This is a genomic window from Sphingosinicella sp., assembly GCF_013911755.1.
Classification (GTDB): Bacteria; Pseudomonadota; Alphaproteobacteria; order Sphingomonadales; family Sphingomonadaceae; genus Sphingosinicella.
In genome coordinates, this window is record NZ_JACESP010000017.1 from 1 (window position 1) to 57,671 (window position 57,671).

The window sequence follows — 57,671 nt, forward strand, 5'->3', positions numbered from 1 at the left end:
ATTTTACCTACTTCAAGATCATCGGGTGGGGCTGGATGTATCTGTCGACCGTGCTCGACGACTACTCGCGCTACATCATCGCCTGGAAGTTGTGCACCAACATGCGCGCCGAGGACGTGACTGACACGCTGGACCTCGCGCTTGCGGCGTCTGGCTGCGACAGCGCCACGGTGCTGCACAAGCCAAGGCTGCTCAGCGACAACGGCCCCAGCTACATTGCGGGCGAACTGGCGGAATACATCGAGGCCAACAAGATGAGCCACGTGCGCGGCGCCCCGATGCACCCGCAGACCCAGGGCAAAATCGAGCGTTGGCACCAGACGCTGAAAAACCGCATCCTGCTGGAAAACTACTTCTTGCCCGGTGACCTCGAGGCCCAGATCAAGGCCTTCGTCGAGCACTACAACCACCAGCGTTACCACGAGAGCCTGAACAACGTGACGCCCGCCGACGCCTACTTCGGCAGGGCCAGCGCCATCATCCAACAGCGCGAAAGGATCAAACGGCAGACCATCGAACATCGGCGCTTGCTTCACCGCAAGCTCGCCGCCTAACATCAACCCCCAGACGAGGCCCGCACTCCGCTAATTTACGCCGCGAGTTGCGCCAAATGTTCTGACGACGGACACCGCTGAGGTGACGGTAGGCCGTGATCGACTTGAGGTCGAGGCTATCAGAGAGTTCGAAGCTGTTGGTGAGGCTGAGGCCCCAGACGTCGGAGCGTGAAAAAGCAGGGGCCGTCCCAGCGTTGGTATCGGGACCGAGCACGTAGCGGTTGTCGTAGCATCCCGCGACGGCGAGGTTGATCGGTGCGGCGGCGGTCGCGCAGGGGACCATCCCACCACCGCTCATCACGTTCGCGATGATGTTGCTGATGTCGGCGAACGGCGGCGTGGCGGGATCGATGGTGCGGCCGTAGTTGATGCCGATGAGGCTGATCGCCGGGCCGTTCTCGCGCGCCGTGGTGCCGTCGAAGGCAAGATCTGCGGTCCAGCCGTCCGCAGGTTCGAGGCGCAGCGCGACGCGTCCGGCGAGACGATCGGAATCGCCGAGCTTCTTGCCGTCGAACGTCCGCGTTACATAGCCGTTCTGATTGAACCAGCCGACCGATGCGCGCAGCGCCGCGCGCGGGCCGAGCGGCAGGTTCAGCGAGCCTTTCACGACGAACAGATCGTCAGTGCCGTAGGTCGCCGAACCCGATGCCTCGAATTCCTGCCCCGGCGCCTTCGTCGTCACCGAGATCGCACCGCCAATCGTGTTGCGCCCGAACAATGTGCCTTGCGGGCCACGCAGCACCTCGATGCGTTCGAAATCGACGAGATCGAGGATCGAACCGATCGAGCGCGCGACATACACGCCGTCGACATAAACGCCGACGCCGGGCTCGACGGTCGGCACGAAATCCTGCTGGCCGACGCCGCGAATATAGATGGTCGCGCTGTTGCTTGCGCCGCTGAACGCCGGGTTGTTCTGCAGCGTCAGGTTGGGCGTGATCTGGGCGATACCCTCGGTCGTCTGTATGCCGCGCGCTTCGAGGCCGCGGCCACTGAACGCGGTGATCGAGATCGGCGTTTCCTGAAGCGATTCCTCGCGTTTGCGCGCGGTGACCACAATCGCTTCGCCAAGCGCGGATTCGCCTCCGGCATCAGGAGCGGCCTGCGCGAAAGCAGGTTCAAAGGCTGTGGTGGCAAGCAGGAAACAGGCAAGCGGATATCGCGATTTCATCATAGGTCACCCCCTCTGGTGTTGATCGTTGTTTCTTGTTTTTCTCGAATGCGTTTCAGGCCGCGGCGCGGGCGCGCGCAGCGAGGAAATCGTTCGCGGCCGCGGCATCGAAGTACCAGGGCGAGATCGATTTCGGATCGTTGAAGCTGTTCGCCATTTTGTGGGCGAGATCAGCATCGGATTCCGCCGTCTTCAGGATGCGCAGCATGTGCTCGGGCGGCGGCCCCAGCGTCATGTTGGTGTAGGCGACCGCCCAGCGCGCATAGTCCCAGTAGCGCTCGAACACCTCGGTCATCCAATCGGCATCGAACGCCCCCGCATGGGCATTGATCGCGTCGAGATAGATCTTCGCGCCCTTCGACGCGTTGTTCGATCCCTGCCCCGTGATGGGATCATTGAGCACGAGCACATCGCCAAGCCCGAGCACGACGCGTCCGCTCGGCAGGCGGCCCACCGGATGTTTCACCGTCGGCGTCACCCGGCCGCGCAGCACACCGCCTTCGTCGGTGAGTTCAAGCTTGCCGTCGATGCGTTTCGCCTCCTCGGGAAAGTACGTTCGCAGCAGTCGCTCACTCACCGCCAGATGATCGGCAGGGGTATGCACATCGGTCCAACAGTCCATCGGCCCGCCGGGCACGCACTCGATGGTGAAGATGTCGCACGCGCCGCTAAGCGTGAGGCCCGGAAAGGTCACGAACTCACCGACGCCCGGATTGATGTTGATGCTGATCGCCGGGCCGCCGTCGCGCGGTAGCATCGGCTTCACATAGGTGAGCGCGAGCACGCGCATCGGCTGCGTGTAGGGCGAGCGCGAGGCATCACGCGGGAACAGCTGTCCAATCGGCCCCTTGCCGGATGCGACGACAACGAGATCGTGCTCCAGCGTGAGCGTCTCCAGCGTCTCGATGTCGGCGTCCTCATAACGCAGCGTGCCGCCCAGCGATTCGAAATGCGCCATCCAGCGGGGCATCTTCACGCGCTGGTCGATCGATTGGCCGGGCACGTCCATCGCGCCTTCCCAGTGCAGCATAGCGTTGCCGTCGCCGTCCCCGATCCACATCGAGGCAGCGCCGTACTGCGGGCTGCCGTGCTCCCAGAAATCGATGCCGAGCTCGCGTTCGAGCGCCAGCGCCATGCCGTACATCGACTGGCTCGACGTGACGGTGCCGTCTGCGATCTGCTGAGCCGTGCGATTGGACAGCACCGTAACCTCGTGGCCACCGTGCAGCAGGCCGATCGCAAGGTGCAATCCGCCCTGCCCCGCGCCAACGATCGCGATCCTCGCCATAGTCCCTCCCGACATCCCGAATTGGTCGATGCGGAAAGACTAGAAACATGGGAGCCGCCCACAATCCGCTGGCAGCAACGACTATCCGGTGCGTGCAAGCGCCGCGCGCGGCGTCAGTTCATCCGGCCGGTGCGGTGCCGGCGCAGTGTGTCGCGCGGGGTTTCGCCGAAGCGCTCCCGGTACTTTGCGGCAAAGCGACCGAGGTGTTCGAAGCCCCAGCCGAGCGCGATGCGCGTGACGTTGGCGTCGGCGCCGCCGTCCATCAGCTCGCGGCGCACGCGGTCCATGCGGATATCGCGCAGCAGTTGGAGCGGCGCGATGCCAAGCGTGCGCTTGAACTGATGGTAGATTGTCCGCACCGGCGCACCTGCAACCTCCGCCAGCATCGCCATGTCGATCGGCTCGTCAGCGTGGGCGGCGAGATAGTCGCGCACGCGCGTCACAAGGCGCGGTTCGGTGCCGTCGATCGCGCCAGCGAACTCCTCGGAGCGGTCGTGTGGCTGCGTGAACAGCAAGGTGCCCATCAAGCTGTTTTCGAGGTGCGCCGCGAGCAGTGGTGGCAGCGCCGCTCCGCCGAGCTGGCTTGCGCAGCGCAGCCCGGACTTGATCTGGTCGAGCAGCATCTGGCCCGCAATGCCCGAAAGGTCCATCTCCGGATACAGGTAGAGCGGCGCGCGCAGCGGGCGGCCGACGCAGCCTTCCACGAAGCGCTCGAAGCGGACGCGATCGTAGCGCAGTACCACCTTCGTGCAGGCCGCATCCCAGTGCATCCGGAGCGGCGCGGCAGGATGCTGTACCGAGGCGCGTCCCGGCTCGATCACCGCGTCGGCGCGCCCGAAGCTGATGCGCGCCTTCCCGCGCGTCGGGATCTGCACCAGGTAGAAGTCCTGAAGCAGGCCGGGTTCCACGATCACGTCGGCGCCGTAGCGCATGATCGCGAGCGCGACGCCGCCGAGGCGGATGTGATCCAGCTCGGCGTCCAGCGCCGCGGCGCGGTTAAGTACGCTGAGGCTGTGCCCGCAGAACACTTCGGCCACGTGCGATTGCACCTCGTCCCGGTCAGTGGAAGCGAAGCGGCTATGGGCGGCGAGCGGGCTCATCTCGCACAGCGCGAGCAGCCCCGGATCAGATGATACTGTCATCGGCGGTCTTTCGGCGATGTCGATCCGCGCCCTCCACGCGGATGCGACAGCTTATTGAAGTGCCCTTCCCTCCGTCAATCGCGCAGCGCCTTTGCGCGGAGCGGACAATCGGCGTCGTCGGCCGGATAGCGGGCCCGATTCTCACCATTTACGAATCGCGGCCGGACGATCAGCGGAGGACCGTAAATGCAGACAGACGATTTCCGACGAGGAATGCGCCGGCTCGTCGGGGCCGTGACGATCGTGACAGCGGGCAAGGGCGAGGACGCAGGTGGCCTCACCGCGACAGCGGTATGCTCGCTGACGGCGGAACCGCCGCGCCTCCTCGCCTGTCTCAACAGCGGCGGCGCCACGTTCGACATCCTGCGCCGGCACGGCCGCTTCTGCGTCAATCTCGTCGGCAGCGGCGACCGCGCCGCCGCGGAGGTGTTCGCGGGCATCGGCGCCGCGCCTGGCGAGGACCGCTTTGCCGCCGGCGCGTGGGTCCGCACGGAAAACCGCGCGCCGCGACTCGCCTCGGCGCTCGCTGCGTTCGAATGCAGCGTGCACAGCATCACCATGCTGGCGACCCACGGCCTCGTCATCGGCGATGTTGATGCCGTTCACATCACCGGCGCCGACGAGCCGCTACTCTACCACGAAGGCCGCTTCGCGCGCCTCGCCGTGCCGGATATGGCCTGAACGCGCATCTTCGGTCACAATCGGGATTGACGCGGGCCCACCCCGGACGGGAGGATGGGCCCTCCATGATCAATCTGCGCCACATCGAGATTTTCCACGCCGTTTACAGCAACGGGTCCGTCAGCGCCGCGGCGCGCGCGCTCAACGTGTCGCAGCCGTCGGTGACGAAAGTCCTGCGCCATGCCGAGATGCTGCTCGGCTTTCCGCTGTTCGAGCGCGCCAAGAGCGGCCTGGTGCCGACCGAAGATGCCCATACTTTGTTCGCCGAGGTCGCCGAGATCCAGACCCGCGTCTATTCGCTGCGGCAGGCGAGCCAGAATCTGCGGCATGGGCGCGGCGGCACGCTGCGCGTTTCCGCCCTCCCCTCGCTCAGCCTCAGCGCGCTGCCCGACGCCGTCGCCCGCTTCCTCCGCGATCACGAGGGGGTCAGCTTCGACCTGCAGACCGTTCATCACGACGACATGGTCCGCAGGCTCTACGAGCGCGAGACGGACATCGTCGTCAGCTACGAGGTGCCGCCCGCCGCGCCCGTCTCGCACCGCTGGCTCGGCGAAGGCGAACTCGTCGTCCTCTACCGCGAAGCCGAAATGCCGGACGCGCCGCCGCGCATCCCGCTCGAGATGCTGAAGGACCGGCCGTTCATCAGCCCGATCCAGAGCGGACCCATCGGCCGGCTCCTTTCCGCCGAACTCCAGCGCGTGGGCGTCGAACTCACCGAGGTCGTCTCGGCGCGGACCTTCTACATCGCCTCCGCATTGGTGAAGGCGGGTGTCGGCATGACCATCGTCGACAATTTCACGGCACAGGCCGCGCAGGCGCCCGGCCTCGCATTCCGTCCGATCCAGCCCTCGCTGGCGTTCGACATCCACGCCGTCCACCTGCAGAACCGCCCGCCGTCCGGCCTCGCGACGGCGTTTCTGAAGGTTCTGAGCGAGGTCATCGAGGCCCTATAGACCTGCGTTATAGGGGTCACGGTGCTTGATATGAAGCCGCGCGCGCGCGCCGCGTCTATCGCATCGGGGTAACAGACGGCATGGCAAAAGGTGCGCGATGATCCCCAGTCCCTATTTCCTCTATCTCGGCCATTCGAACGACGAGATCGGGATCAAGACCTCGCGGGGACTCGCGGTTTTCCGCCGCGAAGACTGCGTCGGCGAGTTCCGCCACGATGATTGCGGCCTCACGCTCGGCCTCCCCCGCCTGACCATCGAAGAGGCCGTTGCGACGGGCGCGAAGACGCTCGTGCTCGGCATCGCGAACGCGGGCGGCAAGCTTGGCGAGGACCTGGTGCAGGATGCGCTTGCCGCGATTCAGGCGGGTCTCAACATCGCCTCCGGTCTCCACCAGCGCCTGCGCGACGAACCGCGCCTCGTCGCCGCCGCGCAGGCGAAGGGCGTTTCGCTGTTCGATGTTCGCGATCCCTCACCCGACCTCCCCGTCGGCAACGGCGCGCGCCGCGCGGGTAAGCGCCTGCTCACCGTCGGCACGGACTGCTCCGTGGGCAAGATGTACACGACGCTCTACCTCGCCCGCGCGCTGCGGGCGCGCGGCGTTCCCGCCGATTTCCGTGCGACCGGCCAGACCGGCATCCTCATCGCGGGCGACGGCGTACCGCTCGATGCCGTGGTCGCGGACTTCATCTCGGGCGCGATCGAGCACATTTCGCCCGCGCGCCACGACGGCGGCTGGGATCTCATCGAAGGCCAGGGCTCGCTGTTCCACCCCTCGTTCGCGGGGGTCACAACCGGGCTGCTGCACGGCGCGCAGCCGGATGCGCTCGTGCTGTGCCACGAACCGAACCGCCCGCACATGCGCGGCCTGCCCCACTACCAGCTGCCGAGCCTTGCCGACTGCCTCGAAGCGAACCTCCGCACTGCGCGCCTCACGAACCCGAACGCGAAAGCCGTGGGCATCGCGCTCAACACCTCGAAGATGACGCCCGAGGCGGCGGCGAAGCTCTGCGCCGAAACGTCGGACGCTTTCGGCTTGCCTTGCGTCGATCCGGTCACCATGGGCGTGGAACCGATCATCGACCGGATACTGACATGCGAAGCCTGAACGCCCGCAGCGAAACCTTCCCGCTCATTGCCCCGTTCCGCATCTCGCGCGGGGTGAAGACCGCCGCCGATGTCGTCACCGTGGAAATCTCCGCCGAAGGTCACATCGGGCGCGGCGAGGGCGTGCCCTATCCACGCTACGGCGAGACGATCGAAAGCGCGCTCGCCGCGATCGAAGGCGTGCGCGGCGCGATCGAAGCCGGTGCGGGGCGCGCGGAAATCAATGCGCTGATGCCGCCATCCGCCGCCCGCAACGCCGTCGATTGCGCGCTCTGGGACCTCGAAGCTCGGCTTGCCGGAAAAAGCGTCACCGCGCTCCTCGGCCGACCCGCCGTGGGTCCGACACCAACCGCGCTCACCGTCAGCCTCGACACCCCCGAAGCCATGGGCGCCGCCGCGCTGAAGCTCGCGGACGTGCCGCTCGTCAAGGTGAAGGTCGATCGCAGTGACCCCGCCGCGCAGATCAAGGCGGTGCGCGCCGCGGCGCCCAAGCCGAAGCTCATTGTCGATCCCAACGAGAGCTGGACGATCGCGGAAGTGCGCGATCTTCAGTCGCTGCTCGTCGACCTCCGCGTCGATCTGCTGGAGCAGCCGCTTCCCGCCGCCGGCGACGCCGCGCTCGAAGGCTTCCGCTCGGCCGTGCCGATCGCGGCTGACGAATCCGCGCACGTCGCCGGCGATCTCGATGCGCTGATGGCGAAATACCAGGTCATCAATATCAAGCTGGACAAGACCGGCGGGCTCACCGCCGCGCTTGAACTCGCCGATGCCGCGCGCGCAAAGGGCATGGGGCTGATGACGGGCTGCATGATCTGCTCGTCGCTCAGCATCGCGCCCGCGCTCATCATCGCGGCGAACGCGGCGTTCACCGATCTCGACGGTCCGATCTGGCTTGCAAACGACCGCGCGGGCGGCGTGACGTGCACACGCGGCATTCTCACGCCTGTCTCGCCCGAACTTTGGGGAGGCGCATAGCCCCGGGCTATGGGCTTAGGAACGCATACAATCGCGTGTCCGCTTTTCTTTCCCGTGCTGCACCTGCACAGTCGAACGCGGGGATGAAGAATCCAGACGAGGGGGCATGATGGTTGTTTGGAGTCTGAAGCACGCCGCGCGCATGGCTCTAGCCGCCGCTGCGCTCACCGCTACGCCCCTCCTTGCAGCTTCCACCGCTGATGCCGACCTCGTTCTCAAAGGCGGCACCATTTATACGGGTACGGCCGCGCCCTTCGTGGGTGATGTCGTAATAACCGGCGATCGCATTTCTTATGTCGGCAAAAAAACCCCGCGCAGTGCAAAGCGCGTGATCGATGCAAAAGGCCTTATCGTTGCGCCGGGCTTCATTGATGCCCACACACACGTCGGTCACATGCTTGGCGGGGATGAGGCCGTTGGCCGGCTCGTGCTGCCATTCCTGATGCAGGGCGTCACAACCGCCTTCGTTGGCAATGACGGTGGCGGCGACATCGACACGGCGAAGGTGCTCGGCAGCGCTGCGATTAACCCCGTCGGCATCAACTACGCGACCTTCGTTGGCTTCGGCGCCTTGCGCAAGGCGGTGATCGGCGAGGCTGATCGGGCACCCACGGCGGTAGAACTCGGTGCGATGAAGATGCTTGTCGCCAAGGCAATGTGCGATGGGGCCCTCGGCTTTTCGACCGGGCTCTTTTACGCGCCTCAGAGCTTCGCGAAGCAGGACGAGGTCGTCGCACTCGCGAAGGAAGCAGCCGTTCGCGGCGGCATCTACGACAGCCACATCCGCGATGAATCGAGCTACACGATCGGGCTCTCCGCAGCGATCGACGAAGCCATCGCGGTGGGCCGAGAGGCGGGACTGCCCGTCCACATTGCGCACATCAAGGCGCTCGGTGTCGACGTGCATGGCCAGGCGCCCGCGATCATCGCGAAGATAGAGGCGGCGCGCGCCGCCGGGCAGGTCGTTCACGCCGATCAGTATCCGTGGTCGGCATCCGGCACCGGGCTCTCGGCATCGCTGCTGCCGCGCTGGGCGGAAGACGGCGGTCGCGCGGCGATGCTGAAGCGCTTCGACGCGCCCGAAACGCTGGCCCGCCTCCGCCCCGAAATGCGCGAGAACCTGCGCCGGCGCGGCGGTGCCGCTTCGCTGCTCATCACCTCGGGGCCGGACGATCTCGTCGGCAAGACGCTGGAAGCGATTGCGAAGGAGAGCGGCGCCGAACCGATCGACGCGGCCATCGCCATTCTGCGCCGCGCGCCCGCGGGCGTCGCGTCGTTCAACCAGAGCGAGGCCGATATCGCCGCCTTCATGAAGCAGCCGTGGGTGATGACAAGCTCGGACGCCTCCACCGGCCACCCGCGTCTTTACGGCTCCTATGCGCGGAAATACGAGACGTACGTGAAGACGAACAAGGTCATCCCGCTCAGGGATTTCATCGAACGTAGCACCGTCCTGCCTGCGGACGCATTCTCGCTGGAAGGCCGCGGCAGGCTTGCGCCCGGCGCGTTCGCCGATGTGATCGCTTTCGACCCCGCGACGTTCGCCCCGCGTGCCAATTTCGCGCAGCCCGAACTGTTCGCCAAGGGCATTCGCACGGTCATCGTCAACGGCAAGGTCGCAGTGGAGGACGGCGCACCCACGGGCGTCGCCGCCGGACGGGGATTGCCGCGCACGCCCAAGGCCGGGGCCTGCCAATGACGCTCGTTCGCGCATGGTTCCAGATCGCGCTCTGGAAACGTGTGCTTGGCGGCCTCGCGCTCGGCGTCGCCTTCGGCCTGCTCTGGCCCGCCGCAACCGACACCGTCGCCATCCTCGGCGATCTCTTCATCCGCCTCATTCGGATGCTCGTCGTCCCGATTGTGTTCGTCACGATCGCCTCGGGCGTGTCCTCGCTCGGCGACCCCAAGCGCCTCGGCTCGGTCGGCGGGCGAACGATCGGCCTGTTCGCGGTGCTGACCGGCATCGGCGTTGCGATCGGGATGGTGCTCGCGCTCATCGTGGAGCCAGGGATCGGCGCCGATCTCGGCGGTGCGGAGCCCCGCCCACTCGGCGATCCGAAATCGACGTACGATCAGCTCGTCGGCATCGTGCCCACCAACGTCTTCGAGGCGCTGGTGGCGGGCGACATGCTCGCGATCATCTTCTTCTCGCTGATGCTCGGCATCGCCACGATCCTGGCGGGCGACGCCGGAAAGCCGGTGGCGTCGCTGCTGCAATCAGCGGCGAGCGTGCTGTTCCAGATGATCCGCGTGGTCATGGAAACCACGCCCTTCGGCGTCTTCGCGCTGACAGCAGGCGCCATTGCGGCGAACGGCCTGGCCGTGTTCACGAACATCGGCCTGCTCGCGCTCTGCGTCGCGCTTGGAGCACTCTTCCAGATGGGGGTCGTGCATAGCCTGATTGTTCGCGTGTTCACCGGAATGCGGCTCAAGGTTTTCTTCCGCGGTATCATCGATGCGCTCGCGGTCGCTTTTTCGACCGCTTCGTCGTCGGCGACACTGCCAGTGGCGCTGCGCGTCGCACGGGAGAATCTCGGCGTGCCCATGCCCATCGCCTCGACCGTGCTGCCGATCGGCGCCGCCATCGGGAAGGACGGCACGGCGATGTACGTCGGCCTGCTCAGCCTGTTCAGCCTTCAGGCGCTCGGAATAACCCCGAGCGCGGACATGTTGGTCATCATCTTCCTCACCGCAGCCCTCGCCGCGTTCGGCACCGCGCCGATCCCGTCCGCCTCATTGTTCATGCTTGCGGCCGTGCTGAACGCGGTCGGCGTGACCACCGAACAGGCCGCGCTCATCGTCGGCTTCATCCTGCCGTTCGACCGCCTGCTCGATATGATGCGCACGGTGCCGAGCGCCTGCGCCAACCTCGCCGCCGCCACGACGATCGCGCACTGGGAAGGTGAACTGGGCAGTACGGAACGCACGCGCGGCACCGTATAGGCGGCAGGCATCAAGCCCGCAGAACGCAAGACGCTTTTGCGCCGCGCCCGAGACGACTAATGTCCGCGTCTCATGTCTGATCTCTTCGCCAAGGATTCTCCGAAACCCAATGCGCGGCCCGCTGCCGACGCGCCGCTTGCAGAGCGGCTGCGGCCGCGCACGCTTGCCGATGTCGTCGGGCAGGAACACCTGACCGGACCCGAGGGCGCGATCGGCCGGATGGTGGCGGCGGGGAAGCTGTCGAGCATCATCTTCTGGGGGCCGCCGGGCACCGGCAAGACCACGATCGCGCGCCTGCTCGCGGACGCGGTGGGGCTGCGCTTCGTGCAGATATCGGCGGTGTTCTCGGGCGTCGCCGACCTGAAGAAGGCGTTCGCGGAGGCGCGCGAATACGCGAAGATCGGGCAGAAGACGCTGCTGTTCGTGGACGAGATCCACCGCTTCAACCGCGCGCAGCAGGACGGTTTCCTGCCCTTCGTGGAGGACGGCACGGTGACGCTCGTGGGCGCCACCACTGAAAACCCGAGCTTCGAACTGAACGCCGCGCTCCTTTCGCGCTGCCAGGTGCTGCTCGTCCACCGGCTGAACGAAGCGGCGCTCGAAGAGCTTCTGCAACGCGCGGAGGCCGATTTCGGACGCCCCCTGCCCCTCACCCCCGAAGCGCGCGAGGCGCTCCTCCATTCAACGGACGGAGATGGCCGCTTCCTGCTCAACCAGATCGAAACGCTGATGTCGGTGCATCTCGACGAACCGCTCGATCCCGCCGGGCTGCGCGACCTGCTGCACCGCCGCGTCGCCGTCTACGACAAGGACCGCGAGGGGCATTACAACCTCATCTCCGCGCTTCACAAATCGATGCGCGGATCCGACCCGCAGGCGGCGCTCTATTATCTCGCGCGGATGCTGACGGCGGGCGAGGAACCGCTCTACGTGCTGCGTCGGCTCGTCCGCTTCGCGAGCGAAGACATCGGCCTCGCCGACCCGCAGGCGCTCGTCCAGTGCATGGCCGCGAAGGACGCTTACGACTTCCTCGGCTCGCCTGAAGGCGAACTCGCCATCGTGCAGGCCTGCCTCTATTGCGCGACCGCGCCCAAATCGAACGCCGCCTACGTGGCGCAGAAGGCGGCATGGCGATCCGCGCGCGAAACCGGATCGCTGATGCCCCCTGCGAACATCCTGAACGCGCCGACGAAGCTGATGAAGGACATCGGCTACGGCAAGGGCTACGCCTACGATCACGATGTCGAAGGCGGCTTTTCAGGCGACAATTACTGGCCCGAAGAGATGCGGCCCGAAACCTATTACCGCCCCACCGAACGGGGCTTCGAAAAGCGCGTCAGCGAGCGGCTGGCCTGGTGGGAGGAACGCCGTGAACGGAAATAGCCTTGTCGCAGCACTGATGCTGCTAAGCAGCGCCGCGGCTGCAGCCGACGCAGACCCCTACACCCGCGCGCTCGCCGCCGGATATAAGGCGCAGTTCACCTGCAGCGGCGTGTTCAATGCCGGGCGCTCGCCCGAAGCCATCGCGCACGGCGAGCTTGCCGGCACGCAGGAAAATGTCGCGCCGCTGCTCGCCGATCTCGAAGCGCGCATCGACGAGACGGCGAAAACCGTCTCCGTGAGCTTCGACCCCGCGCTGCCGCCGCGCATCGCGGCGTGGCGCCCATGGCTCGGTTGCAGCGGCCTCCCCATCGGCGCGACCACGGTGAACCTGCCGACGCTCTCCGTGTCGCCGCCGCAATTCCTCCGCGCGCCCGATTGGCCCTACGGCGACGTCGGGGCCGAGGCGAAGCCGAAGGGTAACGCCAAGGCACTCGCCGCCACGATCGACGAAGCGTTCGCGAAATCGAACACGACCGGCGTCGTCATCGTGCAGCGCGGCCGCATCGTCGCGGAGAAGTACGCAGAGGGCTTCGGCCGGCACGTGCCGCAGCGCACATGGTCCGCCGCCAAAAGCATCACCGGCACACTGATCGGCGTTGCGGCCCACCAAGGCCTGATAGACCCCGCGAAGCCCGCCCCCGTCCCCGAATGGCAAGTGCCCGGCGACCCGCGCGCCGCGATCACCACGGACAATCTGCTGCGCATGGCCTCCGGCCTCCACAGTGATTTCGCGGGCAACCGTACCGACGCGATCTATTTCGGCGGCACGCACGTGGGCGAGAACGTGCCGGGGCAGCCGCTGGAGGCAAAGCCCGGCACGCGCTTTCGCTATGCCAACAACGACACGCTGCTCGCCGCCTATGGCCTGCGCGCGGCAATCGGAGACGACGCGAAATACAATGCCTTCCCGTTCACCGAGCTGTTCTGGAAAATCGGCATGACGCACACGTTCGCGGAAACCGATTGGCGCGGCAATTTCATCCTCTCCTCGCAGGTCTGGTCGACGGCACGCGATTTTGCGCGGCTCGGCCTCCTCTATCTGAACGACGGCGTGTGGAACGGCGAGCGCCTGCTGCCCGAAGGCTGGGCGCGCTATGTGAGTACGCCTTCCGGGCCGCAGCCTGCTGAAGAGGGTGTCAGCTACGGCGCGACCTTCTGGCTGCTGAACACGCGGGACGATATCCCCAAGGACACGTTCGGCGCGTTCGGCAACCGCGGTCAGTTCATCGTGATCGTGCCGAGCCGCAACATCGTGATCGTCCGCCGTGGCGAGGATCACGCGGGCACCCGCTTTGACATCGCGGATTTTGTCGCATCCGTGCTGAAGACGCTGAAGTAGAGATGCGCGCTTGAAGGGCCGTTTCGCGCGCTTTGCCGCGATCGACTGGTCCGGTGCGAAGGGCAGCCGCCACAAGGGTATCGCGGTGGCGATCGCGGACGCGGGCGAGGCCGCGCCGCGTCTGGTGAAGCCCGGCCATATCTGGTCGCGCACGGAAGTTCTGGACTGGATCGCGGCACTCGCCGATGGCCCGCCGACGCTCGTCGGCATGGATTTCAGCTTCGCGCCGCCGTTCGTCGCACGCGGCGCCTATCTTCCGGGAGATAGCGCGCCGGATGACGCACGGACTTTCTGGGCCTTCGTCGATGCCGCCTGCGAGGATGAAGACCTCGGCGCCGCATCCTTCCTGGAACGCAGCTTCCGGCGGCATTTCTATTTCGGCAAGGCGGACGGCACAAAGGCGGACTTCATGCATCTTCGCGAATGCGAAGCCGCGTTCAATGCGTCGGGCGGCGGCAAGCCCTCCACGGTCTTCGACGCGATCGGCGCGGCGCAGGTCGCGAAGGCGAGCTTCGCGGGAATGCGCCTGCTGCATCATCTGGCGGGGCGCGTGCCGGTGTGGCCGTTCGATCCGCCGCCAGCCGAAGGCTCGCTCCTCGTCGAAATCTATTGCCGCGCCTTCATCCGCCTCTCGGGCGGGCGCGGGCTCAAGCTGCGCAGTCTTGCCGATCTCAACACGGCGCTCGCGGGTTTCAATTCCCTTCCGTTTACCGCCGATCGATGGCTTGCCGATCACGAAACCGATGTTCTCGTCACCGCCGCCGGTCTTCGGCACATCGCGGACGATGCGGATTACTGGCATCCCGCAGGTCTCGACGAACGCCTCGCACGCACCGAAGGCTGGACGTTCGGCGTGCGCTGAGCCATGACACCGCCGATGATCGGACATTTTTTCCTCGTGGGCGCCGGCGGCGCCGTCGGCGCGATGCTGCGGCATGGTGTCGGCCTCGCCTCGCTGCGCCTCATGGGGCCGAACTTCCCGTGGGGGACGCTGATCGTCAACGTGGTCGGCGGGCTGCTGATGGGGCTGCTTGTCGGCCTCCTCGCGGCGCGCGGCGGCAGCGAGCCGCTGCGTTTGCTGCTCGGCGTCGGCGTGCTCGGCGGGTTCACGACCTTCTCGGCCTTCTCGCTCGATGTCGTGGCGATGATGGAGCGCGGCGCGGCGCTGACCGCGATCGGTTACGTGACGGCCTCCGTTGTGGTTTCGGTCGCCGCGCTTTTCATCGGAAAGGCGCTGGTATGAGCCAGAACGACAGCGACGGTGTCCGCCAGTTCACCGTGGGCGAGGACGACGACGGCATCCGACTCGACCGCTGGTTCAAGCGGCATTTGCCCGACACCAGCTTCACCACCGTCGCGAAATGGGCGCGCACCGGCCAGCTGCGGCTGGATGGCAAGCGCGCACAGCCCGGCGACCGTATCGAAAGCGGGCAGAGCATCCGTGTGCCCCCGGCCGAGGCGGCGGCGCCGATGATCATGTCGGTGAAGAAACCGGAACGCCGGGCGCTGACGGACGACCAGATCGAATTCGCGCAGAGCCTCGTCATCTACCGCGACGAGTACGCCATCGTGCTCAACAAGCCCGCGGGCCTCGCCACGCAGGGCGGCACGAAGATGACCGAGCATGTCGACGGGCTCCTCGACGCGCTGATGTTCGACCGCACCGACCGGCCGAAACTCGTCCACCGGCTCGACAAGGACACGAGCGGCGTGCTGCTCCTCGCGCGGACGGCGCGCGCGGCGGCGCACTTCTCGAAGGCGTTCGCGGGCCGCACCGCCAGGAAGCTTTACTGGGCGATCGTGATGGGCGTGCCCGAGATTCGCGACGGCGTGATCGACCTGCCCATCGGCAAGCAGCCGGGCACCGGCGGCGAGAAGATGCATGTCGATGAAGACGGGGGGCAGCGCGCCGTGACGCGTTATCGGCGCATCGAGCGCGCCGCCAACCGCGCAGCGTGGCTGGAGATGCAGCCGCTGACCGGCCGCACGCATCAGCTTCGCGTTCATGCCGCCGCGATCGGCCATCCCATCGTCGGCGATGCGAAATACGGCGGCAAGGAAGCGTTCCTTTCGGGAAGCGTCTCGCGCAAGCTGCACCTGCACGCGCGGCGGCTGGTGATCGAGCTTCCGGGCGGGAAGATGCTCGACATCAAGGCCGAGCCCGCGCCGCACTTCGCGGAGACCCTCGCCACCATAGGTTTCGATGCCTCGATCGGCGACCTGCCGCTCGAGGAAGAACTCGTCGATCCGGGCGCCGAAGAGCGCAAGGCCCGCCACAAGGCGCGCGACGCCCGCCGCGAACGCCGCGATTCGCACCGCAACCGCCGGGGCAGCGGTCGCGTCGCGCCGAAACGGGGCAAGAAATGACGGTTCGCCTCGCGATCTTCGATTGCGACGGTACGCTCGTCGACAGCCAGGCAAACATCATCGATTGCATGGGCGACACGTTCGCGAAGCACCGCCTCGACGCGCCCGACCGGCACGCCGTACGGCGCGTTGTCGGGCTGTCGCTCGCCGAAGCGATGGCGGTGCTGCTGCCCGGCGCGGAGGCCGACTTTCACGACCGCCTTGCCGAAGACTACAAGCTCGCCTTTCAGGGCCGGCGCGCGAACGGCGGGCTATCCGCAGAGCCGCTTTATCCCGGCGTTCGCGAAGGACTCATCCAACTTGAACGCAGCGGCTGGCTGCTCGGCGTCGCCACGGGCAAATCCGATCGGGGCCTCGCGCTCACGCTGATGCACCACGAGATTCACGGCCGCTTCGTCACGCTGCAGACGGCGGACCGGCATCCATCGAAGCCGCACCCGTCGATGATCCAGACGGCGATGGCGGAAACCGGCGCGCAGCCCGAATACACGGTCATGATCGGCGACACCGTGTTCGACATGGAAATGGCGGTGGCCGCGCGCACCCATGCGATCGGTGTGAATTGGGGCTATCACGAGCCGCAGGAACTCACTGCCGCAGGCGCACGCCATGTCGCCGCCGATTTCGGCGCGCTGCTTGCCGAACTGGAAAAGCACGCATGAGCGACCCGGCGAAGACCCGCTGGATCCTGCTGAACGCGATGCGCATCGGCGGGCTGATCGTCATGGCCGTCGGGCTGCTCATCTGGCGCAAGGGCATCGGCGGCTTTCAGGACGAGATGATCGGCAAGGCCGTCTTCCTCATCGGCCTCATTGAAACGCTGATCATTCCAGCGATGCTGCGCCGCGCGTGGCGCAGCAAGAATACAGGCGGCAGGTGAGGCGGTTCTACACGGCGGTTGCCGCCGTTCCCGAAGACGGTGCGTGGCGGATCACGCTCGACGGGCGGCCGGTGCGGACGCCGAAGCGCGCGTCCCTCACCCTGCCGACCGCCGCACTCGCCGCCGCGGTCGCGGAGGAGTGGGACGCGCAGGGCGATAAAATCCTGCCCGCGACGATGCCGATGACCGGGCTCGCGAACGCCGCGATCGATCACGTGCAGCCGGACCCGCAGGCGTTCGCGGCGGGCCTCGCCGCCTATGCGGAATCCGACCTCGTCTGCTACCGCGCCGATACCCCCGCCGACCTCGCGGCGCGGCAGTCAACAGCGTGGGACCCGTTCGTCGCCTTCGCGCTGCGACGCTACGACGCCGCGCTCCGCGTGACGGCCGGCATCACGCACGTTGCGCAGGATGCGGCAGCGGTGCAGCGCCTCGCCGCCGCGCTTCGGAGCACGGACGCCTGGAAGCTTGCGGCGATGCAGCCGCTCGTCACCATCGCAGGCTCGCTCGTCATCGCGCTCGCGCTCGCCGAGGGCGAAGTGGATGCGGACGCGGCGTTTGCCGCGGGGCACCTGGACGAGCTGTATCAGGCCGAAAAATGGGGCGACGACGCCGAAGCCACCGCAGCGCGCACCGCGCGCCGCGCGGCGTTCGAAGCCGCCGCCCGTTTCCTCAGCCTGCTGGATGCGACTTCGGCAGGAACCATTTCGCGAGGATGAACCCCGCGACGGTGAGCGAGATCAGATCGGCCACCGCCACATAGAGCGTGTACGGCCAGTCCGCCCCAAACCAGACCGGCTCGCCCAGCCGGGAGAAGACGACCACCGCAAGGCTCGCGAGCAAGACGACCGCCATGCGTTCGCTGAAGTTCCAGATTTTAGGGGCGACGCGCAGCAGCAAGAGGCCCAGCAGGAAGGCCGAGACCGCCATGTGCACGAGGCCCTTCACCATCACCATCGGGTCCATCATCTCGGAGCCATTGAGGTTCACGCGCAGCATCGCCGTTGGCCCGGCGCGATGCGCCGCCATCGCCGCCTCGTCCTCGCCTGTCGGGATGAAATAGGTGCCGCTCGCAGGCAGCGCCTTCAGCGCGTCCTGCACCGCCACCTGCGTTTCGAAAGGCGCTGTCTTGTATACGTTTGAGAACAAAGGCGTACCGTAGAACACAAAGCCGATCAGGAACATTGCAACGGCAGCAACGAGGCTGCCGATGAGCAGTCTGCCCATATCTCCCTCCCCTGGTTCAGGCGGCACGGGCGGGGCCCTGAAGCCGCCGGGCGCGAACGTAGCACATCTCGCGCGGGCGTGACATCGCCGCCCCACCCCGCTAAGCGCGGTGACGAATCGACAAACGGACCGGGGAACTTGCCGATGCAGAAGGTGCTTGCCGAACTCGAACGCCGCCGCGATGCCGCGAAGCTTGGCGGCGGACAGGTCCGCATCGATGCACAGCACGCCAAGGGCCGCCTCACCGCCCGCGAGCGTCTCGAAATCCTGCTCGATCCGGGCAGCTTCGAGGAACTCGACATGTACGTCGAGCACAACTGCGTCGATTTCGGCATGGCCGAGCAGACGATCCCGGGCGACGGCGTCGTCACCGGCTCGGGCACGATCAACGGCCGCCTCGTCTACGTGTTCAGCCAGGATTTCACCGTGTTCGGCGGCTCGCTCAGCGAGCGCCACGCGCAGAAGATCTGCAAGGTGATGGACATGGCGATGAAGGTCGGCGCGCCCGTCATCGGCCTCAACGATTCGGGCGGCGCCCGCATTCAGGAGGGCGTCGCAAGCCTCGGCGGCTATGCCGAGGTGTTCCAGCGCAATGTGCTCGCCTCCGGCGTCGTCCCGCAGATCAGCCTCATCATGGGGCCGTGCGCGGGCGGCGCGGTCTATTCGCCGGCGATGACCGACTTCATCTTCATGGTGAAGGACTCCTCCTACATGTTCGTCACCGGCCCGGAGGTGGTGAAAACCGTCACCAACGAGGTCGTGACGCAGGACGAGCTTGGCGGCGCGGTCACGCACACCACCAAGTCCGGCGTCGCCGACCTCGCGATGGAGGACGATGTCGACGCGCTGCTGCGCACCCGCGCCTTCTTCGACTTCCTGCCGCTGAACAACCGCCAGCCGGCGCCGTTCCGCCCCACCGAGGACGATCCCGAGCGCTTGGAAATGAGCCTCGACACACTGATCCCGGACAGCGCGAACAAGCCCTACGACATGCACGAGCTGATCCGCAAAGTGGCGGACGAGGGCGAGTTCTTCGAGCTTCAGCCGAACCACGCCGGCAACATCATCATCGGCTTCGCCCGCGTCGAGGGCTCCACCGTCGGCATCGTCGCCAATCAGCCGATGGTGCTGGCGGGCGTGCTCGACATCAACTCGGCGAAGAAGGCCGGGCGCTTCGTGCGCTTCTGCGACGCCTTCAACATCCCGATCATCACCTTCGTCGACGTGCCCGGCTTCCTCCCCGGCACCGCGCAGGAGCACAACGGCATCATCAAGCACGGCGCCAAGCTGCTGTTCGCTTATGCCGAGGCGACCGTGCCGAAGATCACCGTCATCACGCGCAAGGCCTATGGCGGCGCCTACGACGTCATGGCGTCGAAGCACCTGCGCGGCGACCTCAACTACGCGTGGCCGACCGCCGAGATCGCGGTGATGGGCGCCAAGGGCGCAGTGGAAATCATCTTCCGCAAGGACATCGGCGACCCCGAGAAGATCGCCGAGCGCACGCGCGAGTACGAGGCACGCTTCGCCAACCCGTTCGTCGCCGCCGCCAAGGGTTTCATCGACGAGGTCATCATGCCGCATTCGACGCGGCGGCGCATCGCCATCGGTCTTCGCAAGCTCCGCACCAAGAGCCTCGAAAACCCGTGGAAGAAGCACGACAACATCCCGCTCTAGAAGGGACTTGCCAATGAACGTCCACAATCCCATCGCCCGCGAAATCCGCACCGACTGGACGCGCGACGAAGTCGCCGCGCTGTTCGACCTGCCGTTCGCGGACCTGATGTTCGAGGCGCAGACCGTGCACCGCGCGCACTTCGATCCGAACGCGGTGCAGCTCTCGACGCTGCTTTCGATCAAGACCGGCGGCTGCCCGGAGGATTGCGGTTATTGCAGCCAGTCAGCGAGCGCTGAAACGGGCCTAAAGGCCGAAAAGCTGATGGACGTGGACGCCGTGCTCGCCGAGGCGCGCGCCGCGAAGGACGCGGGCTCGGGCCGTTTTTGCATGGGCGCGGCGTGGCGCAGCCCCAAGGACCGCGACATGCCCGCGATCGTCGAGATGGTGAAGGGCGTCCGCGCGATGGGCCTCGAAACCTGCATGACGCTCGGGATGCTCACGGCCGACCAGTCCCGCCAGCTCGCCGAGGCCGGCCTCGACTATTACAACCACAACATCGACACGAGCCCCGAAAACTACGCCAACGTCATCACCACGCGCACCTTCGAGGATCGCATCGAAACGCTGGAAAACGTGCGCAGCGCGGGCATCAACGTGTGCTCGGGCGGCATCGTCGGCATGGGCGAAACACGCAGCGACCGCGTCGGCTTCCTGCACGCGCTCGCCACGCTTCCGCATCACCCCGAAAGCGTGCCGATCAACGCGCTCGTGCCGGTGAAGGGCACCGTGCTCGGCGACATGCTGGCCGACACGCCGCTCGCGAAGATCGACGAGATCGAGTTCGTCCGCACCGTTGCGGTCGCGCGCATCCTGATGCCCGAAAGCATGGTGCGACTCTCCGCAGGCCGCGAGAGCATGTCGGATAGCGCGCAGGCGCTCTGCTTCATGGCGGGCGCGAACAGCATCTTCACCGGCGACCGGCTGCTGACCACGCCGAACGCGGGCGACAGCAAGGATGCGGCGCTGTTCGGACGCCTTGGCGTCCACCCGATGGAATTGGCCGCGCCCGCGCTTGCAGGCGCCTGAAAATTAGCGCATTCGCAACGCGCCACCGGTAGACAGGCGCGCATGAGCGGCGACGGCATCCTTTCGAAGATAGCGCGGCAACCAGCCGTTGTGCGGTTGTGGAGCGACCATGCGCTGCATCTGTTCGCCGCCGACACGCCCGGCATCGGCGCACCCGCCGATCTCGACGTTCGCGTCAACGACATGAACCATGTCCGCCGCTTCGAGCAGACCGTGTCCTGGCAGACACGCGAGGACTTCATCGCCGCGGCCGAGCGGCGACTCGCGGAAGGCAAGACGCTGCTGTTCACGGTTGCCGCTGCCGATGGCCCCCTGCTCGGCTATGGCCTTGCCCATCCGAACGCCGAAGAGACGACCTACACACATGTCGGTCAGCACGTGTTGTGGCCGGAACGGACGGCGACGCTCTACGGCGGTTACGTACACCCCATGGCGCGCGGGCATGGCCTTCACACCGCACTGCAGCGTGCGCGTATCCGCCATCTGATCGCGGACCTCGGTATGCGCTGGACGGTGAGCGGTGTCGTAAGCACGAACCTTGCCGCGCTGGCGAGCGCCCGCAAGGCCGGCTTGCGTCCGGTCGCGCTGCTGCACACCCGCCGGCGGCTGGGCAAGGCGCGCATGACAGCCGAACGCATCGACCCGGCGTTCGGCGCCCGCTTCGTGGACGCCGCGTGAAGCCCGCGATCCTCGTCCCTGATGTCCAGACGCGCGCGCAGCTTGCAGCGCTGCGTTCGCTCGGCCGCGCGGGCTATGAAACCCATGCCGCGGCGGCAGACCCGCGCGCGATGGGTCTGCGATCGACCTTCGCACGGCACACGGCGACGCATCCGCGTTACGGCGATCCGGCCTTCTGCGACTGGCTCACCGCCTATGTGAAGGCAAACGCCATCCGCATGATCGTGCCCTCGGGCGGCCTGCTTTCCGCCGTGCGCGAGCGGTTCTCCGAATTCAGCCCGCTCCTCCCCGTCTCCCCCGATCCCGCGATCGTCTATGCGGGCGGCGACAAGATCGCGGCCTACGACTGCTGGCGCGCAGCGGGCCTCCTCGACCATCATCCCAAAACGCTGGTGGCGCGCGCGGGCGATGTGCCCGACCTCTCGGGCTTTCCGCTGCCGATCTACGTGAAAGGCGGCCGGGGCGCAGATGGCGAAGTTGTCGGCGTCGGCTTCCACCAGTGCCTGAGCGTGCAGGCGGCTGAGGATGCCATCGGCCGGACGCTCGCCGCGGGCTACGAAAGCGTTCTCGTGCAGGGCGGCGTCACCGGGCGGCAGGTGGGCGTGAGCCTGCTGATGGGCCCCGATGGCCCGCTTGTCGGCGACGTCGTCGTCGATTGCCACGCCGAGCCGCACAGCAAGGGCACGATGTCGCTGCGCCGCACGCAGTGGCATCAGGACGTTTACGACGATGCCGTGCGCCGCCTTTCCGCGCTCGGCTGGATCGGCTGCGCGATGGTGGAATACCGGCGCGATGACGACAGCGGCGATTTCCACGTCATCGAGGTGAACGCCCGCTTCTGGCAATATCTGCACCTCGATCTCCACGCGGGCGTCGATTTCCCCCGCCTCGCCGCCGAATGGTTCCTCGACGGCCGAATTCCGCAGCCGATCCGCCCGAAGCAGGCCGTCATCTGCCGCGACACGTTTCCGGGCGAATTCGCCTGGCTCGCGAACGCGCTGCGGCGTCCCGGGAGCAAGGCCGCTCGGCTCGGCGCATTCGCATGGCGCTTCATCGATCCCCGCATTCATGCCGACCTAAACTTTCCCGAAGATCGGGCGTTGTATTTCCGGGAATTCGGCCGCTTCGCCGCGAACGAGATTCGTGCGCTGTTTAGGAAGATGGTTTTATGATTTTTGGGATGCCGGTGAAAGAGCTACTCGCATTGTCTCGAGCCGCCAAGGAACAGTCCGGAAAAAGTATCACATCCCAAATCATCGACATCATAAGACTCAGAGCAAGCAGAGGAAGAATAACAGCGGAATATTATTACAATTATCGTCTTTTTGATCCAGAATTTACGTGGACACAAAAAACAACATATGTAGGACCTTGGGCAAAAAGTCGCATTTATAGAATTCAAGACACGGAAACTGCACGGGTTTTCAGTGACAAGGCGCTATCATACCGTTTTTTTCATGAAAAGGGATGGCCCCATCCAAAAGTACTTGCTGCCACGAACACAGAAGCCCCCGCCGCAGGGGTGACTGCCCTGAATTCTGAACGCGAACTCGAGGCATGGCTGGGCAATAAGGAAAATTATCCGTTTTTCTGCAAACCCGCCGTCAGCTATCTGGGATACGGCTCAAAACTCATCGTCCGTTCGGAGAACGGAAATTTGGTTCTCGGCGATGGCGAAACAATCAGCATAGCTGACTTCGTATCGCAGCACGGCGCGCCGAACGGTCCGGTCATACTGTTTCAGGAATTGATCCGTCCGCACCCTGCATTGCAAAAGGTGATCGGGAATCGTGTGGCGACGGCTCGCATCGTAGTGCTTAACAAGTCTCGGGAAGCCAGGATACTTGCCGCAGGTCTCCGCATACCTTCGGGAAAGAGCATGACGGACAACTTCCAAAGTGGAAAGTCCGGGAATATGATCGCATTCGTGGATTTGGAAAGTGGTCGTCTGAGAAAAGTTCTTGGCGGATTGGGAGTCAATTGGCACGAAGTTTCCGTTCATCCCGACACCGCCGAACAGATTGTCGACTTCCCTATCCCGGACTGGCAAACGGCCGTTGATCTGGTGTTAACGGCCAGTCGCGCTATCCCCGGCTTGAAGATACACGGGTGGGATGTCGCTTTCAGCGACAGAGGACCGCTATTGGTCGAAACAAACCCCAGAGGCGATCTGAATATTGCACAGCTCGCTCCGGGCCGTGGGCTGCTTGCGGATGCGGATTTTCTGGCACTTTATCCGAACGAAAAATTCTGATTTTCGAAGGGGGGACACATGTTTCTGGGGATCTCTCTAACAGATTTATTTCGGAATACGCACATAGCGAAAAAGCAAACCGGCAAAAGTCAACTCGCTCAAATAAAAGAAATAGTTCGCTGCAGGCGAGGCCCTGGAAAAGTGTCGGCGAAGGAATATTTCGATTATCGCCTGTTTGAATTGAACCCTTCGCAACATCACACATTTGCAGGCGTATGGGCGAAGGGCGTCGTTTATCAGGCGCAAGATCCTCAGTGGTGCGGCATTGGAAACGACAAGTTGCTTGCCTATGCCTTTCTCAAAACGTTCGGCCTGCCGATCCCGGTGACCAAAGCTGTCTACGAAAGCCGACGCTATTATCCCGGCGTAGCACTCATCAGCACCGTCGAAGACATGGAGGATTGGCTCCGTCAGAAGGACAATTATCCATTTTTCTCGAAACCCTCGGCCGGCGCTTTCGGCATGGGAAGCTGTTGTGGTGTGTCATGGAACGAGAAGACCGATTCCATTGTGACGGTCACCGGGGAAGAAATTCCGGTGAAGACCTTCGCGCTGGACAACTGGAACAAACATCTGGGGGGACTCATCTTTCAGGACGTAATTGAGCCCGACCCCGCACTGGTTCGCCTGTTCGGCAGACGCGTCGCCACCGCGCGGATCATCACCATGGCTGCTGAGGGCGAAACACGGGTCCACCGCGCTGCATTCCGTATTCCTGTCGGGAAAAATTTCACCGATAACTTCAATCTCGGCACCGGCGGCAATGGCTTTGCTGAAATCGACATCGAGACCGGCACGCTCGGCGACATGTATGAAGGCCTCGGCCTGACGCTCAGGCGGACGCAGACGCACCTCGATACCGGAGAGCGCATCACAGGCTTCCAACTGCCGCACTGGAATGAAGCCCTTGATATCGTGAAGCTTGGCCAGCAGGCCCTTTTCGGACTTCCCATACTGGGCTGGGACATCGCCTTCACGGTAAATGGACCCGTCGTGGTCGAGTTCAACACCCATCCCGGCTATGCGCTATTGCAAGCCACCGGGCGGGGTCTGATGGACGACGTATTCCTGCAGTATTTCCCAATGGACCCCGTCGAGAACCGGAAACGATATCAACATATCATCATCGGCACGGGAAGCTGGAGGCGGCGCTAGATCGCGTCCCCGACTCCTCAAGGCACGACGCCGCCGTCCATCGCGGCTTGAAGGTCCCCGTCATAGGTTTTGGGGGCCGCCCTTCACGTTCAAGAAAATCCCGATCGCGAACCGCGGACGCAGGCGCGCTACATGTCAAGATCGCGGCAAAGCGCGGCCTCGCCACGCCGCGCTTTCTGGAACGCTACGACAAACGGCGTCCTCTGTAACGGAATGGTAACGATAGTTATTTGTTTTTAAATTGAAAAATAACGCCTTACTGCAAAAAATTGCTTCCTCCGCAGCCCCGATATCGTACTGAGCCGCTGTGACGAATCACAGTCGGGGGATAGGTTGTCACTTGCCGGAATCATTGCGCTTGCGCGCCGGGCGAAAGCGCAGACGGGGCGCGGCCTGTTCCAACAGTTCGTCGACATGGCCGTGCTTCGCAAGGGCCCTGGCCGAATCCGGCCGGAGGCCTATTTCAAGTATCGTCTCTACACGCCGGGTTTGCCCATGGCACGCAAGCTGCGCTTCGTGGACGAGTGGGCGCGGCCTCGCTTCTACAGCTTCGACGATCGCCGCTTTTATGCCATCGGCACGGACAAGCTGCTGTTCTACACGATGATGCGCGCCTGGAAGTTGCCCGCACCGCGCGTGCTTGCCGTGATCCATCCGTGGCGTGTGTTCGCCGGGGCCGCATCGCTGCGCGATTCCGCCGCCATCCGGGCGTTTTTCGCGCAAAGGGGGAATGACCCTTTCTTCATCAAGCGTGTGGACGACATTCGCGGACGCGGCGCGGCGCTTGTGCGCTGTGTAGACGCGGCCGCCGGTATTGTAAGCCTCGGCAGCGGAGAGGCCGTCCCGCTCGATGATTTCGTGGCGCGCCACAGCGGCACGCGCGATGGCGGATTCGTGGTTCAGGAACTGGCGCGGCCGCATCCCGATGTCGCTGCAGTGATCGGAGACCGGCTCGCCACCGTGCGCGTGATGACCTTCGCGCATGAAGGCACGTTCAAGGTGAAGCGCGCGTTGCTGCGCATTCCGGTCGGCACATCGATGACCGACAACTTCGCGGGTGGCATTACCGGCAACGCCTACGCGGCGATCGACCCCGATACCGGCAAGCTGACCGCCGCGACGCGCGGCACCGGACCGGACCAGCACGCGCTTGAATGTCATCCGGATACGGGTGTGCCCTTTGCCCGGCTGACGTTGCCGGATTGGGAGAAGGCGATCGCCGATATCAGGCGGGCGACCTCCTATCTGCCGGGGCTGAAGTTCGCCGGCTGGGATCTCGCTTTCACCGATCAGGGACCGATGCTCATCGAAGTGAACGCCGCCCCCGGTGTCATCCTGCCGCAGCTCTACCTCGAACCGCTGATGGACGCCGATACGGACGCGCTCCACGCCCTCGGAAAGGCGGCCTGAGCTGGGTATGCGCAACATCGCCGCCACGCTGCGTTATGCGCGCGCTGGGGCTGCCGACGGCGGACTGCCTTTGGTCGCCCAGCTCGCCGAGATGGTGCAGCTTCGCTTCGGGCCGTTCCGCGTGCGACCGCAGGAATATTACGAGCAGCGACTGTATCGTCCCGGAATGGCATTCGCTTCGAAGCGCGGCTTCGTGGGCTCCTGGGCGAAAGAAACCGTCTATCACATCGGCAATCATCGCTGGGATGCGGTCGCCGACGACAAGCTGCTCACATACCAGTTTCTGGACGGGCTTGGCCTTCTCTACCCGAAGATCGTCGCGATCGGCCACGCTTACCGCACCTATCCGGGCGTGCCCACCTTGGGCTCGCCCGAAGCGCTCGGCGCCTGGCTGCGCGAGGGCTGCCCCTATCCTCTCTTCGCGAAGCCTTCCGATCTTGCGCTCGGCATGGGCTGCGCACTGCTGGAGGGTTACGATCACGCGTCGGATATGCTCCGAATGTCGGACGGAACCGTGATCCGCGTCGCGGACTATGTCGAAAAAATGTGGGCCCGCTCGGCAGGCCCGCTCATCTTTCAGGACCTGATCGTCCCGCACGCCGACCTCGTGCGTGTCATCGGCCAGCGCGCGGCGACGCTGCGCATCATGGTGCTGCTGCTCCCGGAAGGCCCGCGCGTGCATCGCATCGCCTTCCGCATCCCCGTCGGCCGCAACATGACCGACAACTATCGCAGCGGCAAAAGCGGCAACATGCTGGGGCAAGTCGATGCCGCAACGGGCGAGGTGCTGCGGGTGCATTCGGGCGTCGGCGCTGACCACCGAACGATCGAAAGCCACCCCGACACGGGCGCAGCATTCGCGGGTTGGCACCTGCCGTTCTGGGCGGAAACGCTGGACGCGGTGCGCTTCGCCGCGGCGGGTCTCGCGGGCATTCCCGTGCAGGGCTGGGACGTCGCCATCACACCGGGCGGGCCATCGTTTGTGGAGGTGAACCACCGGGGCGACTTCGACCTTCTGCAGCAGGCGGAGGGGCGCGGCGTGGCGGATGAAGCCTTCCTTAGTCTCCTCAAGACTTGACGCCGCCGCGCATCGCCGCTTGAAGGTCCGCGTCATTGGTTTCGGGGGCGCCGCCTTTCATGTTCAAGAAAATCCTGATCGCGAACCGCGGCGAGATCGCCTGCCGGGTCATCAAGACGGCGCGGCGCATGGGCATCAAGACGGTCGCGGTCTATTCGGACGCAGATGCCGCCGCGCTGCACGTGGAGATGGCGGACGAGGCCGTGCGGCTCGGCCCGCCGCCCGCCGCTGAATCCTACCTTCTCGGCGACGCCATCATCGCGGCCTGCAAGGCAACCGGCGCCGAGGCTGTCCACCCCGGCTACGGCTTCCTGTCCGAGCGTGAATGGTTCGCCAAGCGCCTCGCCGAAGAGAATATCGCCTTCATCGGCCCGCCGCCCAATGCCATCGCCGCGATGGGCGACAAAATCGAATCGAAGAAACTCGCCAAGGCCGCGGGCGTCAACGTCGTCCCCGGCTTCGTCGGGGAGATCGAGGATACCGAGCACGCCGTCCGCATCGCGAACGAAATCGGCTATCCGGTGATGATGAAGGCCTCCGCGGGCGGCGGCGGCAAGGGGATGCGCCTCGCCTACTCCGAAAAGGACGTGCGGGAGGGCTTCGAGGCGACCAAGCGCGAGGGGCTTTCGAGCTTCGGCGACGACCGCGTCTTCATCGAGAAGTTCATCGTCGAGCCGCGCCACATCGAGATCCAGGTGCTCGGCGACCAGCACGGCAACGTGCTCTACCTCGGCGAACGCGAATGCTCTATCCAGCGCCGCCACCAGAAGGTGATCGAAGAGGCGCCCTCGCCCTTCGTGACGCCCGAGATGCGCAAGGCGATGGGCGAGCAGGCCGTCGCGCTTTCGAAGGCCGTGGGCTACTATAGCGCCGGCACGGTGGAGCTGATCGTCAGCGGCGCCGACACGACCGGCATGGGCTTCTACTTCCTGGAGATGAACACCCGCCTGCAGGTGGAGCATCCGGTGACGGAGTGCATCACCGGCCTCGACCTCGTCGAGCAGATGATCCGCGTCGCGGCAGGCGAGAAACTGGCCTTCACGCAGGACGACGTGAAGCTCTCGGGCTGGGCGCTTGAAAGCCGAGTCTACGCCGAAGACCCCTACCGCAACTTCCTCCCCTCGATTGGCCGCCTGACACGCTACGCGCCGCCCGAGGAGACGAGCGGCGAGACGACGGTGCGCGTGGATACCGGCGTCGTCGAGGGCAGCGAAATCTCGATGTTCTACGATCCGATGATCGCCAAGCTGATCACCCACGCGCCGACGCGCGAGGAAGCGGCGGATCTTCAGGTCGCAGCACTCGACCGCTACCGGATCGACGGCATCGGCCACAACATCGACTTCCTCTCCGCCGTGATGCAGCACCAGCGCTTCCGCGACGGCCGCCTCACGACCGGCTTCATCGCCGAAGAATACCCGGACGGCTTCGAGGGCGCGCCCTTCACCGACGAAAAGCGCGACGACCTGATCATCGCCGCCGCGGTCATCAACGCCATCACCGTGCAGCGCGCGCAGTTCATCGAGGGGCAGCTCAACGGCCACGGCGCGCAGTTCGGCCCGGACTGGGTGATCGAGATCGATCGCAAGCCGTTCAGCGTGCACGCCGAGGAAACGAGCAGCGGCTGGATCGTGACCCACACGTTCGAGGGCGGTACGCACACGCACAACGTCGCGACGGAATGGGAGCCGGGCGAACCGGTGTTCCTCGCCGACGTCGATGGCCGGGACGTTGCCGTGAAGCTGGCGCTGAAGCCCGTGGGCTACCGCATGACGGTGAAGGGCTCCGGCCACGACGTCCGCGCGCTCACGCCGCGCGCCAGCGCACTCGCGGGGTACATGATCGAGAAGATCCCGCCGGACCTTTCGAAGTTCCTGCTCTGCCCGATGCCCGGCCTTGTCGTCTCGGTCTCGGCGGCGGCGGGCGACACGGTGGAGCCGGGCCAGGCGCTCGCGGTCGTCGAGGCGATGAAGATGGAAAACATCCTCCGCGCGGAGAAGACGGCGGTCGTGAAGTCCGTGAACGCCAAGGCGGGCGACAGCCTCGCCGTGGACGCCATCATCATGGAATTCGAATAGGGCTCAGCCCCGGCATTGCAGCGAGGACGGCGCGCGGAAATAGCATTCGCGCGTGCTTCCGCCCCGGCTCATGCGCAGCGTCATCTCGGCGGCAGCTGCGTTCGCCTGCGCCTGCAGTCCCTTCGCACTCGCTACGGCGCGGCCGTTCACCGCTTCGAGAATATCGCCGGGCTGAACGAGCCCGAAGCGCAGCGCCGGCGCGCGGGGATCGGCACCGATCACCACGACGCCTGCATCGGGCAGCCCGCCGCCAAGCTCGGCGGAGAGTGCCGGCGAGAGGTTCGCAACCGTGATGCCCGCAAGGATCGAGCGCCCGGCGAGGAGCGTCGTGTCGCGTGCCGGCACTTCGGGCGGCGCGACGAGCTTCAGCGCCACGTTCTCCGCCTTGCCGCCGCGCAGAAGCGTGAGTTTCACGGTCTCGCCCACCGGCTTGCTGGCAACGAGGTAGCGCAGCGTATCAGGGTCGGAGGCATCCTTGCCGTCCACGGCGTAGACAATGTCCCCCACCCGCACGCCCGCCCGTTCGGCGGGCGAGCCCTTCGTCACCTCGTTGATGACGACGCCCATCGGCCGGTCGAGGCCCGAGGCGCGGGCGATCTCGGATGTCACCGGCTGGCCCGCCATGCCGAGCCAGGGCCTTGAAATCTTGCCGGTTTTCGCGCCCGCGATAAACTGGCGCACCATGTTGGCAGGGATCGCGAAACCGATGCCGTTCGAACCGCCCGAGCGCGAGTAGATCGCAGTGTTGATGCCGACAAGGCGGCCATCCATGCCGATGAGCGCGCCGCCCGAGTTGCCGGGGTTGATGGCCGCGTCCGTCTGCACGAAGAACTGGTAGTCGCTGATGCCGACGCCGGTGCGCGCGAGCGCCGAGACGATGCCGTGCGTCACGGTCTGGCCGACGCCGAAGGGATTGCCGATGGCGATGACGACATCGCCGACCTCCGCACTGTCGCTGTCGCCGAGCGGCACGACGGGAAGCGCTGCTCCCCCCGTTTCCACCTTCAGCAGCGCAAGATCGAGCTGCTTGTCGGTAAACATCAGCTTGGCCGGAAACTCGCGGCGGTCTGCGAGCGCGACCTTGATCTCGTCGGCACCCTCGACAACGTGGTTGTTGGTGACGATGAGGCCGGAACCATCGACGATAACGCCCGAGCCCAGCGACTGCTCGACGCGCGGCTGCGGCGTCATGCGGCCGCCGCCGAAGAACAGATCCCAGAACGGATCGCGGCGCGTGCGGTTCACACGCGCGGTGTAGACATTGACGACGGCCGGCACGCTCGCCTTCACGAGCGGCGCGTAGGAGAGCATCAACTCGGCATTGCTCGTCGGCACGCGGCGCGGCGTTTCGGGCGGCGCGGCGGCCGCGGCAAGTGCCGCCACCTGCTGCGCCGAAGCCTGCGGCTCGATCTTGTCGATGGCCATGGCGAAGCTCGTGCCCGCGATTGCGCCCGCGGCCAGCAGCCAGAGTGATCGGTTCGCTGTCATCGTCCGTCCCGTGATGTTTCCGGCAATCACATAGGTACGCAGGGCGCCGGCGTTAACCCCCTGGCCCGCGCACGGTCAGCCTTGTTTTCCCGCCATCTCGCGGGTGAATTCGGTGAGCCACGCGCCCCGGCGCTGCCGCCTCAGCCGCTCGGCGTGAACGATCGTGTGAATCTGTTCGAAGCAGTCGTGCATGTCCTCGTTGACAAGCACATAGTCGTATTCGGGCCAGTGGCTGATTTCCGCGGCGGCGCGCGCCATGCGGCCCTCGATGACCTCTTCGCTGTCGGTGCGGCGCGCGCGCAGGCGGCGTTCCAGTTCGGCCATCGTCGGCGGCAGCAGGAAGATGGAGACGACATCGTCGCCCATCGACTGGGCGAGTTGCTGTGTACCCTGCCAGTCCACGTCGAACAGCACGTCGCGGCCCATGCGGAGCGCGGTTTCCACCGCAGCGCGCGGCGTGCCGTAGCGGTTGCCGAACACGTGCGCCCATTCCAGGAACTCGCCCGCCTCGACCATGCGCTCGAACTGCGCCTCGGTGCGGAAGTGATAGTCGATGCCATCGACCTCGCCGGGGCGCTTCGCGCGCGTGGTCGCCGACACGGAAACCGCCATCTGCGGTTCCGCCGCCAGCAGACGCCGCGCCATCGTGGTTTTGCCCGCGCCCGAAGGGGAAGACAGCACGAAAAGGATGCCGCGCCGCTCGATTTTTCCGGCCGTGTCTGTCCGTACGTCCATGCGCGCCGCACATAAAGCAAGGTGCGCCACGGTCAAGATTGCGCAAAGAAGAACGTAATTAGCGAATCGTTATCATCCGCTGCGTTAACCTAAAGCGGATGCATGGTATTTTCGGCATAACCGCTGTGTTCGCACGGCGCGGGCTGCTCCTGCTTGCGAGCTTGCTTTTCTGTGCGCTCGCCATTTCATCGACCGCGAACGCGCGCGTTACGCTCGATATCGGCGCGAACGCGTGCGTTTTCCCCGATCACAAGGATCTTAGCCTTGCCGGCGCCATGGCGAGGGCCGCGGGCGGCGACTGCCCGGGCGGGCTCTCCACGGGCGAGATGCGCGACGCCTGGCTGATAAAATCCGGCCTCGATCTGCGACAGAAGCCCGGCGAGCCCTTGTCCGTTCACCTCAAACAGACGCTTTTTGAAGAGGTTACGCTCTACGTTCGCTATGCCGACGGCACCGTCTGGACGATGCGCCACGATGCCGCCTCTGCCGCAAGCCACACCGAACTCGGCGGCATGTTCCGGCTGCGCATCCCCTGGCGGGCGGGAACGATCGAAACCATTGCGCTGCACGCCCGGAAAGTCGTCGATCCGCGCGGCGCCTTCGTGCGGCCCGCGGTTGAGACTCCCCAGGTGGAGGCCATTGAAACTGAACGGCAATCGCTGATCTACGGCCTGTTCGGCGGCGTGATCTTCGCCACCCTGTTCTTCAATCTCGTGCTGCTCGTCTGGCTGCGCTACGCCTTCCTTTTCTTCTACTGCGGCATGACCGCCGCGACCCTGCTCTACGGCCTTGCCGCGTCCGGCATCATGATGCGGATGCTTCCCGCAGGATTGCCGCCGATGCTCGGCAACGTCGCCGCAGAGGCCGTCTTGCCCGTGATGCTGTGGTTCGCGGTCGTTTTCACGATCACCCTGCTGGAGCGCGGCACCGTACACATGCGGCTGGCGATCACCGGCATCATGCTCGCAACCTTGCAGGTCGGCGCAGGCGTCATCGCGCTCATCACGCTGTTCCAGGCGCCGGAGCGGCTTCATGTCCCGCTCGCCGTGGTGAACATCCTCGGCGCGGTCACGATGGCGCTGATCTTCCCGATGGCGATCATCGCGTGGCGCCGGGGCAGCCGCATCATCCTCATCTACACGGTGGCCTGGGCCGTACCGCTCGCCGGGGCCTTCGCCCGCATTCTCGTCGCGCTCGGCTTCATGGAGACGAGTGCGTTCATCGAAGACAGCTATTTCTACGCGATGTGCCTTGAATGCGTGCTGAGCATGATCGGCATCGCCTACCGCATCTCCAACATTCGCGCCGAGCGCGACGAGGCGCGCGCCCGCGAGATCGAACTGACCTACCTTGCCGAAACCGACGCGCTGACCGGGCTTCTCAACCGCCGCGCCTTCATCGAATACGGCATCCGCCGCAGTGGCAAGGGCAAGCTGAAGTCGCGCCTGCTGCTGATCGACATCGATCATTTCAAGACCGTCAACGACGGTTTCGGGCACGAATTCGGCGACCGTGTGCTGCGGGAGGCCGCACGGCTGATCGAGAGCGTCTCCCCGGCGGGCGCCGTCGTCGGCCGCCTCGGCGGCGAGGAATTCGCGCTCATCGTCCCCCACAGCGAGCGCGACGACACGGCCGGAACGATCCTCCGCGCCTTCCGCGCGACACCGATGACGGACGGCGTCCGCATCACTGTCAGCATCGGCTCCGCATCGGGCATCATCGCCGACGACCGCACCTGGCGGCAGGTCTACAGGCGCGCTGATACGGCACTCTACGAGGCCAAGAGGACCGGGCGTGATCGGCACGTGGCCGCCGCCGGACCCGAACCTTCGGTCGCGACGGCGGCTTGAGATGCCCAGCCGCCCCGCCAAACCGATCCGCGAAACCGTGGGCGCCGATTCCGCTGCGCACCTTCGCGAGCCCCGGAACTGGCTGGCCGGCGTCGCGCTGCCGCGCCTCGGCTCGCGCAGCGAGATTGCCAACACGCACCGGCAGCTGCTTGATCTCCGCCCCACGATTCCGCTGTTTGCGGCGATCGGCGCGCTGATCTGGGCGGGCGTCACGCTCTGGCACGTACCGCTCACCGCCTCGATCCAGGGCGCGTGGCTCGCGGCGGGCGGCGTGCTGACGACGTTGTTCGCGGTGTTCGGGCTGCGCGAAGCCCAGCCGAAAGCAGGCGAAGTCGCCGATACGGCGCGCGGTCTCGTGACGCTGAGCGCCGCGGCGGGGCTTCTTTGGAGCACGCTTCCGGTCATCAGCGACATACCGTTCGCGCTCGTTCTTTCCATTTCGATGCTCGTGCTCGGCATTGTCGCGCTTTCGCCGATGCCGCTTGCAGCGATGGCCTATATGGTCGCGTTCGCGGTCACGCTCGTCACCCGTCTCGATGGCTTCGCCTCGTCGGCGGCGGCGGTCGTCGTGCTGTCGGGCGCGCTCACGCTCTACCTCGCCGGACGGCGCACGCTCATCGAACGCGCCGAGGGATCGATGCGCGATCTCGGCGAACAGCGCGTGCGCAGGCTCTGCGCGACATTCGAGACCTGCGGCAGCGGCTGGTTCTGGGAAACCGATATCGACGGCCGCATCACCTATATCTCGCCCTCGTTCGGCGCGGCGCACGGGACCACGAACGAGCTCCTGATCGGGCGTCCGCTTGGGGACATCATCTCGCTTGAGGTGGAAGACCCGGACGAGGCCGCAACCTCGCTGCGGACGCTGGAATTCCACCTGCAGGGCAAGCTGCCGTTTCACGACGTGGTGATTCCCGTGCTGTTCCCGCTCGGCATCCAGTGGTGGTCGCTCGCGGGCACGCCGATCTACAGCCAGCACGGCCACTTCGAGGGCTTCACGGGCATCGGCGGCGATCTTACCGACGTGCGCCGTTCGGAAGACCGCGCCATGCGCCTTGCGCGCTTCGATCCGCTCACCGGCCTTGCGAACCGCATCACCATCCGCGAGACGCTGGAAACCGCGCTCCTCAGCCACGGCGGCGTCGTGCCGCAGCGCTGCGCGCTGCTGCTGCTCGATCTCGACCGCTTCAAATCGGTAAACGACACGCTCGGCCATCCAGTGGGCGACAAACTGCTCGAACAGGTTGCCGATCGGCTCGGCACGCTCGTCGGCGCGGATGGCCGGGTCGGGCGGCTCGGCGGCGACGAGTTCGCGGTCGTCGTGCGCGATGCCGAAACGCTGGCCGGGCTTTCCGCCTTCGCCCAGCGCATCATCGACTATCTCTCCGCGCCCTACACGGTGGACGGCCACCGCATCATCATCGGCGCGAGCGTCGGCATCGCCATCGGCCCCGACAACGGCCACAGCGTCGACGCGCTGATGCGGAACGCCGACCTCGCGCTTTATGCGGCGAAATCGGACGGGCGCGGCAAGCACCGCTTCTACGAGGGCGGGATGCACCGCAATGCCGAGACGCGGCGGCAGATCGAAAACGACCTGCGCGGGGCGCTCGTCAGCAACGGGCTGTCGCTCAATTTCCAGCCGATCGTCGAAACGGCGAGCGAAACACTCGTCGGCTTCGAAGCGCTGGTGCGCTGGCACCATCCGCGCCACGGTGAAATCTCGCCGGCGAGCTTCATTCCGATCGCCGAGGAAACCGGCCTTATCGACGGCATCGGCGAATGGGTGCTGCGGAACGCCTGCATGGTGGCTGCGAAGTGGCCCGAGCACATCGGTATCGCCGTCAACCTCTCGCCGATCCAGGTGACGAACCCGGAATTGCCGACGCTGGTGATCAACGCGCTCGCGCAGGCCGGCCTCGCGCCCGAGCGGCTGGAGCTGGAGATCACCGAAAGCGTTTTCCTCGAGGAAAACCCGGCGACACGCGCCACGCTGCAGCGCCTCGGCGCGATCGGTGTGCGGCTAACGCTCGACGATTTCGGCACCGGCTATTCGGGCTTCTCCTATCTCACCAAGGCGCCCTTCAAGAAGATCAAGATCGACCGCTCGTTCGTCTCCGGCGCGGCCGAGCGCGGCGGGCAGAAGGCCGCGATCGTGAAGGCGATCGTCGCGCTCGCCGACAGTCTCGGCATGATCACCACGGCCGAAGGCGTCGAGACGCACGACGACCTCGATATCATCCGCCGCATCGGATGTACGCAGGTGCAGGGCTTCATCTTCGGCAAGGCCGTGCCCTGGGCCGAGGCAGGCATCCTTGCGCGCTCCGAAGCGCCGATCGCGCCGAACGGCATGAAATCGAACCGCCCCCGCCGTATCGCCATGCTGCGGCGCGCGACGATCCTGCACAACGACCGCAGGCGGAGCGCCCGGCTGCGCAACACATCCGATACGGGCGCGATGTTCGAGGCGCGCTGGCTGCCGAGGCCAGGCGACCGGGTCACGACCTTCGTGGAAGGCCAGCAGCCCCGCTCCGGCATGGTGCGGTGGGTGGAGGAAGACCGCTTCGGCATCCACTACGACGAGCAGGTCATCGCAGCCGACGTCGAAAACCACGAACGCGCCGCCTAGCGGGCGCCTAGCGACCGGGCGCCAGCATCGTTTCAGGGCGGACGAGCGCGCGAAAACGCGTCTCATCGATCAGATCGAGCGCTTTTGCCGCTTCCAGCAGCGTCAATCCATGCTTGTGCGCGTGCTTGGCGATCGCCGCGGCATTGTCGTAGCCGATCTCGGGCGCGAGCGCCGTCACCAGCATCAGCGAGCGCTCGACGAGATCGGCGATGCGCTCGCGGTTCGGTTCGATACCCGCGACGCAGCGGTCCGCGAAGCTCACGGAAGCGTCGGCGATAAGGCGGATCGACTGGAGCACATTGTAGGCGATCACCGGCTTGAAGACGTTGAGCTCCATGTGCCCCTGCGCGCCGCCCACCGTGACGGTGACGTGATTCCCCATCACCTGGGCGGCCACCATCGTCAGCGCTTCGGCCTGTGTCGGGTTGACCTTACCCGGCATGATCGAGCTGCCCGGCTCGTTTTCCGGAAGCGCAAGCTCGCCGAGCCCGGAGCGCGGCCCGGAACCGAGAAGGCGGATGTCGTTCGCGATCTTGTTGAGACTGACCGCAAGCACGTTGAGCGCACCCGACAGCTCGACCATCGTGTCGTGCGTGGCGAGCGCCTCGAACTTGTTGGGCGCGGTTTCAAACGGCAGGCCGGAAAGCCGCGCGAGTTCGCTCGCGATGCCCTCGGCGAAGCCTTCCGGCGCGTTGAGCCCGGTACCGACCGCCGTGCCGCCCTGCGCCAGCCGATAGAGCCGCGGCAGCACCGCCTCCACGCGCGCGATCCCGTCCGCGAGCTGCTGCGCGTAGCCGGAGAACTCCTGTCCCAGCGTCACTGGCGTCGCGTCCTGCAGGTGCGTGCGGCCGATCTTCACGATGTCCGCGAACGCCTGCGCCTTCGCCGCAAGTGCCGCGTGCAGATGCCGGAGCGCCGGGATCAGCCGTTCGTTCACCTCGCGCGCCGCCGCGACATGCATCGCGGTCGGGAACGTGTCGTTCGAGCTTTGCGAGGCGTTGACGTGATCGTTCGGATGCACCGGGATCTTGCCGCCGCGCGCGCCCGTGAGAATCTCGTTGGCGCGGCCCGCGATCACCTCGTTGGTGTTCATGTTGCTCTGCGTGCCCGAACCGGTCTGCCAGACGACGAGCGGGAACTGGTCGTCGCGCTTCCCCGCCGCAACCTCGGCAGCGGCCTCGATGATCGCGGGTGCGAGATTGTTGTCAAGCACGCCAAGCTCGGCATTCACGAAGGCCGCAGCCTGTTTGATAAGGCCGAGCGCGCGCACAAGCGGCGCGGGCATACGCTCGCCGCCGATGGGAAAATTGCTGATGGAACGCTGCGTCTGCGCGCCCCAGTAGGCCGAGGCGGGCACTTCGATCGGCCCGAAACTGTCAGTCTCGACGCGCGCGCTCATTTCTTCCGAAAGGCGTCGAGCGTCACCACGTTCGAGCCGTCACCGCTTTCGGGCGGCGTGGGCTCGGGCTCGGGCTCCGGTGCGGGCGGTATGATGCCCTCGGGCGTCGGAAACTGCAGCGCGAACTCCACGGAAGGGTCGTGGAAGCCGGTGATCGCCGCGTAGGGAATCGAAAGCTTGGTCGGCACCTGATTGAACGAAAGGCCGATCTCGAAGTGCTCGCGATCAACCTTCAGCTCCCAGTAGCGGTGCTGGATGACGATCGTCATTTCGTCCGGATAGCGCTGGCGCAGGTGCACGGGCATCTCGACGCCGGGCGCGGCGGTCTTGAAGGCGATATAGAAATGGTGGTTGCCGGGCAGGCCGCCATCGGTCTCCACCCGTTTCAGAACGCCGTACACGACGCCGCGCAGCGCATCCTGCACGATCTCGTCATACGGGATCAGACTTTCCGGAGTTTCGGCGTTCATGCGGCCCTCGTTATCATAAGGCCACTTGGTGGCGCGGCGCCGCGGCGCGGTCAAGTCCGACTCTGGATGAACCGTGAAAGTGGGGAGCTTCTGTTGCCCGGCGCTCCCCGTGCCGCTGGTGTCCGCTTCTGTTGCCCGGTGCGGCCCGAACCGCGCTAAGCTTTGTAACCTATTCCCCGAAGGGCTTTAGTTACGCGGCGATCGCGAATGCCTCGTTATCGTTGGCATTTGTAGGTTTTGAACGGTTTTACGGCGCATTCAGGCCGGGCAAAGAAAACCGTCTTTCAGCACACGTCGATCCTAGTTCGGCCCCATGTCCGGACAGGCCGTTTAGCCTGCCCGGTGAAACTGGTGGAGCCGCCGGGTACCGCCCCCGGGTCCGCTGTACCTATTTCACGGCATCATTTATCGCCATAGCCGCCCGAAGGCGGCAACACCCATATAGGGGCTATGCGCGCGCTTTTGAAGAGTGTCGTGCAACAACGGTGCGATACCGCTGCAACAAGGCGCCGTTGATCGCATCCCAATCGAAGCGCTTGCTGATCTCGCGGCCCGCTTTTCCGGCCGCCATGCGGCTTTCCGGATCGGCGATATAGGCAGCGAGCGCATCCGCCGATTCCTGGATGTCGTCGGGCGTCGTCAGCTGTCCGTTGAGGCCCGGTGTCACGAGGCTGAGGCTGCCGGTCGCGCGCGCCGCAACCACGGGAAGGCCGCTTGCCATCGCCTCGAGCGTCACGTTGCCGAACGTCTCGGTGGACGACGGGTTGAACATCACGTCGGCCGAAGCATAGGCCCGCGCGAGCGCATCCCCGGACTGGAAGCCAAGGAAGATGCCCTGCGGCGCCTGCGCCTCGATCCACGCCCTGGCCGGGCCATCGCCCACGAACAGCGCCTTGTAGGGCACGCCGCGCGCATCCAACTCCGAGAGCGTCGCCGCGAACGTATCAAGGCCTTTCTCGAGCACGAGGCGTCCCACGAACAGGATCACCACGTCCTCGTCGGCGATGCCGAGGCTCCGCCGCCACTCCATATCGCGTCGATCCGGGCGATAGAGCTCGCCGTCGATGCCACGGCTCCAGATATGCACGTTGCGGCTCATGCGCTGGTCGGTGAGCACCGCCGCCATGCTTTCGGAAGGTGCGTAGATTTCCACACAGCGCTTGTAGAGACGGCGCAGCACCGCCTCGATCACGGTCTGCATCCAGTGCATCCGGTAATAGCGGAAATAGGTCTCGAAGCGCGTATGGACGGACGCCACCGCCGGCTTGCCCCGCGCCCGCGCCCACCCGACGGCACGGTGGCCGATGATGTCGGGTGAAGCGATGTGAACGATGTGCGGGTCAAAGGCCTTGAGGTCCGCCTTCACCCCGCCGATGCCGAGCCCGAGCCGGTACTCGCCGCGCCCCGGGATCGGTACGGACGGGATCGAAACAAGATCGCCCGTCGGCGCGAATGCCGGGTTTTCGATGGTCGGCGAGTAAACGCGAACCGAGACGCCCTGCCGCAGCAGGTAGCCGACGAGCCGGTTCAGCGCCTGATTGGCACCGTCCTTCACATAATTGTAGTTGCCCGAGAACAGGGCGACCCTGAGATCGCTGCTAGGCAATATGTCGCTCCGCATCGTGAAAGCGCCGGACGTTAGTCGATCTGCGGAGCAAATTCCAACAGGGGTGCATGAACTTCGACAGGCTCCGGCGACGGTGGCCCCGCCTTTCGGGCCTCGCCGCCTCCGATGCAACCCCGAAAGTCATGTGCGGGCCCCACCGATGCCGCAACCCTCCCTCGGTGAGGGATGTGCGCAACAGCGGCTGCGTTCAGCGCTACCGCTCGCCCTCGTCCTTGTCAGCGGCCTCGTCGCCGAAATCCATTCGGCTGAGCGTACGGCGGCCCGGTGCCGGCGGCGCCAGCAGCGCAGCAAGGAGCAATGCACCAACCACACCCGTGACCCACCAGAGCATCGCCCCCGCCTCCTGTCCCCCTGTCCCGGGATGGGACAAGCACGGATCGTGCCATCCTGACATGAAGACGGAAATGCGACCTTTCGGCCGTGCGTACGGTGCGACTCCTGACACCGGTGTAAAGAGCGCCGACGCTGGCACCCGAAACGAAAGAGGCCCCGCCGGTTTCCCGGCGAGGCCCTTTTCATCGTGACGCGGAGCTTCAGGCGTCGACGGTCTCTCCGACCGCAGTCTGCCCCGCATCCAACACGCGCTTCTGACGGGCACGGAGCTGCGCGTCGCGGCTCGATGCCGCAATGCGTGCGCGGGCGAGCGCGGCGCCGGTGCCGGCCGGGATCAGACGGCCCACGATGACGTTCTCCTTGAGACCCATCAGCGTGTCCGACTTGCCCTGCACCGAAGCCTCGGTGAGCACGCGCGTCGTTTCCTGGAACGAGGCTGCCGAGATGAACGAGCGCGTCTGCAGCGAGGCCTTGGTGATGCCGAGCAGGATGGGCTTGCCCACCGCCGGATCGCGGCCTTCCTTGGTCGCCTTGATGTTCTCCTCGTTCAGCTCCTCGGCGTCGATCTGCTCGCCGACGAGCAGCGTGGTGCCGCCCGAATCGGTGATCTCGACCTTCTGGAGCATCTGACGGACAATCACCTCGATGTGCTTGTCGTTGATCTTCACGCCCTGGAGTCGATAGACTTCCTGGATTTCCCAAACGAGGTATTCGGCCAGCGCTTCCACCCCCAGCACGTCGAGAATGTCGTGCGGATCGGGGTTGCCGTCGAGCAGGTAGTCGCCGCGGCGCACGAAGTCGCCTTCCTGCACCGAGATGTGCTTGCCCTTCGGGATCATGTACTCGACCGCGTCCGAACCATCTTCCGGGTGGATGATGATGCGGCGCTTGGTCTTGTAATCCTTGCCGAACTCGATGCGACCGTCGCAGCGCGCGATGACGGCGTTGTCCTTCGGCTTGCGCGCCTCGAACAGCTCCGCGACGCGCGGCAGACCGCCGGTGATGTCGCGGGTCTTCGCGGCCTCGCGCGGAATACGCGCGATGACGTCGCCGGCCTCGACCTTCTGGCCCTCGTTCACCGAGAGAATCGCGTCCACCGACAGCATGTAACGACCGGCTTCGCCCGACGTCTCGTCAAGAAGGGTGATGCGCGGACGCAGATCGCCGGACTTCGGCTGGCTGCGCCAGTCGACCACCATCTTGTTGGTGATACCGGTGGCCTCGTCGACGTTTTCGGTCAGCGAGACGCCCTCGATCAGATCCTGGTACTTCACCGTACCCGACTTGTCGGTGATCACCGGCAGCGTGTAGGGATCCCACTCGGCCAGACGATCGCCCTTGGATACGATGTGCCCCGGCGCATTCGCAAGGATCGCGCCATATGGGATGCGATGCACCGAACGCTCGCGGCCATCCATGTCCACGATCGCGAGTTCGCCGTTGCGGCTCATCGCGATGTGGCGGCTGCGGCTGTCGGTGATCGTATCGAGGTTGCGGTGCTCGATCGTACCGTCGAAGCTTGCTTCCAGCGTCGACTGCTCGGAGACCTGCGCCGCGCCGCCGATGTGGAAGGTACGCATCGTGAGCTGCGTGCCCGGCTCGCCGATCGACTGCGCCGCGATGACACCCACGGCCTCGCCGATGTTGACCGGCGTACCACGCGCAAGGTCGCGACCGTAGCACGCACCGCAGACGCCCTGACGCGTCTCGCAGACCAGCGGCGAACGGATCTGCACCGACTGCGGCGCCGCCGCCTCGACGATCGCCGTCTCGGCTTCGGTGAGCAGCGTGCCCGCAGGCATCACCACCTCGTTCGTCTTGTGATCGACAACGTCCGCAGCCAGCGTGCGGCCGAGGATGCGCTCGCCGAGCGAAACGATGGTGGTGCCGCCTTCAACGATGGCCTTGATGGTCAGCGCATTGTCGGTGCCGCAATCGTCCTCGATCACCACGCAATCCTGCGACACGTCGACGAGACGGCGGGTGAGGTAACCCGAGTTCGCCGTCTTGAGCGCGGTGTCGGCGAGACCCTTGCGGGCGCCGTGCGTGGAGTTGAAGTATTCAAGGACGGTGAGACCTTCCTTGAAGTTCGAGATGATCGGCGTTTCGATGATCTCGCCCGAGGGCTTGGCCATCAGGCCGCGCATACCCGCGAGCTGCTTCATCTGCGCCTGGCTACCGCGGGCGCCCGAATGCGCCATCATGTAGATCGAGTTGATCGGCATCTCGCGGCCGTTCGCGTCGACCGGACGCGCCGAAATGCGCGCCATCATCGCGTCGGCAACACGATCGCCGCAACGCGCCCACGCGTCGACGACCTTGTTGTACTTCTCGCCCTGCGTGATCAGGCCGTCCTGATACTGCTGTTCGAAGTCCTTCACGAGCGCGCGCGTCTCGTCGACCATCCCTTCCTTCTCGTCCGGGATCACCATGTCGTCCTTGCCGAACGAAATGCCGGCCATGCAGGCGTGACGGAAGCCGAGGCCCATGATCGCGTCGGCGAACAGCACGGTCTCCTTCTGGCCGCACTCGCGGTAGACGGTATCGATGACGTCCGCGATCTCCTTCTTGGTGAGGAGACGGTTGACGATCTCGAACGGCGCCTTGTGGTTCTTCGGCAGGCACTCGCCGAGCAGCATGCGGCCCGGCGTGGTTTCGACCCGCTTCATGTAGGTCTTGCCGTCCTCAGACGTCTGCGGAACGCGGCTGACGATCTTCGAGTGCAGCGTGACCGCCTTGGCGTTCAGCGCCTGGTGCACTTCCGACATGTCGGAGATCAGCATCCCCTCGCCCGGCTCGCCCTTGCGCTCCATCGAGAGGTAGTAAAGGCCGAGAATCATGTCCTGCGACGGCACGATGATCGGCTTGCCGTTCGCGGGGCTGAGGATGTTGTTCGTGGACATCATCAGCACGCGCGCTTCGAGCTGCGCTTCAAGGCTAAGCGGAACGTGGACGGCCATCTGGTCGCCGTCGAAGTCGGCGTTGAACGCCGAGCAGACGAGCGGGTGCAGCTGGATCGCCTTGCCCTCGATCAGCACGGGCTCGAACGCCTGAATGCCGAGGCGGTGGAGCGTCGGCGCGCGGTTGAGGAGGACCGGGTGCTCGCGAATGACTTCGTCGAGGATGTCCCAGACTTCCTTGCGCTCTTTCTCCACCCACTTCTTCGCCTGCTTCAGGGTCATCGAGAGACCCTTGGCGTCGAGGCGCGAGTAGATGAACGGCTTGAACAGCTCGAGCGCCATTTTCTTCGGCAGGCCGCACTGGTGGAGCTTCAGCTCCGGACCCGTGACGATGACCGAACGGCCCGAATAGTCGACGCGCTTGCCGAGCAGGTTCTGGCGGAAGCGGCCCTGCTTGCCCTTGAGCATGTCGGACAGCGACTTCAGCGGGCGCTTGTTGGCGCCGGTGATGACGCGGCCACGGCGGCCGTTGTCGAACAGCGCATCGACCGCTTCCTGAAGCATACGCTTCTCGTTGCGGACGATGATGTCCGGCGCGCGCAGCTCGATGAGGCGCTTCAGGCGGTTGTTGCGGTTGATGACGCGGCGGTAGAGATCGTTGAGATCGGACGTCGCGAAGCGGCCGCCGTCGAGCGGAACGAGCGGGCGCAGTTCGGGCGGGATCACCGGAACGACGTTCAGGATCATCCATTCCGGACGGTTGCCGGATTCAAGGAAGCTCTCGATGACCTTCAGGCGCTTGATGATCTTCTTGGGCTTCAGCTCGGACTTGGTGACCGCGAGCTCTTCGAGAAGAATCTTCTTCTCGCCTTCGAGATCGAGGCTTTCGAGCAGCTTCTGGATCGCCTCGGCGCCGATGCCGGCAGTGAAGGCGTCCTCACCGTGTTCGTCCTGCGCTTCGAGGAGTTCATCCTCGGTGAGCAGCTGATACTTCTCGAGCGGCGTGAGGCCCGGCTCGATGACGATGAACTGTTCGAAATAGAGCACGCGCTCCAGCTGCTTCAGCTGGATGTCGAGCAACATGCCGATGCGGCTCGGCAGCGACTTCAGGAACCAGATGTGCGCGACCGGCGCGGCCAGCTCGATATGGCCCATGCGTTCGCGGCGCACCTTGGAGACGGTGACCTCGACGCCGCACTTTTCGCAGACGATGCCCTTGTACTTCATGCGCTTGTACTTGCCGCACAGGCACTCGTAGTCCTTGATCGGACCAAAGATGCGGGCGCAGAACAGGCCGTCGCGTTCAGGCTTGAACGTCCGGTAGTTGATCGTCTCCGGCTTCTTGATCTCGCCGAACGACCACGAGCGAATCCGCTCCGGGCTCGCCAGACCGATGCGGATCTGGTCGAAGGTCTCCGGCTTCGCCGCCGGGTTGTAGAAGTTCATCAGTTCGTGGTTCATACCGCCTCCGAATTTCTGCCCCGCGCCAACCGGCGCAGGCGGATGAGGAAACCGCTTCCGGTCCTCACGACCCTCTCCCGCACGCGGGAGAGGGAGAGATCATTCATTCCGCCGCAATGGCCTTCGCCTCGGCTTCGTCGTCCTCGCTGTTGCGCAGTTCGACGTTGAGGCCGAGCGAACGCATTTCCTTGACGAGCACGTTGAAGCTTTCGGGGATGCCGGCCTCGAACGTGTCGTCGCCCTTGACGATCGCCTCGTAGACCTTGGTGCGGCCGGCGACGTCGTCCGACTTCACCGTCAGCATTTCCTGCAGCGTGTACGCCGCGCCGTAAGCCTGCAGCGCCCACACTTCCATCTCACCGAAGCGCTGACCGCCGAACTGCGCCTTGCCGCCCAGCGGCTGCTGGGTGACGAGGCTGTACGGCCCGATCGAACGCGCGTGGATCTTGTCGTCCACAAGGTGGTGCAGCTTCAGCATGTAGATGTAGCCGACGGTCACCTTGCGATCGAACATCTCGCCGGTGCGGCCGTCGTACAGCTCCACCTGGCCCGACCGGTCGAGACCGGCGAGTTCCAGCATGTTCGACACGTCCGCCTCGCGGGCGCCGTCGAACACCGGCGTCGCCATCGGCACGCCCGAAGCGAGGTTGGTGGCAAGCTCCATCAGCTCGTCGTCGGACTGGCCGTCGATCTCCGCGTTGTACTGCTGGCCATAGATGGCCTTCAGCTTGTCGCGCAGCCCCTTGGCGTCGTCCTTGTCGAGACCCTGCGCCTTGGCATGGATGTCTTCCAGCATGGCGCTGATCTGACGTCCGAGACCGCGCGCGGCCCAGCCGAGGTGGGTTTCGAAAATCTGACCGACGTTCATGCGCGAAGGCACGCCGAGCGGGTTCAGAACGATGTCCACATGCGTGCCGTCGTCGAGGAACGGCATGTCCTCGATCGGCAGGATGCGGCTGATGACGCCCTTGTTGCCGTGACGGCCGGCCATCTTGTCGCCCGGCTGCAGCTTGCGCTTCACCGCAACGAAGACCTTCACCATCTTGAGCACGCCCGGCAACATTTCGTCACCGCGCTGCAGCTTCTCGACCTTTTCCGCGAAACGGCGGTCGAGGCTCTTCAGCGCCTCCTCCCACGTCGCCTTCACGGCTTCGAGATCGGACTGGAGCTTGTCCTCTTCAACGGCGAACTTCCACCACTCGCGGCGCGGCTGCTCGGCGAGCATCGCATCGTCGATCACGGCGCCCTTCTTGATGCCCTTCGGCGCCGCCGCAACGGTCTGGCCGATGAGCATGTCCTTGAGGCGCGCATAGGTCGCACGATCGAGAATGGCGCGTTCGTCGTCGCGGTCCTTCTCGAGACGCTCGATCTCCTCGCGCTCGATCTGGAGCGCGCGTTCGTCCTTGTCGATGCCGTGACGGTTGAACACACGCACCTCGACGACCGTGCCGGCAACGCCCGGCGGCAGCTTCAGCGAGGTGTCGCGCACGTCCGACGCCTTTTCGCCGAAGATGGCGCGGAGCAGCTTTTCTTCCGGCGTCATCGGGCTTTCGCCCTTCGGCGTGATCTTGCCGACGAGAATGTCGCCCGGCTCGACCTCGGCACCGATGTAGACGATGCCCGCCTCGTCGAGGTTGCGGAGCGCTTCCTCACCGACGTTCGGGATGTCGCGCGTGATATCCTCCGGCCCGAGCTTGGTGTCGCGGGCCATCACTTCGAACTCTTCGATGTGGATCGAGGTGAAGACGTCGTCCTTCACGATCCGCTCGGAGATGAGGATGGAGTCCTCGTAGTTGTAGCCGTTCCACGGCATGAACGCGACGAGCACGTTCCGGCCCAAAGCCAGCTCACCAAGCTGCGTCGAAGGACCATCGGCGATGATATCGCCGCGCTGGACCATGTCGCCCACCTTCACCAGCGGACGCTGGTTGATGCAGGTGTTCTGGTTCGAACGCTGGAACTTCTGCAGCGTGTAGATGTCGACGCCCGACTTGCCGGCGTCTTCCTCTTCCGTCGCACGGATAACGATACGGGTCGCGTCGACCTGATCGATGATGCCCGTGCGGCGCGCAGCAATCGCAGCGCCCGAATCGCGCGCCACGGTGCCTTCCATGCCGGTGCCGACAAACGGCGCCTCGGCGCGGAGCAGCGGCACAGCCTGACGCTGCATGTTCGAGCCCATGAGCGCGCGGTTGGCGTCGTCGTTTTCCAGGAACGGAATGAGCGACGCGGCGACCGACACGAGCTGCTTCGGGCTCACGTCCATCAGCGTGATGTGCGCCTTGGGCGCCATCAGGAACTCGCCGGCTTCGCGCGCGGAAACGAGATCCTCGACGAGACGGCCTTCGCTATCCAGCTCGGCGTTCGCCTGCGCGATCGTGTGCTTCGCTTCTTCCATCGCCGAGAGGTAGATGACGTCGTTCGTCACCTTGCCGTCGATAACCTTGCGGTACGGCGTTTCGATGAAGCCGTACTTGTTGACGCGGCTGAACGTCGCGAGGCTGTTGATCAGACCGATGTTCGGGCCTTCCGGCGTTTCGATCGGGCAGATACGGCCATAGTGCGTCGGGTGAACGTCGCGAACCTCGAAGCCCGCGCGCTCGCGGGTGAGACCACCCGGCCCGAGCGCCGAAACGCGGCGCTTGTGCGTCACTTCGGAGAGCGGGTTCGTCTGATCCATGAACTGCGAGAGCTGCGAGGATCCGAAGAATTCACGCACCGCCGCAACAGCGGGCTTGGCGTTGATGAGGTCGTTCGGCATCGTCGTTTCGATATCGACCGACGACATGCGCTCCTTCACGGCGCGCTCCATGCGGAGCAAGCCGACGCGGTACTGGTTCTCCAGAAGCTCGCCGACCGAACGCACGCGGCGGTTGCCGAGATTGTCGATGTCGTCGATGTCGCCCTTGCCGTCCTTCAGCTCCACGAGCGTCTTCACCACCGCAAGAATGTCTTCGTTGCGGAGCGTCGTCACCGTGTCCTCGGCATCGAGGTCGAGACGCATGTTCATCTTCACGCGGCCGACGGCCGAAAGGTCATAGCGCTCCGGATCGAAGAACAGGCCCGCGAACATGCCTTCGGCGGTCTCGCGCGTCGGCGGCTCGCCGGGGCGCATGACGCGGTAGATCTCGGCGAGCGCATGATCGCGCTCCTCGACCTTGTCGGCCATCAGCGTGTTGCGCATCCATGCGCCGATATTGACATGGTCGATGTCGAGCAGGTCGATGTCGGTGACACCCGCAGCATCGAGCTTCGCGAGGTTGGCCTCGGTCACCTCGTCACCGGCCTCGATGTAAATCTCGCCGGTCTTGTCGTTGACGAGGTCGAACGCCGAATAGCGGCCGAAGATTTCCTCGGTCGGGATCAGCAGCTCGGTGAGGCCGTCGTTCTCCGCCTTCTTGGCGGCGCGCGGCGTGATCTTCTTGCCCTGCTCGAAGACGATTTCGCCCGACTTGGCATCGACGATGTCGAACATCGGCTTGTTGCCGCGCCATTGGTCGGCCAGGAACGGCACCTTCCAGCCGCCCTCGGCGCGCTTGTAGGTCACGCGGCCGTAGAACTGGTTGAGGATGTCCTCGCTGTTCATGCCGAGCGCGTAGAGCAGCGTCGTCACGGGCAGCTTGCGCTTGCGGTCGATACGGACGTTCACGATGTCCTTGGCGTCGAACTCGAAGTCGAGCCACGACCCGCGGTAAGGAATGACGCGCGCGGCGAACAGGAACTTGCCCGAAGAGTGCGTCTTCCCGCGGTCGTGATCGAAGAAAACGCCCGGCGAACGGTGCATCTGCGAAACGATCACGCGCTCGGTGCCATTCACGATGAACGTGCCGTTCTCGGTCATGAGCGGCATGTCGCCCATGTAGACGTCCTGCTCCTTGATATCGAGGACGGAGCGGCTTTCCGTATCGGGATCGATTTCGAACACGATCAGGCGCAGCGTCACGCGCATCGGCGCCGCGTAGGTCATGCCGCGCTGGCGGCACTCGTCGGTGTCGTACTTGGGCGCTTCAAGCTCGTAGTTCACGAAATCCAGCTCGGCGGTGCCGGCGAAGTCGCGGATCGGGAACACCGACCGCAGCGTCTTCTCAAGGCCCGAGACGTAGCCGCGCGACGGATCGGAGCGCAGGAACTGCTCGTACGATTCGCGCTGCACCTCGATGAGGTTCGGCATCTGCACGACTTCGGCGATGTGCCCGAAGACCTTGCGGATACGCTTTTTACCGGTGAAGGATTTCGCCTGGGTGGCCATGCTGTTTGTCGCCCTTGCTCTTCAAAATTCGTCAGGCGCTGACGCGAAAAAAGCCGCAGGCTCCCCCGCATCCGGGAGAACCGCAGCTTTCCGCATCAAACCGCAGCCGATCCATTCGTGCGATGCGCTGCGCGAAGGCACATCATTTCCCGAAAGGCTGTGGAAGGAAGCGGGATATAGGAGCCGCAGGCGGCGCTGTCAAACCCCCTGTCGCAAGAGTCGCTTTCGATCTGCCCCTCGCTCCCCTAACAGATACGGCATCGTTGGGGGGGGGGAGATCACAGCCGCATGACCGATCCGAAGGCCGCAGACAGCCGCCACCGCCTGAAATCCATCATCGGCGGCGCCACCGGCAACCTCGTCGAATGGTACGATTGGTACGTCTACGCCGCCTTCGCGCTCTATTTCGCGCCGCACTTCTTTCCTGAAGGCGACCGCACCGCGCAGCTGATGAACAGCGCCGCCGTGTTCGCGGTCGGTTTCCTGATGCGGCCGATCGGCGCCTGGATCATGGGTATCTATGCCGACCGGCACGGCCGCAAGGCGGGGCTCACCCTCTCCGTCACGCTGATGTGCGCGGGCTCGCTGCTGATCGCCATAACGCCCGACTATGAGGCGATCGGCGTGTTCGCCCCCGGCCTTCTCGTCCTCGCCCGCATGATGCAGGGGCTTTCCGTGGGCGGTGAGTACGGCGCGAGCGCGACCTATCTTTCTGAAATGGCGGGTAAGCAGCGCCGCGGGTTCTTCTCCAGCTTTCAGTACGTGACGCTGATTTCCGGGCAACTCCTCGCCATCTGCGTGCTTCTGGTGCTTCAGAACGTGATGCCGGAATCCGCGCTCGATGACTGGGGCTGGCGCATCCCCTTCGCGATCGGCGGCGTGCTCGCCATCGTCGTTTTCTACATCCGGCGCGGCCTCGCCGAGACGGAGAGCTTCACGAACGCCAAGCGCGAAGGCATCGCCGTTTCGGGCCTCGGCGAGCTATTCCTTCGACACCCGCGCGAGGCGGCGGTGGTGATGCTGCTCACCGCCGGCGGCACGCTCGCCTTCTATGCGTACTCGATCTACATGCAGAAGTTCCTAGTCAACACGTCGGGTTTCAGCCGCGAAGTCGCCTCGCAGATCAACGCGGGGACGCTCTTTGTATTCATGCTGCTGCAGCCGCTCGCGGGCGCATTGTCGGACCGGATCGGGCGCAAGCCGCTGATGGTCGGCTTCGGGATCGCGGGCGTGCTCTTCACCTATCCGATCTTCTCGGCGCTGGAGACGACGCGCGACCCGGTTGTCGCCTTCGCGCTCGTGCTCGGCGCGCTCATCATCGTCACCGGCTACACATCGATCAACGCGGTGGTAAAGGCGGAGCTGTTTCCAGCGCACGTCCGCGCGCTCGGCGTCGCCTTGCCCTATGCGCTCGCCAACACGATCTTCGGGGGCACCGCCGAATATGTCGCGCTCTGGTTCAAGGCGGAGGGTATGGAACAGGGCTTCTACTGGTACGTCACCGTGATGATCGGCCTTTCGCTGATCGTGTACCTGCGGATGCGCGACACGCGCACGCACAGCCGTATCCTGGAAGACTGAGCCGTCAGGCGGTGGTCCAGCCGGACCGGCGGCCCGCCGCGACGATTTCCCACACCGCCATGAACAGCGCCGCGATGACGGGTCCGATGACGATGCCGTTCAGCCCGAACAGCTCGATGCCGCCGAGCGTGGAGACGAGCACGATATAGTCGGGCATCCGGGCGTCGCGGCCGACGAGGATCGGACGGAGGATGTTGTCGATAAGCCCGATAACGAAGACGCCGCAGAACACGAGCACCACGCCCTGCCAGATGGCGCCCGTGACCAGCAGATAGACGGCGACCGGCACCCATATAAGTCCCGTGCCCACGGCCGGCAGCAGCGACAGGAAACCCATCAGCACCCCCCACAGCAGCGCGCCGTGGATGCCGAGGCTCCAGAACACGACACCGCCGACGGCGCCCTGCAGGATGGCGACGACGATGCTGCCCTTCACCGTCGCACGGATGACGGTGACGAACTTCGCCATGAGCGCGTTGCGCTGCGCGGGATGCAGGGGGATCGAAGCGCGCAGTTTTTCGACGAGTGCGTCGCCATCGCGCAGGAAGAAGAAGATGAGGTACAGCATCACGCCGAGCCCGATGAGGAACCCGAACGTGCGCTGCCCGATCACGACGGTCTGGGCGGCGAGCACTTGAAAGCTGTCGGCGATGCCGTCCGCGATCTTCTCGCGGATCGCGCTGATGTTGCCGAGCCCGAGTCGGCGCAGCATCGAGATTGCCCAGTCCGGCAGCAACGCCTGCACCTGCCGGAAATAGCCGCCGACGTCGATCTGCCCTCCCTCGATGCGGGCATAGATCGCGGTCGCTTCCTGCAGCAGGAATATGCCGAGGGTGATCGCAGGCAGAATCACCATCGCAACGATGACCAGCAGCGTCACGAGCGCGGCGGTGTTCGGATGCCCCGGAAACTTCGCGAGCAGCCGCCGGTTGAGCGGCTCGAAGAGGATGCCCGCGATCAGCGCCCACAGGATTGCACCGAAGAACGGCAGCAGCACCCACGCGAACGCCAATGACACGACGACGATAAGCGCGAGAAAGGTTCTGTCTTCGATCTTCCGCATAAGCGCCGCCCGGTCCCTGGCCTCGTAGCATACATCAAACGCACGGCTTTGGAATCAGCCGCTTATACGCGCATGAAAAAAGGGCGGCCCCTTTCGGAACCGCCCCTTCGTTCGATAAGCCGTGAAGCTTACTTGATCTCGACGGTCGCGCCGGCTTCTTCAAGCTGCTTCTTGATCTTCTCGGCTTCTTCCTTGTTCACGCCTTCCTTCACCGGCTTCGGAGCGCCTTCGACGAGCGCCTTGGCTTCGCCGAGGCCGAGGTTGGTGATGGCGCGGACTTCCTTGATGACGTTGATCTTCTTGCCACCGTCGCCGGTGAGGATCACGTCGAACTCGGTCTTCTCTTCCACGGCCGGGCCGGCGTCACCGCCGCCACCCGGAGCCGCCGCAACCGCGACAGCAGCGGCGGCCGAAACGCCCCACTTCTCTTCGAGGAGCTTCGAGAGCTCAGCCGCTTCGAGAACGGTAAGAGCCGAAAGGTCGTCAACAATCTTCTGAAGGTCTGCCATTTTAAGTCTCCATGCGGGCCACGCGGCCCAATCAATGTTTCAATATCGGTCGTGAACAGTTGTCCGGACTGGCTTACGCGGCGTCCTTGGCGGCGTAAGCACCCATGACACGCGCAAGCTGGGCGGCAGGCGCCTGGACGATCTGAACCACCTTGGTCGCCGGCGCATTGATGAGGCCGACGATCTTGGCGCGCAGTTCGTCAAGCGACGGCAGCGATGCCAGTTGCTTGATGCCATTTGCATCGAGGACGGTATCCCCCATGGCGCCGCCGACGATTTCCAACTTTTCGTTGGTCTTCGCGAAATCGACGGCCGCCTTGGCAGCGGCAACGGGATCACTCGACGTTGCCAGCGCCGTCGGACCGACCAGCATGTCGCTGATCCCCGTGTACGGCGTACCTTCCAGTGCGATCCGGGCGAGCTTGTTCTTCGCGACTTTATAGCCCGCGCCCGCCTCGCGCATCTTTCCGCGGAGAGCCGTCACCTGGGCGACGGTAAGGCCGTGGTTGCGCGTGATGACGACAACCCCGGTCTCCGAGAAGACGCGGTTGAGCGATGCGACGAGCGCCTTTTTTTCAGCGCGATCCATGCTTCACTCCTGGTTTGTCCCTTGGGCGATCACTCGCCTTCGGGACGGTTGAGCCGAAATCCCGGACCATTCCGGGGGTCTCGGCCCGTCCGCGGGGTCGTCGTCTGCGTGCGGGCGAAAGGAGCCCTTCGGCAGACCCGGTTCGCCATCGCACGGCTGAAACCGGTAAAACTTGTCCCCGTCTCATGCAGGCTGGCGTTTTGAGTTTCCTGTCGGAAACGCCTGCAATCTCGGACGGTATCTTGGGGCGGCCCGTTTCCGGCCCGCCCCGCGATGCTGTTTAGGCGGCCGCGCCTGCGGTCGCCGTATCGATTTTCACGCCCGGCCCCATCGTGGAGCTGATGGCGATCTTGCGAACGTACTTGCCTTTGGCGCCCGACGGCTTCGCCTTGACGATGGCGTCGACGAAAGCGTCGAAGTTCGCCTTCAGCGCCGCATCGTCGAAGCTCACCTTGCCTATGCCGCTGTGGATGATGCCGGCCTTCTCGACGCGGAACTCCACCTGGCCGCCCTTGGCCGCTTCCACGGCTTCGGCGACGTTCGGCGTGACGGTGCCGAGCTTCGGGTTCGGCATCAGGCCCTTGGGACCAAGCACCTTGCCGAGACGGCCGACGATGCCCATCATGTCGGGCGTCGCGATCACGCGATTGAAATCGCTGCGGCCGCCCTGGATTTCTTCCATCAGGTCTTCAGCGCCGACAACCTCGGCGCCCGCCTTGCGGGCATCTTCGGCCTTGTCGCCGCGCGCGAACACCGCGACGCGAACGTCCTTGCCCGTGCCGCTCGGCAGGCGGACAACGCCGCGCACCATCTGATCGGCATGGCGGGGATCGACACCAAGGTTCAGCGCGACCTCGACGGTCTCGTCGAACTTGGAGCTTGCGAGGCTCTTCACGAGCGCAATGGCTTCGTCGATACCGTAGAGCTTCTCACGGTCGACCTTGCCGGCCAGCGCCTTGGCCTTCTTCGTCAGCTTGGCCATGTTCAGCCCTCCACCACTTCGAGGCCCATCGAGCGCGCGGAGCCCTCGATGATCTTCATTGCCGCGTCGATGTCGTTTGCCGACAGATCGACCATCTTCGCCTGCGCGATCTCACGAACGGCGGAACGCTTGATCGTTCCGGCGCTCGCCTTGCCCGGCGTCTTGGAGCCGGACTTGAGGTTCGCGGCCTTCTTCAGAAGGAAGGTGGCGGGCGGCGTCTTGGTGACGAAGGAGAAGCTGCGGTCGGCATAGACGGTGATCACCGTCGGCACCGGGGCGCCCTTTTCCATTTCCTGCGTCTGGGCGTTGAACGCCTTGCAGAATTCCATGATGTTGACGCCGCGCTGACCGAGCGCCGGCCCGAGGGGCGGCGACGGGGTGGCGGCGGCAGCCGGCACCTGCAGCTTGATATAGCCGGTAATCTTCTTGGCCATTGGTCTCACTCTCTTTCAAGTTTAGCGGTCCAGACGGCCACCCGAAGGCAGCCTCCCGCAGGCAACGCCCCTCCCCTTAACGGCGAGGGGTAAAAAACTACTTCGTACGCTCGACCTGCTCGAAGTCGAGCTCGACAGGCGTCGCGCGCCCGAAGATCGACACCGAGACCTTCACGCGGGCGCGATCGTAATCGATCTCTTCCACGAGGCCGTTGAAGCTGGCGAACGGACCGTCGAGGACGCGAACCTCGTCGCCGATCTCGAAGTTCACCTTCATCTTCGCCTTCGGCGCCTCGATGTGGTGACCCTTGGTCGAAAGGATGCGCGCGGCTTCCGCCTCGCTGATCGGCGAGGGCTTGCCGCTCGCGCCGAGGAAACCCGTCACCTTCGGCGTATTCTTCACGAGGTGGAACACGTCGTCGGTCATGTGCAGCTTCGCCAGCACATAGCCCGGGAAATACTTCCGCTCGGCCTGCACCTTCTTGCCGCGGCGGATTTCCGTCACGGTCTCGGTCGGCACCTCGACCTGCTCGACAAGCGCTTCAAGACCCAGGCGCTTCGCCTCGTCGAGGATCGAATCGCGGACCTTGTTCTCGAAGTTCGAGTAGGCGTGAATGATGTACCAGCGCGCGGCCATGCCTGTTTCGAACCTTCCCGTTATTTCGCGATGTCGAGCAGGAACTGAACGATTCGGCCCAGCACCTGGTCGACGCCCAGGAAGAACAGCGACAGGATGGTGGTCATGATGAGCACCATGATCGTCGTCACGATCGTCTCGCGACGCGTCGGCCAGGATACCTTCGCGGTCTCCTGACGTACCTGCCGCACGAACGTGCCCGGATTGGTCATCTTAGCCATCTAACGCGCTCAATTCCCAAACAAAAACAGCCGACCGGCCGCGCCCTTTTCTTCCGGGCGGCGCCGGTTGACTGGTGAACCTCTACTCGCTCCCGAGCCCCCAAATCTGCCCTTTTCAGGAGAGAGTGGCAGGAGTGGAGGGACTCGAACCCACGGCCCTCGGTTTTGGAGACCGATGCTCTACCAACTGAGCTACACTCCTAGAGCCCGGGAGCCGCGTCTATAATCGGGGGCATTCCCGGGCGCAAGTCCTGTCGTTTGATGTGCATGCGGGGTTGATCCGGCGGGCGCGCTGCGCCCACAATGGAGGAACCGAAGGCAGCCGAGGAACGTTCTTCATCGCGCATCACATGGGCATCGATTCTTCCACAGAGACCTCCCCAGCCGGCGCGCAGATGCTGCCGCCGCCCCCCCCGCCCGGAATGATCGAGCGCCTGTCGGTCTTCCTCGATTTCGATGGCACGCTTGTCGAACTTGCACATGCCCCCGATGCGATCCGGATCGCGCCGGGGCTGATAGACATGCTCGAAAACGCAGCTGCAGCCCTCGAGGGGCGGCTCGCGGTCGTCAGCGGCCGCGCGCTGGCGGACCTCGACCGCCATCTCGGCACGCGCCGCCTGACCCTCTCCGGCTCGCACGGCGGCGAACTGCGCCTCGCCGCCGCAAGCGCGAACGCGCCTCCAGGCTCGGCATTCCCGGAGCAAGCCCATCTGGAAGCGAGCGCGTTTGCCGCCGCGCACGGGCTTCTGCTGGAAACCAAGCCGCTCGGCTTCGCCTTTCACTATCGGCAGACGCCGACCGCCGGCGCAACCGTGGAGGCCTTCGCGCGGCAGCTCGGCACGCGCTACGGACTTGCGATGAAGGCCGGAAAGATGGTCGCCGAACTCATGCCTCCTGGCATCGACAAGGGCGGCATCGTCGCGTCGCTGATGGCAACGCCCGGCTTCCGGGGGAGCACGCCCGTCTTTATCGGCGACGACCTGACCGACGAGGACGGCTTCCGGGCGGCCGCGGCACACGGCGGTTTCGGGATTCTCGTCGGCACGCGCGCCGCGACCACCGCGACGGCGCGCCTTGGCGATGTGAATGCCGTTCACACTTGGTTGGGGCACCTGTGAGCAGCCTCGATCTCTGGCCCGTGGGCAATTGCCAGGTGAGCGGGCTCATCGACACCGCCGGACGTCTCGTCTGGGGCTGCGTACCGCGCGTCGACGGCGACCCCACGTTTTGCGCGCTCCTGAACAATGATCCCGGCGACCACACGAACGGCGCCTGGGCGATCTCGCTCGAAGGGCAGGTTTCTGCGCGGCAGTCGTATCGGCGCAACGCCCCCATTCTGGTGACGCGGCTCGAGGACGAGATCGGCGGCGCCGTCGACCTCATCGATTTCTGTCCGCGTTTCGAGCGCTCGGGACGCATGTACCGGCCGATCGCCTGGGTACGGGTCGTGCGGCCGGTCGCGGGATCGCCGCGCCTCAGGATCCATCTTGCGCCGATGCGCGGATACGGGCGAGAGCTCGCGCCGCGCACCAGCGGCACCAACCATGTCCGGTACCTGCTCGGCGACCAGACCCTGCGCCTGACAACCGATGCACCGGTCGGCTACGTTCTCGATAGCCGCCCGTTCCGGCTCGAACGCCCCCTGCACTTCTTCCTCGGCCCCGACGAACCCTTCACCGGCAATGTCGCCTACGAGGTACAGGCGATGCTTGACCGCACCGAGTCCTACTGGATGCAGTGGGTCCGGGGGCTCGCGACGCCGCTCGAATGGCAGGATCATGTGATCCGGGCCGCGATCACGCTCAAGCTCTGCCAGCACGAAGAAACCGGCGCGATCGTCGCCGCACTGACCACATCCATCCCCGAGGCATCAGGCTCGGGGCGGAACTGGGACTACCGCTACTGCTGGATCCGCGACGCCTATTACACGGTGCAGGCACTGAATCGGCTCGGCGCACTCGACGTTCTCGAAAAATACCTCGCCTATCTCCGCAACATCGTCGACGCCGCCGACGGCCAGCTTCAACCGCTTTACGGCGTGTCCGGCGAGCGCACACTGGACGAGACGATCGCGGGCAGCCTCGCCGGCTATCGCGGCATGGGCCCCGTGCGGATCGGCAACGCCGCCTACACGCAGGTCCAGCACGACGTGTACGGCCAGATCGTGCTGCCCAACATCCAGGCATTCGTCGATCGGCGATTGCTGAGGATGGGCAACCTCGACGACTTTCATAGCCTGGAGCACGTCGGCGAAATGGCGTGGCTGCGGCACGACACGCCCGACGCCGGCCTGTGGGAATTCCGCACGCGCACCGCCGTCCACACCTACAGCGCGGTGATGAGCTGGGCGGCTTGCGACCGGTTGGAGAATGCTGCGCGCATTTTCGGCCTTGAAGAGCGCGAACGCCACTGGCGCGGTCGTGCCGCCGCGATCCGCGACACCATCGAGACGCGCGCGTGGTCGGAAAGCGCGGGGCACTTCGGTGCCTCCTTCGGCGGCAGCGAACTCGACGCGAGCCTGCTCCAGCTGGTCGACCTGCGCTTCCTCCCGGCGGACGACCCCCGCATGGCCGCCACCTTCGCGGCCGCTGAAAAGGCACTGCGCCGCGGCGAGCACATGCTGCGCTACGACACGGAGGACGATTTCGGCAAACCGGAAACCGCGTTCAATTTCTGCACGTTCTGGCTGATCGAAGCGCTCCAGCTGAGCGGGCGCGGCGAAGAGGCGCGCGCGCTCTTCCAGCGAATGCTCGAACACACGACGGACGCGGGGCTGCTTTCGGAAGACATGGATTTCGAAACCGGCGAGCTGTGGGGGAACTATCCGCAAACCTATTCGCTGGTTGGCATCATCAATTGCGCAGGATTGCTGTCGAAACCCTGGAGTACCATCCGATGAACCGCCTTATCGTCGTTTCGAACCGCGTTTCCGTGCCCAAAGGGGCCGATTCGAATGGTGCTCAGGGAGGCCTCGCCGTAGCGCTCGGCGCCGCGCTCCGCGAACACCGCGGCATCTGGTTCGGCTGGTCGGGGAATGAAACCGAAACGTTCACCGGCCATCTCGACATGCAGCGCCAGCACGGCGTGACGACCGCCACGATCGACCTCGAACATCAGGATATCGATGAATATTACAACGGTTACGCGAAC

49 protein-coding genes, 1 tRNA gene and 1 other RNA gene (1 of these 51 running past the window's edge) are annotated in these 57,671 nt (G+C 65.2%); 30 read left to right on the plus strand and 21 right to left on the minus strand.

Annotated elements, in window-relative coordinates:
- Positions 1-554, plus strand: a 554-nt coding sequence (locus H2052_RS12215; RefSeq protein ID WP_293782020.1) for a DDE-type integrase/transposase/recombinase, incomplete at its 5' end; no start/stop codon positions are given.
- On the opposite strand, the gene H2052_RS12220 is transcribed toward H2052_RS12215, so the two are convergent.
- The 3 genes from H2052_RS12220 to H2052_RS12230 form a co-directional block, all read right to left on the minus strand.
- On the minus strand, positions 499-1,728 hold the full coding sequence (locus H2052_RS12220) for a TonB-dependent receptor (RefSeq protein ID WP_293782022.1): 1,230 nt from the start codon (positions 1,726-1,728) through the stop codon (positions 499-501). The two genes, H2052_RS12215 and H2052_RS12220, sit on opposite strands and share 56 nt — an antisense overlap.
- Before the next feature lie 52 nt (positions 1,729-1,780).
- On the minus strand, positions 1,781-3,013 hold the full coding sequence (locus H2052_RS12225; RefSeq protein WP_293782024.1) for a styrene monooxygenase/indole monooxygenase family protein: 1,233 nt from the start codon (positions 3,011-3,013) through the stop codon (positions 1,781-1,783).
- A gap of 113 nt (positions 3,014-3,126) precedes the next feature.
- Complete coding sequence (locus H2052_RS12230; RefSeq protein ID WP_293782026.1) at positions 3,127-4,155, minus strand: AraC family transcriptional regulator; 1,029 nt, start codon at positions 4,153-4,155, stop codon at positions 3,127-3,129.
- Between the two features lie 186 nt (positions 4,156-4,341).
- Between H2052_RS12230 and H2052_RS12235 the strand changes: the two genes are divergently transcribed.
- From H2052_RS12235 to H2052_RS12300, 14 genes are all read left to right on the plus strand, one after another.
- Positions 4,342-4,836, plus strand: a complete 495-nt coding sequence (locus tag H2052_RS12235; protein ID WP_293782028.1) for a flavin reductase family protein — start codon at positions 4,342-4,344, stop codon at positions 4,834-4,836.
- A 68-nt stretch (positions 4,837-4,904) separates the two neighbouring features.
- Positions 4,905-5,789 carry a LysR substrate-binding domain-containing protein gene (locus H2052_RS12240; RefSeq protein WP_293782169.1) on the plus strand — a complete coding sequence of 295 codons (885 nt, stop codon included), beginning with the start codon at positions 4,905-4,907 and terminating at the stop codon, positions 5,787-5,789.
- 97 nt (positions 5,790-5,886) lie between these two features.
- On the plus strand, positions 5,887-6,894 hold the full coding sequence (gene dgcN / locus H2052_RS12245; RefSeq protein WP_293782030.1) for an N-acetyltransferase DgcN: 1,008 nt from the start codon (positions 5,887-5,889) through the stop codon (positions 6,892-6,894).
- Positions 6,882-7,868, plus strand: a complete 987-nt coding sequence (dgcA, locus tag H2052_RS12250; RefSeq protein ID WP_293782032.1) for an N-acetyl-D-Glu racemase DgcA — start codon at positions 6,882-6,884, stop codon at positions 7,866-7,868. Before dgcN ends, dgcA begins: the two co-directional genes overlap by 13 nt.
- Positions 7,869-7,974: 106 nt before the next feature.
- A complete protein-coding gene (locus tag H2052_RS12255; protein WP_293782034.1) occupies positions 7,975-9,567 on the plus strand; it encodes an amidohydrolase family protein in 1,593 nt (530 codons plus the stop codon).
- Positions 9,564-10,811 carry a dicarboxylate/amino acid:cation symporter gene (locus H2052_RS12260; RefSeq protein WP_293782036.1) on the plus strand — a complete coding sequence of 416 codons (1,248 nt, stop codon included), beginning with the start codon at positions 9,564-9,566 and terminating at the stop codon, positions 10,809-10,811. Before H2052_RS12255 ends, H2052_RS12260 begins: the two co-directional genes overlap by 4 nt.
- A 72-nt stretch (positions 10,812-10,883) precedes the next feature.
- Positions 10,884-12,194: a replication-associated recombination protein A gene (locus H2052_RS12265; protein WP_293782038.1), complete on the plus strand. Its 1,311-nt coding sequence runs from the start codon at positions 10,884-10,886 to the stop codon at positions 12,192-12,194.
- Positions 12,181-13,533, plus strand: a complete 1,353-nt coding sequence (locus H2052_RS12270) for a serine hydrolase (protein ID WP_293782040.1) — start codon at positions 12,181-12,183, stop codon at positions 13,531-13,533. The genes H2052_RS12265 and H2052_RS12270 overlap by 14 nt, the downstream gene beginning before the upstream one ends.
- A gap of 10 nt (positions 13,534-13,543) precedes the next feature.
- Positions 13,544-14,395, plus strand: coding sequence for a hypothetical protein (locus tag H2052_RS12275; RefSeq protein WP_293782042.1), 852 nt, complete (start codon positions 13,544-13,546; stop codon positions 14,393-14,395).
- 15 nt (positions 14,396-14,410) lie between these two features.
- Positions 14,411-14,776: a fluoride efflux transporter CrcB gene (crcB, locus tag H2052_RS12280; RefSeq protein WP_293782044.1), complete on the plus strand. Its 366-nt coding sequence runs from the start codon at positions 14,411-14,413 to the stop codon at positions 14,774-14,776.
- Positions 14,773-15,900 (plus strand): RluA family pseudouridine synthase, encoded by a 1,128-nt coding sequence (locus H2052_RS12285; RefSeq protein WP_293782046.1) that lies wholly within the window; start codon positions 14,773-14,775, stop codon positions 15,898-15,900. Before crcB ends, H2052_RS12285 begins: the two co-directional genes overlap by 4 nt.
- Positions 15,897-16,562 (plus strand): HAD-IA family hydrolase, encoded by a 666-nt coding sequence (locus H2052_RS12290; RefSeq protein WP_293782048.1) that lies wholly within the window; start codon positions 15,897-15,899, stop codon positions 16,560-16,562. The genes H2052_RS12285 and H2052_RS12290 overlap by 4 nt, the downstream gene beginning before the upstream one ends.
- The gene (locus H2052_RS12295; RefSeq protein ID WP_293782050.1) at positions 16,559-16,780 is read left to right on the plus strand and encodes a hypothetical protein; all 222 of its coding nucleotides are present in this window, start codon (positions 16,559-16,561) and stop codon (positions 16,778-16,780) included. Before H2052_RS12290 ends, H2052_RS12295 begins: the two co-directional genes overlap by 4 nt.
- Positions 16,777-17,499, plus strand: a complete 723-nt coding sequence (locus H2052_RS12300) for an ATP12 family protein (RefSeq protein WP_293782052.1) — start codon at positions 16,777-16,779, stop codon at positions 17,497-17,499. Before H2052_RS12295 ends, H2052_RS12300 begins: the two co-directional genes overlap by 4 nt.
- Here the strand turns inward: H2052_RS12300 and H2052_RS12305 are convergent.
- On the minus strand, positions 17,453-18,007 hold the full coding sequence (locus H2052_RS12305; RefSeq protein ID WP_293782054.1) for a hypothetical protein: 555 nt from the start codon (positions 18,005-18,007) through the stop codon (positions 17,453-17,455). The two genes, H2052_RS12300 and H2052_RS12305, sit on opposite strands and share 47 nt — an antisense overlap.
- 144 nt (positions 18,008-18,151) lie before the next feature.
- On the opposite strand from H2052_RS12305, the gene H2052_RS12310 reads away from it, so the two are divergent.
- The 9 genes from H2052_RS12310 to H2052_RS12350 all read left to right on the plus strand — a co-directional run bounded on the left by H2052_RS12310 (position 18,152) and on the right by H2052_RS12350 (position 29,364).
- Complete coding sequence (locus tag H2052_RS12310; protein ID WP_293782056.1) at positions 18,152-19,684, plus strand: acyl-CoA carboxylase subunit beta; 1,533 nt, start codon at positions 18,152-18,154, stop codon at positions 19,682-19,684.
- Between the two features lie 13 nt (positions 19,685-19,697).
- Positions 19,698-20,711: a biotin synthase BioB gene (gene bioB / locus H2052_RS12315; RefSeq protein ID WP_293782058.1), complete on the plus strand. Its 1,014-nt coding sequence runs from the start codon at positions 19,698-19,700 to the stop codon at positions 20,709-20,711.
- 42 nt (positions 20,712-20,753) lie between these two features.
- Positions 20,754-21,389 (plus strand): GNAT family N-acetyltransferase, encoded by a 636-nt coding sequence (locus tag H2052_RS12320; RefSeq protein WP_293782060.1) that lies wholly within the window; start codon positions 20,754-20,756, stop codon positions 21,387-21,389.
- Positions 21,386-22,561, plus strand: coding sequence for a hypothetical protein (locus H2052_RS12325; RefSeq protein ID WP_293782062.1), 1,176 nt, complete (start codon positions 21,386-21,388; stop codon positions 22,559-22,561). Before H2052_RS12320 ends, H2052_RS12325 begins: the two co-directional genes overlap by 4 nt.
- Positions 22,558-23,643: a sugar-transfer associated ATP-grasp domain-containing protein gene (locus H2052_RS12330; RefSeq protein ID WP_293782064.1), complete on the plus strand. Its 1,086-nt coding sequence runs from the start codon at positions 22,558-22,560 to the stop codon at positions 23,641-23,643. The genes H2052_RS12325 and H2052_RS12330 overlap by 4 nt, the downstream gene beginning before the upstream one ends.
- 18 nt (positions 23,644-23,661) lie before the next feature.
- On the plus strand, positions 23,662-24,798 hold the full coding sequence (locus H2052_RS12335; RefSeq protein WP_293782066.1) for a sugar-transfer associated ATP-grasp domain-containing protein: 1,137 nt from the start codon (positions 23,662-23,664) through the stop codon (positions 24,796-24,798).
- A 333-nt stretch (positions 24,799-25,131) separates the two neighbouring features.
- Positions 25,132-26,208 (plus strand): sugar-transfer associated ATP-grasp domain-containing protein, encoded by a 1,077-nt coding sequence (locus tag H2052_RS12340; RefSeq protein WP_293782067.1) that lies wholly within the window; start codon positions 25,132-25,134, stop codon positions 26,206-26,208.
- A 7-nt stretch (positions 26,209-26,215) separates the two neighbouring features.
- Positions 26,216-27,286 carry a sugar-transfer associated ATP-grasp domain-containing protein gene (locus tag H2052_RS12345; protein WP_293782069.1) on the plus strand — a complete coding sequence of 357 codons (1,071 nt, stop codon included), beginning with the start codon at positions 26,216-26,218 and terminating at the stop codon, positions 27,284-27,286.
- Positions 27,287-27,345: 59 nt separating this feature from the next.
- Positions 27,346-29,364 carry an acetyl/propionyl/methylcrotonyl-CoA carboxylase subunit alpha gene (locus H2052_RS12350; RefSeq protein WP_293782071.1) on the plus strand — a complete coding sequence of 673 codons (2,019 nt, stop codon included), beginning with the start codon at positions 27,346-27,348 and terminating at the stop codon, positions 29,362-29,364.
- A 3-nt stretch (positions 29,365-29,367) separates the two neighbouring features.
- Here H2052_RS12350 and H2052_RS12355 read toward each other — a convergent pair whose 3' ends face one another.
- Both H2052_RS12355 and gmk read right to left on the minus strand, forming a co-directional pair.
- On the minus strand, positions 29,368-30,852 hold the full coding sequence (locus H2052_RS12355; RefSeq protein ID WP_293782073.1) for a Do family serine endopeptidase: 1,485 nt from the start codon (positions 30,850-30,852) through the stop codon (positions 29,368-29,370).
- Between the two features lie 75 nt (positions 30,853-30,927).
- Positions 30,928-31,587, minus strand: a complete 660-nt coding sequence (gene gmk / locus H2052_RS12360) for a guanylate kinase (protein WP_293782075.1) — start codon at positions 31,585-31,587, stop codon at positions 30,928-30,930.
- Positions 31,588-31,712: 125 nt separating this feature from the next.
- On the opposite strand from gmk, the gene H2052_RS12365 reads away from it, so the two are divergent.
- Both H2052_RS12365 and H2052_RS12370 read left to right on the plus strand, forming a co-directional pair.
- Positions 31,713-33,437: a diguanylate cyclase gene (locus H2052_RS12365; protein WP_293782077.1), complete on the plus strand. Its 1,725-nt coding sequence runs from the start codon at positions 31,713-31,715 to the stop codon at positions 33,435-33,437.
- Complete coding sequence (locus tag H2052_RS12370; RefSeq protein ID WP_293782079.1) at positions 33,382-36,066, plus strand: EAL domain-containing protein; 2,685 nt, start codon at positions 33,382-33,384, stop codon at positions 36,064-36,066. Before H2052_RS12365 ends, H2052_RS12370 begins: the two co-directional genes overlap by 56 nt.
- Before the next feature lie 7 nt (positions 36,067-36,073).
- Here the strand turns inward: H2052_RS12370 and fumC are convergent, their stop codons facing one another.
- From fumC to rpoB, 7 genes are all read right to left on the minus strand, one after another.
- Complete coding sequence (gene fumC, locus H2052_RS12375) at positions 36,074-37,465, minus strand: class II fumarate hydratase (protein WP_293782081.1); 1,392 nt, start codon at positions 37,463-37,465, stop codon at positions 36,074-36,076.
- Positions 37,462-37,935 carry a ClpXP protease specificity-enhancing factor SspB gene (locus tag H2052_RS12380; protein WP_293782171.1) on the minus strand — a complete coding sequence of 158 codons (474 nt, stop codon included), beginning with the start codon at positions 37,933-37,935 and terminating at the stop codon, positions 37,462-37,464. The genes fumC and H2052_RS12380 overlap by 4 nt, the downstream gene beginning before the upstream one ends.
- A gap of 117 nt (positions 37,936-38,052) precedes the next feature.
- Positions 38,053-38,406: a transfer-messenger RNA gene (gene ssrA / locus H2052_RS12385) on the minus strand.
- Positions 38,384-39,541 (minus strand): glycosyltransferase family 1 protein, encoded by a 1,158-nt coding sequence (locus H2052_RS12390; RefSeq protein WP_293782083.1) that lies wholly within the window; start codon positions 39,539-39,541, stop codon positions 38,384-38,386. The genes ssrA and H2052_RS12390 overlap by 23 nt, the downstream gene beginning before the upstream one ends.
- A gap of 214 nt (positions 39,542-39,755) precedes the next feature.
- A complete protein-coding gene (locus tag H2052_RS12395) occupies positions 39,756-39,893 on the minus strand; it encodes a hypothetical protein (protein ID WP_293782085.1) in 138 nt (45 codons plus the stop codon).
- Positions 39,894-40,095: 202 nt separating this feature from the next.
- On the minus strand, positions 40,096-44,256 hold the full coding sequence (gene rpoC / locus H2052_RS12400) for a DNA-directed RNA polymerase subunit beta' (protein WP_293782087.1): 4,161 nt from the start codon (positions 44,254-44,256) through the stop codon (positions 40,096-40,098).
- 103 nt (positions 44,257-44,359) lie between these two features.
- A complete protein-coding gene (gene rpoB / locus H2052_RS12405) occupies positions 44,360-48,505 on the minus strand; it encodes a DNA-directed RNA polymerase subunit beta (protein ID WP_293782089.1) in 4,146 nt (1,381 codons plus the stop codon).
- 288 nt (positions 48,506-48,793) lie between these two features.
- Between rpoB and H2052_RS12410 the strand changes: the two genes are divergently transcribed.
- The gene (locus H2052_RS12410) at positions 48,794-50,086 is read left to right on the plus strand and encodes an MFS transporter (RefSeq protein WP_293782091.1); all 1,293 of its coding nucleotides are present in this window, start codon (positions 48,794-48,796) and stop codon (positions 50,084-50,086) included.
- A gap of 4 nt (positions 50,087-50,090) precedes the next feature.
- On the opposite strand, the gene H2052_RS12415 is transcribed toward H2052_RS12410, so the two are convergent.
- The 8 genes from H2052_RS12415 to H2052_RS12450 form a co-directional block, all read right to left on the minus strand.
- The gene (locus H2052_RS12415; protein ID WP_293782093.1) at positions 50,091-51,149 is read right to left on the minus strand and encodes an AI-2E family transporter; all 1,059 of its coding nucleotides are present in this window, start codon (positions 51,147-51,149) and stop codon (positions 50,091-50,093) included.
- Between the two features lie 128 nt (positions 51,150-51,277).
- Positions 51,278-51,658 (minus strand): 50S ribosomal protein L7/L12, encoded by a 381-nt coding sequence (gene rplL, locus H2052_RS12420; protein WP_293782095.1) that lies wholly within the window; start codon positions 51,656-51,658, stop codon positions 51,278-51,280.
- Between the two features lie 73 nt (positions 51,659-51,731).
- Entirely contained in the window at positions 51,732-52,247 is a 516-nt protein-coding gene (gene rplJ / locus H2052_RS12425) for a 50S ribosomal protein L10 (RefSeq protein WP_293782097.1), read from the minus strand.
- 280 nt (positions 52,248-52,527) lie between these two features.
- Positions 52,528-53,229, minus strand: coding sequence for a 50S ribosomal protein L1 (gene rplA, locus H2052_RS12430; RefSeq protein WP_293782099.1), 702 nt, complete (start codon positions 53,227-53,229; stop codon positions 52,528-52,530).
- A 2-nt stretch (positions 53,230-53,231) separates the two neighbouring features.
- Positions 53,232-53,663 (minus strand): 50S ribosomal protein L11, encoded by a 432-nt coding sequence (rplK, locus tag H2052_RS12435; protein WP_121047503.1) that lies wholly within the window; start codon positions 53,661-53,663, stop codon positions 53,232-53,234.
- Between the two features lie 97 nt (positions 53,664-53,760).
- Positions 53,761-54,300, minus strand: coding sequence for a transcription termination/antitermination protein NusG (gene nusG / locus H2052_RS12440; RefSeq protein WP_293782106.1), 540 nt, complete (start codon positions 54,298-54,300; stop codon positions 53,761-53,763).
- Between the two features lie 20 nt (positions 54,301-54,320).
- Positions 54,321-54,521 (minus strand): preprotein translocase subunit SecE, encoded by a 201-nt coding sequence (gene secE / locus H2052_RS12445; RefSeq protein ID WP_293782108.1) that lies wholly within the window; start codon positions 54,519-54,521, stop codon positions 54,321-54,323.
- A 126-nt stretch (positions 54,522-54,647) separates the two neighbouring features.
- A tRNA-Trp gene (locus tag H2052_RS12450) sits at positions 54,648-54,723 on the minus strand.
- A 193-nt stretch (positions 54,724-54,916) separates the two neighbouring features.
- Between H2052_RS12450 and otsB the strand changes: the two genes are divergently transcribed.
- The 3 genes in view from otsB to otsA are tightly spaced (each overlapping or abutting the next) and all read left to right on the plus strand, a layout consistent with a single transcriptional unit that may run on beyond the window.
- Positions 54,917-55,639, plus strand: coding sequence for a trehalose-phosphatase (otsB, locus tag H2052_RS12455; protein ID WP_293782110.1), 723 nt, complete (start codon positions 54,917-54,919; stop codon positions 55,637-55,639).
- Complete coding sequence (locus H2052_RS12460) at positions 55,636-57,420, plus strand: glycoside hydrolase family 15 protein (RefSeq protein WP_293782112.1); 1,785 nt, start codon at positions 55,636-55,638, stop codon at positions 57,418-57,420. Before otsB ends, H2052_RS12460 begins: the two co-directional genes overlap by 4 nt.
- Positions 57,417-57,671 carry the beginning of an alpha,alpha-trehalose-phosphate synthase (UDP-forming) gene (gene otsA, locus H2052_RS12465; protein WP_293782114.1) on the plus strand. The gene runs 1,155 nt beyond the window's last position, so 255 of the gene's 1,410 nt are visible here — the first part of the coding sequence; the start codon lies at positions 57,417-57,419; its stop codon lies off the right edge, out of view. Before H2052_RS12460 ends, otsA begins: the two co-directional genes overlap by 4 nt.

What these genes read in the sequence shown, in the direction of transcription:
- H2052_RS12220 (WP_293782022.1), bottom strand. Translation starts at nt 1,728, where the DNA reads ATGATGAAATCGCGATATCCGCTTGCCTGTTTCCTGCTTGCCACCACA.
- H2052_RS12225 (WP_293782024.1), bottom strand. Translation starts at nt 3,013, where the DNA reads ATGGCGAGGATCGCGATCGTTGGCGCGGGGCAGGGCGGATTGCACCTT.
- H2052_RS12230 (WP_293782026.1), bottom strand. Translation starts at nt 4,155, where the DNA reads ATGACAGTATCATCTGATCCGGGGCTGCTCGCGCTGTGCGAGATGAGC.
- H2052_RS12235 (WP_293782028.1), top strand. Translation starts at nt 4,342, where the DNA reads ATGCAGACAGACGATTTCCGACGAGGAATGCGCCGGCTCGTCGGGGCC.
- dgcN (WP_293782030.1), top strand. Translation starts at nt 5,887, where the DNA reads ATGATCCCCAGTCCCTATTTCCTCTATCTCGGCCATTCGAACGACGAG.
- dgcA (WP_293782032.1), top strand. Translation starts at nt 6,882, where the DNA reads ATGCGAAGCCTGAACGCCCGCAGCGAAACCTTCCCGCTCATTGCCCCG.
- H2052_RS12255 (WP_293782034.1), top strand. Translation starts at nt 7,975, where the DNA reads ATGATGGTTGTTTGGAGTCTGAAGCACGCCGCGCGCATGGCTCTAGCC.
- H2052_RS12260 (WP_293782036.1), top strand. Translation starts at nt 9,564, where the DNA reads ATGACGCTCGTTCGCGCATGGTTCCAGATCGCGCTCTGGAAACGTGTG.
- H2052_RS12265 (WP_293782038.1), top strand. Translation starts at nt 10,884, where the DNA reads ATGTCTGATCTCTTCGCCAAGGATTCTCCGAAACCCAATGCGCGGCCC.
- crcB (WP_293782044.1), top strand. Translation starts at nt 14,411, where the DNA reads ATGATCGGACATTTTTTCCTCGTGGGCGCCGGCGGCGCCGTCGGCGCG.
- H2052_RS12285 (WP_293782046.1), top strand. Translation starts at nt 14,773, where the DNA reads ATGAGCCAGAACGACAGCGACGGTGTCCGCCAGTTCACCGTGGGCGAG.
- H2052_RS12290 (WP_293782048.1), top strand. Translation starts at nt 15,897, where the DNA reads ATGACGGTTCGCCTCGCGATCTTCGATTGCGACGGTACGCTCGTCGAC.
- H2052_RS12295 (WP_293782050.1), top strand. Translation starts at nt 16,559, where the DNA reads ATGAGCGACCCGGCGAAGACCCGCTGGATCCTGCTGAACGCGATGCGC.
- H2052_RS12305 (WP_293782054.1), bottom strand. Translation starts at nt 18,007, where the DNA reads ATGGGCAGACTGCTCATCGGCAGCCTCGTTGCTGCCGTTGCAATGTTC.
- H2052_RS12310 (WP_293782056.1), top strand. Translation starts at nt 18,152, where the DNA reads ATGCAGAAGGTGCTTGCCGAACTCGAACGCCGCCGCGATGCCGCGAAG.
- bioB (WP_293782058.1), top strand. Translation starts at nt 19,698, where the DNA reads ATGAACGTCCACAATCCCATCGCCCGCGAAATCCGCACCGACTGGACG.
- H2052_RS12320 (WP_293782060.1), top strand. Translation starts at nt 20,754, where the DNA reads ATGAGCGGCGACGGCATCCTTTCGAAGATAGCGCGGCAACCAGCCGTT.
- H2052_RS12330 (WP_293782064.1), top strand. Translation starts at nt 22,558, where the DNA reads ATGATTTTTGGGATGCCGGTGAAAGAGCTACTCGCATTGTCTCGAGCC.
- H2052_RS12335 (WP_293782066.1), top strand. Translation starts at nt 23,662, where the DNA reads ATGTTTCTGGGGATCTCTCTAACAGATTTATTTCGGAATACGCACATA.
- H2052_RS12345 (WP_293782069.1), top strand. Translation starts at nt 26,216, where the DNA reads ATGCGCAACATCGCCGCCACGCTGCGTTATGCGCGCGCTGGGGCTGCC.
- H2052_RS12350 (WP_293782071.1), top strand. Translation starts at nt 27,346, where the DNA reads ATGTTCAAGAAAATCCTGATCGCGAACCGCGGCGAGATCGCCTGCCGG.
- H2052_RS12355 (WP_293782073.1), bottom strand. Translation starts at nt 30,852, where the DNA reads ATGACAGCGAACCGATCACTCTGGCTGCTGGCCGCGGGCGCAATCGCG.
- gmk (WP_293782075.1), bottom strand. Translation starts at nt 31,587, where the DNA reads ATGGACGTACGGACAGACACGGCCGGAAAAATCGAGCGGCGCGGCATC.
- fumC (WP_293782081.1), bottom strand. Translation starts at nt 37,465, where the DNA reads ATGAGCGCGCGCGTCGAGACTGACAGTTTCGGGCCGATCGAAGTGCCC.
- H2052_RS12380 (WP_293782171.1), bottom strand. Translation starts at nt 37,935, where the DNA reads ATGAACGCCGAAACTCCGGAAAGTCTGATCCCGTATGACGAGATCGTG.
- H2052_RS12395 (WP_293782085.1), bottom strand. Translation starts at nt 39,893, where the DNA reads ATGCTCTGGTGGGTCACGGGTGTGGTTGGTGCATTGCTCCTTGCTGCG.
- rpoC (WP_293782087.1), bottom strand. Translation starts at nt 44,256, where the DNA reads ATGAACCACGAACTGATGAACTTCTACAACCCGGCGGCGAAGCCGGAG.
- rpoB (WP_293782089.1), bottom strand. Translation starts at nt 48,505, where the DNA reads ATGGCCACCCAGGCGAAATCCTTCACCGGTAAAAAGCGTATCCGCAAG.
- H2052_RS12410 (WP_293782091.1), top strand. Translation starts at nt 48,794, where the DNA reads ATGACCGATCCGAAGGCCGCAGACAGCCGCCACCGCCTGAAATCCATC.
- H2052_RS12415 (WP_293782093.1), bottom strand. Translation starts at nt 51,149, where the DNA reads ATGCGGAAGATCGAAGACAGAACCTTTCTCGCGCTTATCGTCGTCGTG.
- rplL (WP_293782095.1), bottom strand. Translation starts at nt 51,658, where the DNA reads ATGGCAGACCTTCAGAAGATTGTTGACGACCTTTCGGCTCTTACCGTT.
- rplJ (WP_293782097.1), bottom strand. Translation starts at nt 52,247, where the DNA reads ATGGATCGCGCTGAAAAAAAGGCGCTCGTCGCATCGCTCAACCGCGTC.
- rplA (WP_293782099.1), bottom strand. Translation starts at nt 53,229, where the DNA reads ATGGCCAAGCTGACGAAGAAGGCCAAGGCGCTGGCCGGCAAGGTCGAC.
- rplK (WP_121047503.1), bottom strand. Translation starts at nt 53,663, where the DNA reads ATGGCCAAGAAGATTACCGGCTATATCAAGCTGCAGGTGCCGGCTGCC.
- nusG (WP_293782106.1), bottom strand. Translation starts at nt 54,300, where the DNA reads ATGGCCGCGCGCTGGTACATCATTCACGCCTACTCGAACTTCGAGAAC.
- secE (WP_293782108.1), bottom strand. Translation starts at nt 54,521, where the DNA reads ATGGCTAAGATGACCAATCCGGGCACGTTCGTGCGGCAGGTACGTCAG.
- otsB (WP_293782110.1), top strand. Translation starts at nt 54,917, where the DNA reads ATGCTGCCGCCGCCCCCCCCGCCCGGAATGATCGAGCGCCTGTCGGTC.